The organism is Nocardia sp. NPDC004123, from assembly GCF_053603795.1.
On record NZ_JBSGGG010000012.1, the window covers coordinates 112,894 to 170,564 of the forward strand.

At 66.5% G+C, this 57,671-nt stretch carries 48 protein-coding genes, 1 tRNA gene and 2 pseudogenes (2 of these 51 only partly in view); 31 read left to right on the top strand and 20 right to left on the bottom strand.

Going from position 1 to position 57,671, the window contains the following annotated elements:
- Nucleotides 1-2,097 carry the 5' portion of an aminodeoxychorismate synthase gene (gene pabB / locus ACWEQQ_RS19015; protein WP_452349094.1) on the bottom strand. The gene continues 36 nt to the left of window position 1, outside the view, so 2,097 of the gene's 2,133 nt are visible here — the first part of the coding sequence; its start codon is at nt 2,095-2,097; its stop codon lies beyond the left edge, outside the window.
- Nucleotides 2,098-2,222: 125 nt separating this feature from the next.
- On the opposite strand from pabB, the gene ACWEQQ_RS19020 reads away from it, so the two are divergent.
- Both ACWEQQ_RS19020 and ACWEQQ_RS19025 read left to right on the top strand, forming a co-directional pair.
- The gene (locus ACWEQQ_RS19020; RefSeq protein WP_379399918.1) at nt 2,223-3,278 is read left to right on the top strand and encodes a phosphotransferase family protein; all 1,056 of its coding nucleotides are present in this window, start codon (nt 2,223-2,225) and stop codon (nt 3,276-3,278) included.
- Nucleotides 3,279-3,299: 21 nt separating this feature from the next.
- Nucleotides 3,300-3,881: a DinB family protein gene (locus tag ACWEQQ_RS19025; RefSeq protein ID WP_452349095.1), complete on the top strand. Its 582-nt coding sequence runs from the start codon at nt 3,300-3,302 to the stop codon at nt 3,879-3,881.
- 3 nt (nt 3,882-3,884) lie between these two features.
- Here the strand turns inward: ACWEQQ_RS19025 and ACWEQQ_RS19030 are convergent.
- Nucleotides 3,885-4,877: pseudogene (locus ACWEQQ_RS19030) on the bottom strand (agmatine deiminase family protein); the annotation flags it as partial.
- 32 nt (nt 4,878-4,909) lie between these two features.
- A complete protein-coding gene (locus ACWEQQ_RS19035; RefSeq protein ID WP_452349096.1) occupies nt 4,910-6,100 on the bottom strand; it encodes a serine hydrolase domain-containing protein in 1,191 nt (396 codons plus the stop codon).
- Between the two features lie 163 nt (nt 6,101-6,263).
- Between ACWEQQ_RS19035 and ACWEQQ_RS19040 the strand changes: the two genes are divergently transcribed.
- From ACWEQQ_RS19040 to ACWEQQ_RS19060, 5 genes are all read left to right on the top strand, one after another.
- Nucleotides 6,264-7,703: an amino acid permease gene (locus ACWEQQ_RS19040; protein WP_452349097.1), complete on the top strand. Its 1,440-nt coding sequence runs from the start codon at nt 6,264-6,266 to the stop codon at nt 7,701-7,703.
- Between the two features lie 61 nt (nt 7,704-7,764).
- The gene (locus ACWEQQ_RS19045) at nt 7,765-8,577 is read left to right on the top strand and encodes a serine hydrolase domain-containing protein (protein ID WP_452349098.1); all 813 of its coding nucleotides are present in this window, start codon (nt 7,765-7,767) and stop codon (nt 8,575-8,577) included.
- Between the two features lie 120 nt (nt 8,578-8,697).
- Complete coding sequence (locus tag ACWEQQ_RS19050) at nt 8,698-9,231, top strand: DUF3145 domain-containing protein (RefSeq protein ID WP_452339541.1); 534 nt, start codon at nt 8,698-8,700, stop codon at nt 9,229-9,231.
- Nucleotides 9,232-9,245: 14 nt separating this feature from the next.
- On the top strand, nt 9,246-9,650 hold the full coding sequence (locus tag ACWEQQ_RS19055) for a hypothetical protein (protein ID WP_452349099.1): 405 nt from the start codon (nt 9,246-9,248) through the stop codon (nt 9,648-9,650).
- Between the two features lie 162 nt (nt 9,651-9,812).
- Nucleotides 9,813-11,204, top strand: coding sequence for an FAD-binding oxidoreductase (locus tag ACWEQQ_RS19060; RefSeq protein ID WP_452349100.1), 1,392 nt, complete (start codon nt 9,813-9,815; stop codon nt 11,202-11,204).
- A 79-nt stretch (nt 11,205-11,283) separates the two neighbouring features.
- Here the strand turns inward: ACWEQQ_RS19060 and ACWEQQ_RS19065 are convergent, their stop codons facing one another.
- From ACWEQQ_RS19065 to aceE, 6 genes are all read right to left on the bottom strand, one after another.
- Nucleotides 11,284-12,714: an acyl-CoA carboxylase subunit beta gene (locus ACWEQQ_RS19065; RefSeq protein ID WP_452339538.1), complete on the bottom strand. Its 1,431-nt coding sequence runs from the start codon at nt 12,712-12,714 to the stop codon at nt 11,284-11,286.
- A 172-nt stretch (nt 12,715-12,886) separates the two neighbouring features.
- A complete protein-coding gene (locus ACWEQQ_RS19070; protein WP_379399911.1) occupies nt 12,887-14,137 on the bottom strand; it encodes a KasA/KasB family beta-ketoacyl-ACP synthase in 1,251 nt (416 codons plus the stop codon).
- An 11-nt stretch (nt 14,138-14,148) separates the two neighbouring features.
- A complete protein-coding gene (gene acpM / locus ACWEQQ_RS19075) occupies nt 14,149-14,454 on the bottom strand; it encodes a meromycolate extension acyl carrier protein AcpM (protein WP_033086997.1) in 306 nt (101 codons plus the stop codon).
- Between the two features lie 99 nt (nt 14,455-14,553).
- Nucleotides 14,554-15,468: an ACP S-malonyltransferase gene (locus tag ACWEQQ_RS19080; protein WP_452339537.1), complete on the bottom strand. Its 915-nt coding sequence runs from the start codon at nt 15,466-15,468 to the stop codon at nt 14,554-14,556.
- 127 nt (nt 15,469-15,595) lie between these two features.
- The gene (locus tag ACWEQQ_RS19085; RefSeq protein ID WP_379400047.1) at nt 15,596-16,897 is read right to left on the bottom strand and encodes a PucR family transcriptional regulator; all 1,302 of its coding nucleotides are present in this window, start codon (nt 16,895-16,897) and stop codon (nt 15,596-15,598) included.
- A gap of 45 nt (nt 16,898-16,942) precedes the next feature.
- Nucleotides 16,943-19,810 (bottom strand): pyruvate dehydrogenase (acetyl-transferring), homodimeric type, encoded by a 2,868-nt coding sequence (aceE, locus tag ACWEQQ_RS19090; RefSeq protein ID WP_452349187.1) that lies wholly within the window; start codon nt 19,808-19,810, stop codon nt 16,943-16,945.
- Nucleotides 19,811-20,053: 243 nt separating this feature from the next.
- Between aceE and ACWEQQ_RS19095 the strand changes: the two genes are divergently transcribed.
- The 8 genes and pseudogenes from ACWEQQ_RS19095 to ACWEQQ_RS19130 all read left to right on the top strand — a co-directional run.
- On the top strand, nt 20,054-20,611 hold the full coding sequence (locus tag ACWEQQ_RS19095; RefSeq protein ID WP_452339536.1) for a hypothetical protein: 558 nt from the start codon (nt 20,054-20,056) through the stop codon (nt 20,609-20,611).
- Between the two features lie 160 nt (nt 20,612-20,771).
- Nucleotides 20,772-21,194 carry a DUF3052 domain-containing protein gene (locus tag ACWEQQ_RS19100; protein WP_354838512.1) on the top strand — a complete coding sequence of 141 codons (423 nt, stop codon included), beginning with the start codon at nt 20,772-20,774 and terminating at the stop codon, nt 21,192-21,194.
- Between the two features lie 108 nt (nt 21,195-21,302).
- Entirely contained in the window at nt 21,303-21,767 is a 465-nt protein-coding gene (locus tag ACWEQQ_RS19105; protein ID WP_354838203.1) for a peroxiredoxin, read from the top strand.
- Between the two features lie 63 nt (nt 21,768-21,830).
- Nucleotides 21,831-21,902: transfer RNA gene (locus ACWEQQ_RS19110), tRNA-Val, on the top strand.
- Between the two features lie 185 nt (nt 21,903-22,087).
- Nucleotides 22,088-22,411, top strand: coding sequence for a DUF6247 family protein (locus tag ACWEQQ_RS19115; RefSeq protein WP_452349101.1), 324 nt, complete (start codon nt 22,088-22,090; stop codon nt 22,409-22,411).
- A gap of 437 nt (nt 22,412-22,848) precedes the next feature.
- Nucleotides 22,849-24,228: an ATP-binding protein gene (locus ACWEQQ_RS19120; RefSeq protein ID WP_452349102.1), complete on the top strand. Its 1,380-nt coding sequence runs from the start codon at nt 22,849-22,851 to the stop codon at nt 24,226-24,228.
- A 92-nt stretch (nt 24,229-24,320) separates the two neighbouring features.
- A complete protein-coding gene (locus ACWEQQ_RS19125; protein ID WP_452349103.1) occupies nt 24,321-25,280 on the top strand; it encodes an HNH endonuclease signature motif containing protein in 960 nt (319 codons plus the stop codon).
- A 337-nt stretch (nt 25,281-25,617) separates the two neighbouring features.
- A pseudogene (locus ACWEQQ_RS19130) lies at nt 25,618-25,854 on the top strand (HD domain-containing protein); the annotation flags it as partial.
- 504 nt (nt 25,855-26,358) lie between these two features.
- Here the strand turns inward: ACWEQQ_RS19130 and ACWEQQ_RS19135 are convergent.
- Nucleotides 26,359-27,702, bottom strand: a complete 1,344-nt coding sequence (locus ACWEQQ_RS19135) for a serine hydrolase domain-containing protein (protein ID WP_452349104.1) — start codon at nt 27,700-27,702, stop codon at nt 26,359-26,361.
- 520 nt (nt 27,703-28,222) lie between these two features.
- Between ACWEQQ_RS19135 and ACWEQQ_RS19140 the strand changes: the two genes are divergently transcribed.
- Both ACWEQQ_RS19140 and ACWEQQ_RS19145 read left to right on the top strand, forming a co-directional pair.
- Nucleotides 28,223-30,472, top strand: coding sequence for a serine/threonine-protein kinase (locus ACWEQQ_RS19140; RefSeq protein ID WP_452349105.1), 2,250 nt, complete (start codon nt 28,223-28,225; stop codon nt 30,470-30,472).
- Between the two features lie 472 nt (nt 30,473-30,944).
- Nucleotides 30,945-33,005: a protein kinase domain-containing protein gene (locus tag ACWEQQ_RS19145; RefSeq protein WP_452349106.1), complete on the top strand. Its 2,061-nt coding sequence runs from the start codon at nt 30,945-30,947 to the stop codon at nt 33,003-33,005.
- A 469-nt stretch (nt 33,006-33,474) separates the two neighbouring features.
- On the opposite strand, the gene ACWEQQ_RS19150 is transcribed toward ACWEQQ_RS19145, so the two are convergent.
- Nucleotides 33,475-34,083, bottom strand: coding sequence for a hypothetical protein (locus tag ACWEQQ_RS19150; RefSeq protein WP_452349107.1), 609 nt, complete (start codon nt 34,081-34,083; stop codon nt 33,475-33,477).
- Between the two features lie 420 nt (nt 34,084-34,503).
- Nucleotides 34,504-35,742, bottom strand: coding sequence for a PucR family transcriptional regulator (locus tag ACWEQQ_RS19155; RefSeq protein WP_452349108.1), 1,239 nt, complete (start codon nt 35,740-35,742; stop codon nt 34,504-34,506).
- Between the two features lie 113 nt (nt 35,743-35,855).
- On the opposite strand from ACWEQQ_RS19155, the gene ACWEQQ_RS19160 reads away from it, so the two are divergent.
- Nucleotides 35,856-37,382: a flavin-containing monooxygenase gene (locus ACWEQQ_RS19160; RefSeq protein ID WP_452349109.1), complete on the top strand. Its 1,527-nt coding sequence runs from the start codon at nt 35,856-35,858 to the stop codon at nt 37,380-37,382.
- On the top strand, nt 37,379-38,485 hold the full coding sequence (locus ACWEQQ_RS19165) for a saccharopine dehydrogenase family protein (protein ID WP_452349110.1): 1,107 nt from the start codon (nt 37,379-37,381) through the stop codon (nt 38,483-38,485). Before ACWEQQ_RS19160 ends, ACWEQQ_RS19165 begins: the two co-directional genes overlap by 4 nt.
- A 168-nt stretch (nt 38,486-38,653) precedes the next feature.
- Here the strand turns inward: ACWEQQ_RS19165 and ACWEQQ_RS19170 are convergent, their stop codons facing one another.
- Complete coding sequence (locus ACWEQQ_RS19170; protein WP_452349111.1) at nt 38,654-39,478, bottom strand: GTP-binding protein; 825 nt, start codon at nt 39,476-39,478, stop codon at nt 38,654-38,656.
- A gap of 83 nt (nt 39,479-39,561) precedes the next feature.
- Between ACWEQQ_RS19170 and ACWEQQ_RS19175 the strand changes: the two genes are divergently transcribed.
- Both ACWEQQ_RS19175 and ACWEQQ_RS19180 read left to right on the top strand, forming a co-directional pair.
- Nucleotides 39,562-40,008, top strand: a complete 447-nt coding sequence (locus ACWEQQ_RS19175; protein ID WP_354838229.1) for a Zn-ribbon domain-containing OB-fold protein — start codon at nt 39,562-39,564, stop codon at nt 40,006-40,008.
- The gene (locus ACWEQQ_RS19180; protein WP_364615718.1) at nt 40,001-41,203 is read left to right on the top strand and encodes a lipid-transfer protein; all 1,203 of its coding nucleotides are present in this window, start codon (nt 40,001-40,003) and stop codon (nt 41,201-41,203) included. Before ACWEQQ_RS19175 ends, ACWEQQ_RS19180 begins: the two co-directional genes overlap by 8 nt.
- A gap of 433 nt (nt 41,204-41,636) precedes the next feature.
- Here ACWEQQ_RS19180 and ACWEQQ_RS19185 read toward each other — a convergent pair whose 3' ends face one another.
- The gene (locus ACWEQQ_RS19185) at nt 41,637-42,593 is read right to left on the bottom strand and encodes a hypothetical protein (protein ID WP_452349112.1); all 957 of its coding nucleotides are present in this window, start codon (nt 42,591-42,593) and stop codon (nt 41,637-41,639) included.
- Between the two features lie 325 nt (nt 42,594-42,918).
- Between ACWEQQ_RS19185 and ACWEQQ_RS19190 the strand changes: the two genes are divergently transcribed.
- Complete coding sequence (locus ACWEQQ_RS19190; RefSeq protein WP_452349113.1) at nt 42,919-44,745, top strand: DUF222 domain-containing protein; 1,827 nt, start codon at nt 42,919-42,921, stop codon at nt 44,743-44,745.
- Nucleotides 44,746-45,023: 278 nt separating this feature from the next.
- Here ACWEQQ_RS19190 and ACWEQQ_RS19195 read toward each other — a convergent pair whose 3' ends face one another.
- Both ACWEQQ_RS19195 and ACWEQQ_RS19200 read right to left on the bottom strand, forming a co-directional pair.
- Entirely contained in the window at nt 45,024-45,380 is a 357-nt protein-coding gene (locus ACWEQQ_RS19195) for a hypothetical protein (RefSeq protein WP_452349114.1), read from the bottom strand.
- 373 nt (nt 45,381-45,753) lie between these two features.
- Complete coding sequence (locus ACWEQQ_RS19200) at nt 45,754-46,341, bottom strand: TetR/AcrR family transcriptional regulator (RefSeq protein WP_452349115.1); 588 nt, start codon at nt 46,339-46,341, stop codon at nt 45,754-45,756.
- A gap of 113 nt (nt 46,342-46,454) precedes the next feature.
- On the opposite strand from ACWEQQ_RS19200, the gene ACWEQQ_RS19205 reads away from it, so the two are divergent.
- Nucleotides 46,455-47,534: a Gfo/Idh/MocA family protein gene (locus tag ACWEQQ_RS19205; protein ID WP_452349116.1), complete on the top strand. Its 1,080-nt coding sequence runs from the start codon at nt 46,455-46,457 to the stop codon at nt 47,532-47,534.
- Nucleotides 47,535-47,609: 75 nt separating this feature from the next.
- The gene (locus tag ACWEQQ_RS19210; RefSeq protein WP_452349117.1) at nt 47,610-48,026 is read left to right on the top strand and encodes a VOC family protein; all 417 of its coding nucleotides are present in this window, start codon (nt 47,610-47,612) and stop codon (nt 48,024-48,026) included.
- A 268-nt stretch (nt 48,027-48,294) separates the two neighbouring features.
- Here the strand turns inward: ACWEQQ_RS19210 and ACWEQQ_RS19215 are convergent, their stop codons facing one another.
- A complete protein-coding gene (locus ACWEQQ_RS19215) occupies nt 48,295-48,906 on the bottom strand; it encodes a hypothetical protein (RefSeq protein WP_452349118.1) in 612 nt (203 codons plus the stop codon).
- 366 nt (nt 48,907-49,272) lie between these two features.
- Between ACWEQQ_RS19215 and ACWEQQ_RS19220 the strand changes: the two genes are divergently transcribed.
- The 3 genes from ACWEQQ_RS19220 (at nt 49,273) to ACWEQQ_RS19230 (ending at nt 51,720) form a co-directional block, all read left to right on the top strand.
- Nucleotides 49,273-49,515: a hypothetical protein gene (locus ACWEQQ_RS19220; RefSeq protein WP_452339518.1), complete on the top strand. Its 243-nt coding sequence runs from the start codon at nt 49,273-49,275 to the stop codon at nt 49,513-49,515.
- Between the two features lie 127 nt (nt 49,516-49,642).
- Complete coding sequence (locus tag ACWEQQ_RS19225; protein WP_452349119.1) at nt 49,643-50,122, top strand: DUF4253 domain-containing protein; 480 nt, start codon at nt 49,643-49,645, stop codon at nt 50,120-50,122.
- Between the two features lie 116 nt (nt 50,123-50,238).
- Complete coding sequence (locus ACWEQQ_RS19230) at nt 50,239-51,720, top strand: glyceraldehyde-3-phosphate dehydrogenase (protein ID WP_452339516.1); 1,482 nt, start codon at nt 50,239-50,241, stop codon at nt 51,718-51,720.
- A gap of 65 nt (nt 51,721-51,785) precedes the next feature.
- On the opposite strand, the gene ACWEQQ_RS19235 is transcribed toward ACWEQQ_RS19230, so the two are convergent.
- Together ACWEQQ_RS19235 and ACWEQQ_RS19240 are read right to left on the bottom strand one after the other, a co-directional pair.
- A complete protein-coding gene (locus ACWEQQ_RS19235) occupies nt 51,786-52,496 on the bottom strand; it encodes a hypothetical protein (RefSeq protein WP_452349120.1) in 711 nt (236 codons plus the stop codon).
- A gap of 113 nt (nt 52,497-52,609) precedes the next feature.
- Nucleotides 52,610-53,548, bottom strand: coding sequence for a cutinase family protein (locus ACWEQQ_RS19240; RefSeq protein ID WP_452349121.1), 939 nt, complete (start codon nt 53,546-53,548; stop codon nt 52,610-52,612).
- 451 nt (nt 53,549-53,999) lie between these two features.
- Here ACWEQQ_RS19240 and ACWEQQ_RS19245 point away from each other — a divergent pair, with 451 nt between their 5' ends.
- Nucleotides 54,000-54,782, top strand: coding sequence for a helix-turn-helix domain-containing protein (locus ACWEQQ_RS19245; protein ID WP_452349122.1), 783 nt, complete (start codon nt 54,000-54,002; stop codon nt 54,780-54,782).
- A 13-nt stretch (nt 54,783-54,795) separates the two neighbouring features.
- Here the strand turns inward: ACWEQQ_RS19245 and ACWEQQ_RS19250 are convergent, their stop codons facing one another.
- A complete protein-coding gene (locus tag ACWEQQ_RS19250) occupies nt 54,796-55,281 on the bottom strand; it encodes a nitroreductase family deazaflavin-dependent oxidoreductase (RefSeq protein WP_452349123.1) in 486 nt (161 codons plus the stop codon).
- A gap of 106 nt (nt 55,282-55,387) precedes the next feature.
- Here ACWEQQ_RS19250 and ACWEQQ_RS19255 point away from each other — a divergent pair, with 106 nt between their 5' ends.
- From ACWEQQ_RS19255 to ACWEQQ_RS19265, 3 genes are all read left to right on the top strand, one after another.
- Nucleotides 55,388-55,993: a TetR/AcrR family transcriptional regulator gene (locus ACWEQQ_RS19255; protein WP_452349188.1), complete on the top strand. Its 606-nt coding sequence runs from the start codon at nt 55,388-55,390 to the stop codon at nt 55,991-55,993.
- A gap of 481 nt (nt 55,994-56,474) precedes the next feature.
- Nucleotides 56,475-57,032, top strand: coding sequence for a TetR/AcrR family transcriptional regulator (locus ACWEQQ_RS19260; protein WP_452349124.1), 558 nt, complete (start codon nt 56,475-56,477; stop codon nt 57,030-57,032).
- Nucleotides 57,033-57,103: 71 nt separating this feature from the next.
- Nucleotides 57,104-57,671, top strand: the 5' portion of a protein-coding gene (locus ACWEQQ_RS19265) for an alpha/beta fold hydrolase (RefSeq protein ID WP_452349125.1). Its footprint extends 1,118 nt past the window's final position; the window shows 568 of its 1,686 coding nt (coding positions 1-568); the start codon lies at nt 57,104-57,106; the stop codon falls past the right edge of the window.

Sequence of the window (57,671 nt, forward strand, 5' to 3'; positions counted from 1 at the left end):
GCCCAATCCTGGGAGAGCGCGCAGCGCGGCGGCGGCCTTCCAGACCATTTCGTGGTACTCGTCGGCCGGGTCGGAGTCGAGGACGACCGCGCCGCCCGCGCCGACTCGCCAGCGATTGTCGTGGCGGACGGCGGTGCGGATGACGATGTTCAGGTCGGCGGTGCCGCCGAGGCCGAGGAAGCCGATGGCGCCGGAATAGATGCCGCGGGCCTCGGTTTCGAGAGAGTCGATGATTTCGAGGGTGCGGAGTTTGGGGGCGCCGGTCATGGAACCGCCGGGGAAACAGGCTCGGAGACAGTCGATGACGTCCAGGTCGGGGCGGAGGGTGCCGCGCACGGTGGAGACCAGCTGGTGCAGGGTCGTGTAGGTCTCGACGGCCATGAGCTTGGGGACGTGCACCGAGCCGATGTCGCAGACCCGGCCCAGGTCGTTGCGGAGCAGATCCACGATCATGAGGTTCTCGGCGCGGGTCTTGGGGCTGCGGGCCAGCTCGGCTCTCAGCTCTTCATCCTCGGCGGCGGTGCCACCGCGCGGGGCGGTGCCCTTGATCGGCTTGCTCTCCACCGTGCGGGAGCGATCCACCTTGAGGAAGCGCTCCGGCGAGGAAGACGCCACCTCCAGCCCGGCGAAGCGCAGGAATGCCGCGTAAGGGGCCGGATTGCACCGGCGCAGCGTGCGATACACGGAGAGGCCGTCGGCGTCGCCCGGGGGATGAGCACTGTCGGTGATGCAGATTTCGTACGACTCGCCCGCGAGCAGCTGCTCCCGGCAGGCCGCCACATCGGCGAGATAGCGGTCCCGGCCGCGCGTGAGAAACGGCGCGACCGTGCCCTCGTCGGCGCTCAGCTCGAGGTCCGGCGGATTCTCCCAGTTCGGAAGGGTTTCCACCACGGCCCGGGTGGCTGCCAGCCAATCCCGTGCGGCGGCAGCGGCATCCGGCTCGGCCAGCGCCAGCAGATGGGTGCGGCCCGCCTCGTGGTCGACCACGATCAAGCGGTCCGCGAAGATCCACTGGGCGTCGGGCGTGGCCGCGCGATGCACGGCCTCGGCGCCGCAGTCGGCCTTCATCTCGTAGCCGAGATAGCCGACATAGCCACCGGCGAAATCGAAAGGCACATCCGGGAATTCGATCTCGCGGCGGCGTAGCTCCGCGGATAGATAATCCAGCACCCCGCCCGGCACCGTGCGCGGTCCGGCCGCCGACTCGATCTCGACCCGGCCGCCGCCGACCCGATACCGCACCACCTCCGCCAGCGGCCCGGACGCGTCACCCAGGAACGAGAAGCGATCCAGCCCCGGCTCCACATGCTCGCTGTCGAGCCAGAAGGCATGCGGGGAACCGGCATACAGCGTGTCGAAGGCCGCCTCGGTATCGACGGCCCGCTCCACGACCGTCTGCTCGACCCGATAGCGGACGGGCGCGCCGACGGCGGGCGGTCTCGAGGTCTCGACTCCGATCCGGAGGCGCGCGGTCATCGTTCGTGTGGGCTCTTGGGAAATGCCCTGCCGCCGTTGATATTCCGCGGTCAACTCGGCGAAATTGCGCAGCAACAGTTCCCCGTGCTCGCTGGAGATCGACTCGGGATGGAATTGCACGCCCCAGTGCGGCCGGGTGCGATGCCGCACGCCCATGATCACCCCGTCCGGCGTGGTCGCCGTGACCTCGAGGTCCTCCGGCAATGGTCGAGCCGCGCACAGCGAGTGATACCGCACCGCCGAGAAGCCCTGCGGCACACCGGCGAACAGGTCCCGCCCGTCATGGCTGATCAGATCCGGGTACCCGTGCCGGGCCTGCGGCGCGGCGACCACCTGCCCACCCGCCGCGATCACGATGCCCTGATGCCCCAGGCATACTCCCAGCACCGGCAGCTCGGCTCCGGCGATCAAGGCCGCCGAGATGCCGAAATCGCGCGGGACATCGGGCCGTCCGGGCCCGGGGGAGATGACGATGTTGTCGAACTCCCCGAGCCCGAGCTCCTCGATCGAGGCCGCCTCGTCATTGCGCACGACCACGGGTTCGACCCCGTTCACCTCGCTGATCAGCTGATACAGGTTGTAGGTGAACGAGTCGTAGTTGTCGATCAACAGGGTGCGCATTTGACCACGCACATTACGCCTGCCCCCGCACCGCATCGCTTCCCGACCTGCGTGAACGAGGTCCTCGCCACTACTGCGGGCGGACGCCTTCAGTTCTGTTGCCGGCCTGCGGCAGAATAGGCGGCATGTCTGTTGCGCAGCCGGTCGAAGTGGATCGTGACGTCGTCGATTTCGCCATCGTCGGAAAGTGGATGGAAGAGCAGGGCCTGCCCGGCGGGGAGTTCGAGGAGGTGAAGCCGCTCGGCGGCGGCACTCAGAACATCATGCTCCGCTTCCGCCGCGGCGGCCGCGAGTACGTGCTGCGCCGCGGGCCCAAGCATCTGCGGTCCGCCAGCAATACCGTCATCCAGCGCGAATCCCGCATCCTCGGCGCCCTCGGCGACACCGAGATCCGCGCCCCCAAGGTGATCGCCGCCTGCCCCGACGAATCCGTGCTCGGCGCGTCCTTCTACCTCATGGAACCGATCGTCGGCTTCAACCCGCAGAACGAGCTGCCCGAACCGCACGCCTCCGACCCCGAGGTGCGCCGGCAGATGGGCCTGTCCGCGGTCGAGGCCATCGCCCGCCTCGGCTCGCTCGACCACGAGGCGCTCGGCCTGGCCGACTACGGCAAGCCGGAGGGCTTCCTGGAACGCCAGGTGCCGCGCTGGCTCAAGGAACTCGACTCCTACAGCGTCAACGACGGCTACCCCGGCCCGGAGATCCCCGGCGTCGCCCAGGTGGGCGACTGGCTCGACCGCAACCGCCCCACCCAGCCGAAAGCCGGCATCCTGCACGGCGACTGCCACCTCGCCAACATGATGTTCTCCTACGACGGCCCCGAGGTGGTGGCCATGGTCGACTGGGAGATGTCCACCATCGGCGACCCGCTACTGGACCTGGGCTGGCAGATCGCCACCCGCCCGGTCCCCGGCACCACCGGCGCGGCGCTGGTCGGCTCCCTCGGCGCGGTCGGCGGCCTGCCCACACCCGAGGAGATGATCGCCCACTACGCGAAGTTCTCCGACCGCGACCTGACCCACGTCACCTGGTACACCGTGCTGGCCTGCTTCAAGCTCGGCATCGTGCTCGAGGGCACGCACGCCCGGGCCTGTGCGGGCAAGGCCCCCAAGCAGGTCGGCGACTTCCTGCACGCCATCACCCTCGAACTGTTCGAGAAGGCACACCAGCTGATGGAGTGACGGCACCGTAAGTTGGTCGTCATGCCGATCGTTCCCGATGCCAAGGACTGGACGTGGGTGCTCGAACGCGCCTGCGCCGAGTGCGGATTCGACCCCGCCGCCACCGCCTTCGCGGCGGTGCCGGGGTCGGCCCGCGCCAGTGCCGCCCGCCTCGCCGCCGCCCTGGAGCGACCCGACGCCCGGCAACGGCCCGATGAATCGACCTGGTCGCCGCTCGAGTACGCGGCCCATGTCCGCGACGTGTGCCTCATCTTCACCCACCGCCTCGACATCGCCCGCACCGGCGGGCCCCGCCCGGGCCCGGTGATCCCCGCCTACGACACCGCGGTCACCGTGGGGGACAACGGCATTCCCATGTTCGCCAACTGGGACCAGGACGCCACCGCCATCGCCGCGGACTACACCACCGCCGAAACGGCCACCGTCGCAGTCGAACTCACGGCCGCCGCCGAGACCGCCGCCCGCGCCTTCGAAGCCGTGCCGTCCACCGAACTCGACCGGGCCGCACTGCGCAGCAACGGTTCCGCGTTCACCATCGACTCCATGGCGCGGTACTTCCTGCACGACCTCGTGCACCACGTGCACGACGTGGAACACGGCTGAGGTCTACGCCGGCTCCTGCTGGGTCGTGCAGTGGATGCCGCCGCCGCCCGCGGCGACCGCGTCGATATCTATCTGCACCACCCGGCGGCCCGGGAACAGCCGCGCCAGTGCGGCTTCGGCGAAGGCGTCGGCCTCCGGATCCCCGAACTCGGGGGCCAGGACCGCGCCGTTGCAGACGTAGAAGTTCATGTAACCGGCCGCGAACTCGTCGTCGGCGAACTCGTCGCGCACCCGCGCCGGGCCGGGAATCACCTCCACCTGCAGCGGGCGGCCCAGGGCATCGGCGGAGTCCTGGAGGATGGCGAGATGGCGGCGGGTGACGTCGTAGTCGTAGCAGTCCACATCGTCCTCGCGACCGGCCACCACCACGCCCGGGCCCGCGAACCGCGCGTAGAAATCGGTGTGCCCGTCGGTGACGTCGTAACCGGCGATGCCGGGCAGCCAGATGACCTTCGAAATCCCCAGCAGCCGAGCCAGTTCCGCCTCCACCTCCTCGCGCTGCCAGCCGGGATTGCGATTGTCGTTGAGCACACAGCTCTCGGTGACGATGGCGGTGCCCGCCCCGTCGACCTCGATGCCGCCGCCCTCCAGCACCAGCCCGGTCGTCAGCAGTTCCGCCCCGGTGCGCTCGGCGACCAGCCCGGCCAGCCGCGCATCCTCCTGATACTCCTGCTTGTCGCCCCAAGCATTGAAGTTGAAATCGACCGCTGCCATGGCCCCGTCGCCGCCCACGAACACCGGGCCGCTGTCGCGCAGCCACAGATCGTCCATCTCCGCGGGCACCAGCGCCACCTCCGGCCCGGCCAGCGCACGGGCCAGATCGAATTCCTCCGGCCGCACCAGCATCGACACCGGCTCGAATCGCGCGACGGTGCGCGCGATCCGGGCCACATCCTCGCGAATGCGGGGGAGCAGCTCGGGCGTCCACACCCGCTCATCGGCCCCGAAGGCCATCCAGGTCCGCCGATGTGGCTGTCCTTCGTCGGGCATCACCCACGGTTGCGGCGGCATGGACCTCTTCCTTTCGGTCAGCGACAGCGGAGCAGGGCCTCACGGAGATTGCGCGAACGGACATCGTCGAGCACCGCCATACCCAGGCGGTTCATCACATAGCCGAACCCCAGACCCGTTGCCGGATCGGCGAATCCGAACGAGCCGCCGTAGCCGGTGGTGCCGTAGGCGCGCTGGTCGGAGCCGAACCGGAAACTGCCGCGCGACCGGCGGAAGCCCAGGTGGTAGCGGCTCGGGGTGAGCAGCACCAGGTCCTCGGCCGGGACGTCGTCGGCGGTGTCGGGGGAACCCAGGCGGTCCAGCAGGCTGGGCTCGATGGGCAGCTCACCGGTCTGCCCCGCCGCCGCGCCGTACACCCGCGCCAGCGCCCGCGCGGTGCCGACACCACCGGCGGCCGGGTTCTCCACCGCGAGGAATTCGCGCCGGGCGGCCCGCGCGGGCGCACCGACCTGCGGGCTGTTCAGTGCGCGGAAGGACAGGCCGCGCTTGCTGTAGAGCTGAATGCCGATGCGCACCGGCAGATCTCGCTCATAGCGCAGAATGTCGAGGCCCGCGGTCGCCGAGAGCGCGGCCACCCGATCCAGCGAAACCTCGTCCGGCAGGCCGATATAGAACTCCGCGCCCAACGGTCCGGCAATGTCCTCGGCGAAGATACGGCCCAGCGTGCGATGCTCCGGATCGACCCGCCGCAGCAGCTCGCCCTGATACAGCCCGGCCGTGATCGGGTGATAGCCGTGCCGGGTTCCCGGCCGCCACAACGGTTTCTGCTCGGCCAGCACCACCGCCATCCGATCCAGATCGGCCATATCCGCGAGCCGGAACGGCCGATCCAGCGCCGCCAGCCCGGCCTGATGGTCCAGCAGCTGCCGCACGGTGATGGACTCCTTGCCGTGCGCGGCGAACTCCGGCCAGTGCAGCGCCACCGGATCCTCGTAGTCCAGCAGTCCCCGCGACACCACCGACGCCACCGCGAACGCGGTCATGCCCTTGGTCGAGGACCACACCGGGGCCATGGTGTCGCGCTCCCACATCCCCCCGCGCTTGCGATCGCGATGCCCCGCCCACAGATCCACCACGGGCCGATCCCCGTCGTAGACCGCCACCGCCGCACCGATCTCCCCGTGCCGGTCGAAGTTGCGGCGGAACGCGTCGGCGACCGGGCCGAAACCCGCGTCCACCTCGCCATGGATCGTGACCTGCTCACTCATGATGGGTCCGATCGTAACCGGGCATACGGTCTGTGCGGGGTCGCAGTGACGAGGGTGAAGACCACCGCGACGCCAGTACATAGCTGTGAGCAGTGCGTATCCCCCGGCCGGTGCGCGACCCTGATGCCATTTCGGCCGGTCCGACCCGGTAGCGTGGCCGCACATGCCCGGACTCCAGCGGATTACCGCATCATTGCTGCGGACCAAGCCCGTCGAACAGCTCACCTCCGATGGAGCACACACCGCACTGCGCCGCAGCATGGGCCTGATCTCGCTGATCGCACTGTCGGTCGGCGCCACCCTCGGCACCGGCATCTTCGTGGTGCTGGGCGAGGCCGCACCGCTGGCCGGGCCCGCCGTCGTCGTCTCCTTCGTCATCGCCGCACTGGCCGCGCTGTTCTCGGCCCTGTCCTACGCGGAACTGGCCGGCGCGGTGCCGGTGTCCGGATCGGCCTACTCGTACACCTATGCGACGCTGGGCGAGATCATCGCCTGGATCTGCGGGTGGTGCCTGCTGCTGGAGTACGGCGTGTCGGTGGCGGCGGTCGCTGTCGGCTGGGGCGCATACCTCAACGAGTTCCTGGGATCGACCATCGGCTGGCGGATTCCGGACGCGCTGGCGCAGCCGCCGGGCGACGGCGGGGTGATCAACCTGCCCGCCGCCATCGTGGTGGTGCTGGCCACCGTGGTGCTGCTCGGCGGCATCCGGGAGAGCGCGCGGGTCACCACCGTCACCACCATGATCAAGATCGCGGTCCTGGTGTTCTTCGTGGCCGTGGCGGTCACCGCCTTCCACTCCTCGAATCTGCACCCCTTCGCGCCGGCCGGCGTCTCGGGCATCGGGGCGGCGGCCTCGATGGTGTTCTTCTCCTTCATCGGCTTCGACGCCGCCTCCACCGCCGGCGAGGAGGCCAAGAATCCGCAGCGAGATCTGCCGCGCGCCATCATCATTTCGCTCGGGATCGTGACGCTGGTGTACGTGCTGGTGGCGCTGACGGCCGTCGGCGCGGTCGGCGTGGACGCCGTGAGCAGCTCGGGCGCGTCGCTGGCCACCGTGCTGGAACAGGTCACCGGGCGCGGCTGGCCCGCCACCATCCTCGCGGGCGGCGCGGTCATCGCCATCGCCTCGGTGGTGCTGACCGTGCTCTACGGGCAGACCCGCATCCTGGTCTCCATGTCCCGTGACGGGCTCATGCCCGCCGTGCTGTCGCGGGTCGGGGAGAAGCGCGTGCCGACGGTCAACACGCTCATCGTGGGCGGCGTGGTGGCGGTGCTGTCGGCGCTGGTGCCGCTGGGCGAACTGGTGAACGCCACCAATATCGGCACGCTGGTGTCCTTCGGGCTGGTGAACATCGGCGTGCTGGTGCTGCGCCGCACCAAACCCGAGCTGCCGCGGTCGTTCCGGACCCTGGTGCCGCTGGTGCCGGTCATCGGCGTGGCCATGTGCGTATGGCTGCTGATCCACCTGCCAGGAGTGACCTGGCTGGCGTTCACACTGTGGTCGGCGGTCGGGCTGGTGGTGTACTTCGGCTACGGGCGGCCGAGGTCGGCCCTGAACAATGCCATGCCTGCCGAAACCGCCTCGTCGCAGGCGCATTCGTAACCGGCGGACAGCCCGCCCGGAGCGAAGCGGAGGGCAAAATCAGACACAGTACTCTCGATGTGTGCGAGCGCTGGAGCAGATTCGACAGTGGCCGGTCCGGAACGCGGCGGCGGGCGTCGTCGTCCGCGGCAAAGGCGTGGTGGACGCAGAGGGTGACACCGCGCACGTCTTCCCGCTCGCCTCGGTGACCAAACCCCTTGTGGCATACGGGGTTTTAGTGGCCGTCGAGGAGGGCGCGATCGAGCTGGACCAGCCCGCCGGGCCGCCCGGATCGACGGTGCGGCATCTGCTCGCCCACACCTCCGGCCTGGCCTTCGACACCACCGTGGTGCTGGCCCGGCCCGGCGCGAAGCGGATCTACTCCAGCGCCGGGTTCGAGGTGCTCGCGGATTTCGTTGCGGCGCAGACCGGTATCCCGTTCGACCAGTACCTGCGCGAGGCCGTCTTCGAGCCGCTGGGCATGAACTCCTCGGCGCTGGTCGGTTCGGCCGGACATGCCGGCCGCTCCTCGGTCGCAGATCTCTTGCGATTCGCCGAGGAATTGCTGGAACCTGCTGTCGTGAGTGCCGAATTGGTTTCCGAAGCAAGCACAGTGCAATTCCCGGGATGCAATGGTGTCCTTCCCGGTTACGGGTCGCAGCGCCCCAACGACTGGGGATTGGGTTTCGAAATCCGCGCCCACAAATCGCCGCACTGGACCGGTGGCGCGAACTCGCCGCGGACCTTCGGGCACTTCGGGCAGTCCGGCACATTCCTCTGGGTGGATCCGGACATCGGCATGGCGTGTCTCGCGCTGGCGGACGAGAATTTCGGGGACTGGGCCCGAGCGGCGTGGCCGCCCCTCAGCGACGCCGTAATCGCGGAGTTCGCGTAGTGGTCGACACAGGCATCAAGTAACACACGCAACACCGGGCACTCCAGTAAACTCGGGCAACGCCGAGCTCGGAAGGGGCCGTTGGGGAAGACGTCCCTCGTCGAGCCGGAGGTGTCAGTGGTGCACGCGTCTAGTCAGTTCGCGGAGGCGACGTCTGGAGTCGTCTATATCCATTCGTCGCCGGCCGCGCTGTGCCCGCATGTCGAATGGGCTCTCACCTCCACTCTCAAGGCCCCCGCGAAACTGCGCTGGACCGCGCAGCCGGCCGATCCCGGACAGCTGCGCGCCACCACCGATTGGTGCGGCCCGGTGGGTACCGGAGGGAAATTAGCGAGAGCATTGCGGGATTGGCCCGTGCTGTATTTCGAAGTCACCGAGAACCCCAGTGAGGGCGTCGACGGCGCCCGCTTCAGCTTCGTCCCCGGCCTCGGCCTCTGGAGCGGCGCCACCGGCGCCTGCGGCGACGTCATGGTCGGTGAAATGCGCCTGCGCGCCATCGTCGCCGAGGCCCGCGCCCACGGCCGCGGCTCCGCCGCCGAGATCGCCGCGGAGATCGACCGCGCCCTCGGCACCGCCTGGGACGATATCCTCGAGCCCTACCGCCTCGGCGGCGAGGGCGCGGAGGTCACCTGGCTGCGCCGCGACGTCGGCTGATACCAGGAGGATTCGTGCGGACCACAGCGATCGCGGGTGCGGCCCTGGCCATGGCGACGGCCTTCGTCCTCACCGCCTGCAACGACAACAGCCCGACCGTCGCCTCGGGCCCCTCGTCCCACCCCGCCACCTCCGCCGCTGCCTTCCCGGCCGCGGGCCACGAAGCCGTCCAGTGCGGCGCCGGCCCCTGGGGCCTGGCGGTCGTGGCCTCCACCGCCAAGGGCGCCGGCTTCTGCCCCACCGCGCTCTCCGTCGTCACCGCCTATGCCGACCAGCGTGCCAAACAATCCACCGGCGACATCGCCGTCACCGTCGACACCGTCCGGTGGGTCTGCGGCGAACGCCCCGCCACTCCCAATCCTTATCAGGAATGCGCCAGCCAGAACGAGTCCGCCGAGAAGGTCCGCCTCCAGTCCTGACGCGGATCCGCGATGAACCCTCGGCGTCTCCCGTGCGTAACGCCGGGGTAGCGGCAGGACACCGATGGCGGTCGATGCGGTGCGGCGCCGATGGTCCGGTGCCGTCACGGGACATGGCGCGGGGTTCGCCGTGGCGGCGGAAACCATCGGAGGAGCGGGACCATGACCACTGTGGGGATCGATATCGAAGGCTTGCGGACGAGCATCGACGGCGAGGTCATCGCCCCGGGAGACGCGGAATACGATGTGGCGCGGCAGGTTTGGAACGGATGTTTCGATCGCAGACCGGCAGTGATCGTCCGGCCGGCCAGTCCGGCCGGAGTGGCGGCCGCCGTGCTGGCCGCGCGCACGGGCAACCTGGATCTGACGGTGCGCGGCGGCGGCCACAATTACGCGGGGCACGCGGTGGCCGACGGCGCCATGATGATCGACCTGCGCGCGCTGGACTCGGTCGCGGTGGACCCGGCCACCAAGCTCGCCCGCTGCGGCGGCGGCTGCACCTGGGCGCAGGTCGACGCCGCCACCACCGAGCACGCGCTGGCGGTCACGGGCGGGTTCATCAGCAGCACCGGCATCGGCGGGCTGACCCTCGGCGGTGGCATGGGCTGGCTCACCATGCGCGCCGGATTGACCTGCGACAGTGTGGCTTCTGCCGAGGTGGTCACCGCCGACGGCTGTGTCGTGATCGCCGCTCCGGACGAGAATCCCGATCTGTACTGGGCGCTGCGCGGAGGCGGCGGAAACTTCGGCATCGTCACCGCCTTCACCTTCGCACTGCACGACCTGCCGCCGATCGGGCAACTGGCCATGCTCTGCTGGACACCCGCCGACGCCGTCGCCGGCCTCGCCGCCGGACGCGATCTCATCGCTGCCCTCCCCACCGGCTACTGCGCCGCGATCCTGGCGGTCAGCGGCCCGCCCGAGCCCTTCGTGCCCGCAGAGCACCAGGGCCGCCCCGGATTCGTCGTGGTCGTGATCGGATTCGGGGAGCCACAGGAACTGGAGGCGGTCGTCGCACCCCTGCGGGTTGTGGCTCCCACTCCGGCCTGGGAGCTCGTCACTCCGATCCCGTACACCGCCCTGCAGCAGATGTTCGACGAGTCCTCCCCGGCGGGCCTGTTCGCCTACGAGAAGTCGCTCTACGTGGACGAGCTCACCGACGAGGTGCTCGCCACCCTCGTCGACCACTTCCCGCGCCGCAGCCTGGTCGACTCCCTGGTCCCGATCTTCCCGCTCCGCGGTGCCTACTGCGGGATTCCCAACGCCAACACCGCATTCGGCGGTTCCCGTCAGCCGTGCTGGGCGATCAACATCAACGCCCTCAGCGCCGAGCCCGACGATTTCCCGGCCGAACGCGAGTGGGCCCGTGACTTCTGGGCCGCCCTGCGCCCGCACGCCCGCTCCGACGCCGGATACGTCAACTTCCTCGTCGACCACGACGAGCACCGTATCCGGGAATCCTACGGCGACAAGTACTCCCGCCTGGTCGCACTCAAATCCGCCTGGGACCCCGACAACGTCTTCCGTCACAACGCCAACATTCCCCCCGCCTGACAGCGAAACCTGTTCCCGGCCAACGAAAAGCGGGCGGTCTCCGAGGAGACCGCCCGCTATCGCGTTGCCGCGTAACCGATTACAGCGGAATGTTCTTGTTGTGCTGCGGCCGCGCCGGGGCGGCGGCCAGGGCGGCGGCGATGGTGGAGCGGGTCTTGGCGGGCTCGATGACCTCGTCCACGACACCGATCGAGATGGCGCGCTGGACGCCACCGGCGATCCGCTCGTGCTCCTCGGTCAGCCGCTCCAGCATGGCCTCGCGCTCCTCCTCCGGGGCGGCCGCGAGAGCCTTCTTGTGCAGGATGCCGACCGCGGCCTTGGCGCCCATGACCGCGACCTCGGAACCCGGCCAGGCGTACACGGCGGTAGCGCCCAGCGAGCGGGCGTTCATCGCGATGTAGGCGCCGCCGTAGATCTTGCGGGTGACCAGGGTGACGCGGGGGACACGGGCCTCGGCGAAGGCGTGCAGCAGCTTGGCGCCGCGGCGCACCACGCCCTCGAACTCCTGCGAGACGCCCGGCAGGTAGCCCGGCACGTCGGTGACGACGATCAGCGGGATACCGAAGGCGTTGCACAGGCGCACGAAACGTGAAGCCTTCTCGGCACTTTCGGAGTTGAGGCAGCCACCCAGGCGGATCGGGTTGTTGGCCAGCACACCGACGGTGCGGCCGCCGAGCCGGCCCAGACCGACCACCATGGAGCGGGCGTAGCCGCCCTGCAGCTCCTCGAAGGTGCTCTCGCCGTCGACGTTGTCGAGCAGCTCGTGGATGATCGGCTTGACGTCGTAGGCGCGCTTGGCCGACTCCGGCATCATGGCCTTGAGGTCGACATCGCCGTGTTCGGCTGCGGCCAGGTCGAATTCGCCCTGCTCGGCGAACATCGAGACCAGGCGTCGCGCACGGTGCATGGCATCGGACTCGTCGTCGGCGACGATGTGGCAGACGCCGGACTTCTTGCCGTGGGTGATCGGGCCACCGAGGGTCGCCATGTCCACGCTCTCACCGGTCACCGTCTTCACGATGTCCGGGCCGGTCACGAAGACGCGGCCTTCCGGAGCCATGATGACGATGTCGGTCAGCGCGGGGCCGTAGGCGGCACCACCGGCGGCGAAGCCGAGCACCACGGAAATCTGGGGGACCTGGCCGGACGCGCGGACCATGGCCTCGAAGACCAGGCCGACGGCGTGCAGGGCCTCGACGCCCTCCGCCAGCCGGGCGCCACCCGAATGCCACAGGCCCACAACGGGAACCTTGGAATCGATGGCGGTGTCGATCGCGTCGACGATGTGCTTGCACCCCTCCACGCCCATGGCGCCGCCCATCACGGTGGCGTCGGAGCAGTAGGCGACGGTGCGGACGCCGTCGACCTCACCGATGGCGGCGAGCACACCGGACTTGTCGCGGGGGTGGAGCGGGAGAACGGTTCCGGGATCGAAGAAACGCTGCAACCGACCCAGCGGGTCACGGGGATCGGTCGTGGTGTCGGCGTGCGCGGGGGCCATTATGGTCATCGCAAACTCTCCTCATGGGGGAAAGGCGGTCGCTGAGAGCGGCTGCGAATGTCTAAGTCCCGGGGGGATTTTCGGGTGCGGGATCGTCCATCCGAAAATCCCCGCCGGGACCGCTTGTCTTACTGACCGGTAAAGCTGAGCCGGATTTCCGGTTTACCGGGATGAATCCGTGTCAGTACCGGCCGAAGGCGAGCGCGACATTGTGCCCACCGAAACCGAAGGAGTTGTTGATCGCGAACTCGATGTCCTGACGGCGAGCCTCGCCGTGCACGACATCCAGATCGATCGCCGGATCCTGGTTGTCCAGGTTCAGCGTCGGGGGGACGATGCCATCCCGGATGCTGAGCACCGTGAGTACCGACTCGAGGGCGCCGACGGCACCGATCGAGTGGCCCAGGGCCGACTTGGGAGCGTAGACCGAAGCGTGCTGCACGCCGGCCTTGTGAATCGCGTTGGCCTCCGCGGTGTCACCGATCGGGGTGGCAGTCGCGTGGGCGTTGACATGGGTCACGTCCTTGGGGGACAACCCGGCGGTCTGCATCGCGCGCTGCATGGCGCGAGCCGCACCACTGCCCTCCGGATCGGGGGCCACCAGGTGGAACCCGTCGGAGGTGATACCCGCGCCCATGAGCCGGGCGTGGATGGTGGCGCCACGAGCCTTGGCGTGCTCCTCGGTCTCGATGACCATGAGCGCGCCCGCTTCGCCGAAGACGAAGCCGTCGCGATCCTTGTCGAAGGGGCGCGAGGCCGCCTTCGGATCGTCGTTGCGGGTCGACATGGCCCGCATCATGGAGAACGCGGCGATCGGCACCGAGTCGATGAAGCCCTCGACGCCGCCGGTGACCATGATGTCGGCGTCACCCATGACGATCATCCGCCACGCGTTGGCAATGCCCTCCGAACCCGACGAACACGCCGAGACCGGAGTGATCACACCCGCGCGGGCCTTGAGCTCGAGACCGACGACGGCGGACGGACCGTTCGGCATGACCATCTGAACAGCCAGCGGCGAAATCTTGCGATAGCCACCGTTCTTCAGCTTGTCCACCGAATCGATCAGCGCGTCGCCGCCGCCGAGACCGGTGCCGATGGCCACACCCAGCCGCAGCGGGTCAACCTCGGGAGAGCCGGCGTTCTTCCACACCTCGCGACCGAGCACGGTCGCCAGTCGCTCGACGTACGCCATGCGACGGATCTCGACCCGATCGAGCAGCGTGTCCGGCGACACCTTCAGGTGGCCGCCGATTCGAACTGGAAGGTCGTACTCCGCAATGAAGTCGTCCTCGAGAGTGTCGATGCCGCTCTCGCCATTGAGGAGGCCCTTCCACGTCGCATCGACGTCACCGGCGATCGACGTGGTCGCCGCCATGCTCGTTACGACGACGTTGGGAAAGTTCCCGTTCAAGGTGGAAGGAGTGGTCACGGTGTCGGTTCCTACTCGCCCTCGGCGCCGAACTTGGCCTTCAGCTCAGCGGCCGCGTCGGAGTTCTCGGCCTCGAGCTTCTGGATGTACGCCACCGCGTCGCCAACGGTCTTCAGGCTCGCCAGGTCCTCGTCGGGGATCTTGACGCCGTACTTGTCCTCGGTCTGGACGGCGATCTCGACCATCGACAGCGAGTCGATGTCCAGGTCGTCGACGAAGGACTTCTCGATGGTCACCTCGGAGGGCTCGATACCGGTCACCTCTTCGATGATCTTCCCGAGCTCTTCGACGATCTGTTCCTGGGTCAGAGCGGCCACTGTGGTGGCTCCCTTCTTATTTCCTGTAGAGGGTGGATTTTCAATTGTTTGCGACCCGGTTGCTCCATCGCCGTTGATAGGAGCGGGCCGCGAGCCAAGCTAGCTTGCCGCGGTGAGTTCGGCGAGCGCGGGGAGGTCCGCGGGTGTCTTCAGCGCCAGATTCGGGGTGCCCTTGAGCTCCCGCTTGGCGATGCCGACCAGGGTGCCCGCCGGCGGCAACTCTGCCACCGCGGAAACCCCTGCCGCACGGATCGTTTCAGTGCACAGATCCCAGCGCACGGGGCGCGTGACCTGGGCAGCGAGCTTGTCGACCGCGTCCTGGCCGGAGCTGACCGGCTGCCCGTCGAAGTTCGACAGCAGGGTCCGGACCGGCGCGCTGGGCGCGATCTTGGCAATGGCCTCCGCGACCGCGTCCTGGGCCGGAGCCATGAACGCGGTGTGGAAGGCGCCGGCGACCGGCAGTGCACGGACGCGGGCCTTTTCGGGCGGGTTCGCGGCAAGGGCTTCGAGCGCCTCGAGCTTACCCGCGGCCACGATCTGACCCACCGCATTGCGGTTGGCCGGAATCAGACCGAGTTCATCGAGACGAGCGAGCACCTCCGCTTCGTCCCCACCGAGCACCGCGGACATACCGGTCGGCTCGAGTGCGCAAGCTTTGGCCATTTCCGCTCCGCGGATGGCGGCCAGGACCACCGCGTCGTCGGCGGAGATGACTCCGGCGACGGCAGCGGCGGCGAATTCGCCGACCGAGTGTCCGGCGACGACTGTATCCGCGGGAAGCGAATCCCGCGGGATTTCCGCGAAAGCCATGAGGGCAGCCGCGACGACGAGCGGCTGGGTGACGGCCGTGTCGACGATTTCATCGGCGGTCGCAGTCGTGCCCAACCGCAGCAAGTCCAGCCCCGAGGCCTTCGACCACAGCGCGATACGGTCCGCAGCGCCGGGAAGATCGAGCCAAGGGGTGAGCATGCCGGGAGTCTGAGAGCCCTGTCCAGGGGCGAGCAATGCGATCACGACTCAAGAAAACACTGTGAGGCCGCTCTCACGAGATGTCGGCGCGAATGAAGCTTGCTTGGCAGTTTTGTGAGGAGTCCACAAAAGACCACGTGGGCTGTCGGGATCGCCCGATGCTCGAATCTCGTTACACCCCATCCTTAGGATCTGTGATGGGAGTCACATCGGTGGCAGGAGTAGGTGATTCGTTACGAGTTCGTGTCAGCCGACCTACTGTGGCCGCGATACGTAACACATAGGCATCACGCGGGTTCATCGGATCCCGGCCCGTGATGTCGGCGATTCGCTTGAGTCGATAGCGCACCGTATTTGGATGAACGAACAGCTGGCGGGCGCAGGTCTCGACGGCTCCACCGCAATCCAGATAGGCATCCAGCGTGTCCGATAGATCGGCGCTGGCGGCGGCCAACGGTAGCACGAGGTGCTCGTTCAGGGCGTCTATGGCCGCGCGGTCGCCGAGCAGGGCGCGTTCGGGCAGGAGCTCGGAGGCGTGCACCGGGCGTGGCGCACCCCGCCAGCCCACCACGGCCTCCATGCCGGCCATCGCCTCCACCGAGCTGACGTGCGCGGCGGACAGTGCCCGCATGGTCGGGCCGATCACCACCGGGCCCTCGGAGAAGGCCTCGGCGAGCAGGTCGGCCAGGAACTGCGACGGATACATCGGGTCGCCGAGATGTCCGCTGACTACCATCACCAGCCGCGAACCCTGCACCACGGCGAGCGCGTTGCGGCCGTGCCGGCCGGCCACACTATGTACGGAACTGACAACAGCCACCTGATCCTTGGGGGGAGTACCCACAAGGACCGTCGCCGGGGCGGTCGCATCCCAATTGAGAGTGGCCGCACGGGAGAGCATCTCGGGGCCGGTGTCGCCGCGCACCACGGCATCGACGACCAGGGCCTCCAATCGGGTGTCCCACGCGCCGCGCGACTCCGCGGCCGAGGCGTACACCGAGGCGGCGGCGAAGCCGAGCTCCCGCCCGTACCGCAGCACCGCCTCGGTGAGCGCCACCAGCTGACGGTCGTTGCGCGCCAGGGCCGGCAGCCACTGCTCGAAGAACTCCATGGCCACCCGGACCATGTCGACGGTCTGGCGCAGCGTCAGCCGCCGCGCCAGATCGTCCGGAATCACTTGGAAGGCATCGAGACTGAAGCGGATATCCGACTCCGGGTCCTGCAGCCACTCCAGGAAGTTCACCACCGCCGTCTGCACCAGCATCTGGACGCCGGCCCGCTGGGCGGCATCCAGATTGGCGAAGAACGGCAACCGATCCTGCATCGAGGCCACGGCCTCGGTGGACAGGCGACCGGAGAACTGCTTGACCCGTTTCAGGAGGGTGTCCGGAAGCGGGTCGCGCGTCTGCCGATTCGGGGAGAGCGCGCCGGTCGGGAGATAGACCTCGTGGGATGAGGTGCCCTCTTCGTTGATCCGGCGCGGCCTCGGCGGTTTACGTTCCACGGTATTTATGTTCGGTTATGCGTCGCCGCCTTCGGTACCGGGTGCCGCCTTCGGCGCGGCGTTCACGTCGTCGATGGCGTAGCGGCGTGCCGCCTCGGCCACCGTGGCGGGTGAAATCCGGCCCTGAGCAGCGAGACCCTGCAGCGCGGCGACCACGATGGACGCGGCATCCACATTGAAGACGCGGCGCGCTGCCGGGCGGGTGTCGGAGAAACCGAAACCATCCGTACCGAGGGTGATGTATTCGGCCGGCACCCACTGGCGGATCTGGTCGGGCACCGCGCGCATCCAGTCGGAGGCGGCGACGACCGGGCCCTGCGCCTTGGACAGCACCTCGGTGATGTAGGGCAGGCCCGGATCCTGGTCGGGGTGACGGAGTTTGGCGATCTCCTTCGCGAGGGCCTCCTTGCGGAGCTCACCCCACGAGGTCACCGAGTAGACATCGGCCTGCACACCCCACTCCTGGGCCAGCATCTCCTGTGCGCGCATGCCGTCGGGCATGGTGACGCCCGCGACCAGGATGTTGGCGCGCAGGTCGCCGGCGCCGCCGGGACGGTACAGGTAGATGCCCTTGAGCAGACCCGCTACATCCAGGTTCTCCGGCTCGGCCGGCTGGACGTAGGGCTCGTTGTAGAGGGTGATGTAGTAGAAGACGTCCTCGCCGCCGAATTCGTGGTGCACCGAACGCGATTCGGGATCGGTGCCGGGCAGCGCCTCCTGGTATCCCTTGGCCGGGCCGCCGCCGTACATGCGGCGCATGCCGTCGCGCACGATGTGGGCGATCTCGAAGGAGAAGGCCGGATCGTAGGCGACACAGGCCGGGTTGGTGGACGCCAGCAGCAGCGAGTGACCGTCGTTGTGCTGCAGGCCCTCACCGGTGAGCGTGGTTCGCCCGGCGGTAGCTCCGAGCACGAAGCCGCGCGCCATCTGATCCGCCGCCGCCCACAGGCCGTCACCCGTGCGCTGGAAGCCGAACATCGAATAGAAGATGTAGAGCGGGATCATCGGCTCGCCGTGGGTGGCGTAGGAGGTGCCGACCGCGGTGAAGCTCGCGGTGGAACCGGCCTCGTTGATGCCCTCGTGCAGGATCTGGCCGACGCTCGACTCTTTGTAGGCAAGCATCAAATCCGCGTCGACCGATGTGTACAACTGGCCGTTGCGGTTGTAGATCTTCAACGAGGGGAACCACGAGTCCATACCGAAGGTGCGGGCCTCGTCGGGGATGATCGGGACGATGCGCTTGCCGATCTCCTTGTCGCGCAACAGCTCCTTCATCAGGCGCACGAACGCCATGGTGGTGGCCACCGACTGCTTGCCCGAACCCTTGCGGACCGAACGGTAGGCCTCGTCGCCGGGCAGTTGCAGCGGCTTTGCCAGCGTGCGGCGCTCGGGGACGAAACCGCCCAGCTGCTTGCGGCGATCCATCATGTACTGGATCTCGGGCGCGTCCTGGCCGGGGTGGTAGTACGGCGGCAGGTACGGATTGGCCTCGAGCTCGGCGTCGGTGATCGGAATGCGCTGCACGTCGCGGAACGCCTTCAGATCGTCGAGGGTCATCTTCTTCATCTGGTGCGTGGCATTGCGGGCCTCGAAGTGCTTGCCCAGGCCGTAGCCCTTGATGGTCTTGGCCAGGATGACCGTCGGCTGACCCTTGTGCGCCATGGCCGCGGCGTAGGCGGCATAGATCTTGCGGTAGTCGTGGCCGCCGCGCTTGAGGTTCCAGACCTCGGCGTCCGACAGGCCCTTGACCAGTTCCTTGGTGCGCGGGTCGCGGCCGAAGAAATGCTCGCGCACGTAGGCGCCGTCATTGGCCTTGTAGGTCTGGTAGTCGCCGTCGGGCGTGCTGTTCATCAGGTTCACCAGCGCGCCGTCGCGGTCGGCCTGCAGCAGGGCGTCCCACTCCCGGCCCCAGACCACCTTGATGACATTCCAGCCGGCGCCGCGGAAGAACGACTCCAGCTCCTGAATGATCTTGCCGTTGCCGCGAACCGGGCCGTCGAGGCGCTGCAGGTTGCAGTTGATGACGAAGGTCAGGTTGTCCAGGCCCTCGTTGGCGGCCACCTGGATCAGGCCGCGCGACTCCGGCTCGTCCATCTCGCCGTCGCCGAGGAACGCCCAGACGTGCTGGTCCGCGGTGTCCTTGAGGCCGCGGTCGTGCAGGTAGTGGTTGAAGCGGGCCTGGTAGATGGCGTTCATCGGGCCCAGACCCATTGACACCGTGGGGAATTCCCAGAAGTCCGGCATCAGGCGCGGGTGCGGGTAGGACGACAGGCCGTGGCCCGGGCCGCCGTGGCTGTACTCCTGGCGGAAGCCGTCCATCTGGTCCGTGGTGAGGCGGCCTTCGAGGAAAGCGCGGGCATAGATGCCGGGGGAGGCGTGGCCCTGGATGAACACCTGGTCGCCGCCGCCCGCGTGGTCCTTGCCGCGGAAGAAGTGGTTGAAACCGACCTCGTAGAGCGCCGCCGAGGACGCGTAGGTCGAAATGTGGCCGCCCACACCGATTCCCGGCCGCTGGGCGCGGTGCACCATGACCGCGGCGTTCCAGCGGATGTAGGCGCGGAAGCGGCGCTCCACCTCCTCGTCGCCGGGGAACCACGGCTCGTTCTCGGTGGGGATGGTGTTGACGTAGTCGGTGGAGGTCAGCGCGGGGATGGCGACATGGCGCTCACCGGCGCGTTCGAGCAGGCGCAGCATGAGGTAGCGGGCGCGGCCGGGGCCCTCGCGGGTGAGCATTTCGTCGAAGGAGTCGAGCCATTCACTGGTCTCCTCCGGGTCGATGTCCGGCAGGTATGACGCCACCCCCTCGCGAATCACTCGAACCCGGCCTCCCGCCGGGGATTTGCGTGCCGATCCATTGGTGGAATTCGACGAAGTCGGGTGCATCAAGTCGGTCAAGACGTTTGCTCCTCGTACACATGGGGTGGGACATCTGGTGTGGCGTCAATACCCCGGATATCCGCTGGTGGGCGGCATACCCGTAACGATTGGTCTGGGGCGCATCTCACATCCTTGCCGATGATGCGGCCCAGGTCATCATGTCAGCCGGAAATCCAGTACGGTTGCGCAGGGAATCGCGCCGCTCGCGACGCCATCCGACACCGCCGGGCTGGATCGGGGAGGAACCAAGTGAAGCTGCTGAACCCGCGGGGGTTCGGACTGGTGTGCGCGTCCGCGGCGGTGGCGGGGGGATTGGTACTGGCCGGGTGCGCGAACACGGTCGAGGGTACTCCGACGGCGAATCAGGTTCAGGTGACGTCGTACAAGGCCGAGGCCGCGTCGTCCTCGGCCGCCGCCGCCTCCTCGAAGGCGGCCGCGGCGACCGCCAAGGCGACCGCCGACAACTGCGATCCGTTCCGCAAGATCACCGGGACCGCTGTCGATCGCTACAACGAGTTCGTCGACGCGCACGACGGGAGCGCGGCCGACCAGATCGCCAAACGCGACACGGCGGCGTCCGCGCTCGAGGACGCCGCGAAGACGGTCGAGACTCAGGTGGGTGCGTCCGGCGCGGACCTGCAGGCGGATCTGGGGCAGAAGTTCACCGACTACGTGACCGCGGCGCGGTCGCTGGCCGCAGAGGTGCGGAAGATGACGACCAGCTCGTCGGTGTCGCCGCTGAACGACGCGAGTCGCAAGGTCAACGACGCTCTGACCGCGGTCCGGAACGCCTGCCCGGCCAAGTGAATCGGGCCGTTCAGATGGTGTGAAACCGGGCTGTCCAATGGATCTCAACGGTCTCACATACGACATTTAGGGTGCGATTTCGGCCGATCGGCTTGCGCTGGGGGCTTTTACCATGTTCGCTTGCAACTACCTATTGTCGGGAGTTGAGGAGGACACCACCGTGGTCGCCGCGGCGGACGCGCAGAACTACGCTCAGAAGCTTGGCATTTCACACGACATGGTGGTTCAGGAACTGGGCTGGGACGAAGATACCGACGACGCGCTTCGCGCCGAGATCGAGGAAGCCACCGGTTCCGAGCTGCTCGACGAAGACACCGACGAGGTGGTCGACGTCGTGCTGCTGTGGTGGCGTGAGGGTGACGGTGACCTGGTGGACGAGCTGCTGAACGTGATCACCCCGCTAGCCGACGACGGCGTCGTCTGGGTGCTCACCCCCAAGACCGGTCAACCCGGCCATGTCGATCCGAGCGAAATCGGCGAGTCGGCGACCCCCGCCGGCCTCACCGCGACCACCCCGGTCTCCCTGGGCACCTGGACGGGCACCAAACTCACCCAGCCCAAGACACCTTCCAAGCAGCGCTGAGGCCTCCACTAAGGTTTCAGGTAAGCCGAGTGACAACGGTGGATTCCGCGTGTCTCCACGCCGCGTCGCTCGGTGCTGCGCTCAGTACATGAGGATGGAGGGGAAGGTATGCCGCTCGAGGTCGGTTCGGTCGCACCGGACTTCACGCTGAAGGACCAGAACAATCAGGAAGTCACGCTGTCGAGCTTCCGCGGCGAGAAGAACGTCCTGATCGTCTTCTACCCCCTGGCCTTCACCGGTATCTGCCAGGGCGAACTCTGCAAGGTCCGGGACGAACTCCCCAAGTTCCAGAACGACAACGCCGAGATCCTCGCCATCTCCGTGGGCCCCCCGCCCACCCACAAGATCTGGGCAGCCGAACAGGGCTACACCTTCCCCCTCCTCTCCGACTTCTGGCCGCACGGCGCCGTGGCCCAGACCTACGGCGTCTTCAACGAGAAATCCGGCTACCCCAACCGCGGCACCTTCGTCGTCGACAAGGACGGCATCGTCCGCTTCGCCGAGATGAACGGCCCCGGCGAGCCCCGTGACCAGCACGCTTGGGAAAAAGCCCTCGCCACACTAGATTCATAACCCGTTGCCCGGACATCCACATCCGGCGCACCGATCCGACCCCGGGCCCCGCCCGGGCAGTTGGGGCGTATAGCTCAGCGGTAGAGCACTGGTTTTACACACCAGCGGTCGGGGGTTCGATCCCCTCTGCGCCCACCGAGAACCGGCAGGTCCCACCCGGTATCTGCCGGTTTCTTCTTGCCCCACATCCCATTTCATGGGGCATTCGTGGGGCAGATGACGTTCGCTCGGTGCTCGCTGAACTCTGCACCGTCGCAGCCGGATCGGTCTGGGGTGAGGCATCATCGCGACTTCGTCGGTGTGGCTGGTTATCGTGAGGTATGGCTACTCCCGTGCCGCTCCCACAGCCTCCGCAGATTTCTGCCGGGGACCCTGAAACGCTACGGGTTGCCCTACGCCCCGCGTTGCGCGACGAGCTCGATGCGGAGTGGGTGCAGGTGCTGGATCGGGCGAAGCAGTCACATTCGCTCAGGGAGATCCACGATCTGCTGAACAAGTGGCAGCACGCCGCTGTGATGGAGTTACGCGATCTTGGCTCGTATCAGCAACTGTTGGAGAAGGCTGCGCAGATCGAAGCGGCAGGTGGTCGGACCACTACCGTCTCGATCGAGGACATGCGCGCCCAGATCCAGCAGCGCCTGTAAGCCGGCTGAGGCTCGCCGACTTGTATCGAATCATTCCGGATCTGGCGACAGCTGAACAAGTCGCGGCTCTTTCGGTCGATGCGCTGCTGGACTACGCCCAGGTGGTCGCTGTCCTGGGGGCCTCCCCGTGGGCGGGTTCCCCGCAGAATGATCCCCATCCCGATTGGGCCGTGCGTCGTTGGGCATTCGGTCCGGGAATGGCTGTGCAGGTCATCTATCTTGTGATCGAAGGTCAACGGCGAAGTGCATCTGCTCCTGGTTCAATGGCTCGGTTCATGAGTTAAAGAGGCAGGCCGCTGAATCCGCGCGTGGACCACGCGAACTTGATTTCGGGGGAGGGCAATGAAATCTGGAGATATCTGCTCGAGAGCCTTACAAACGCGCCTCAAGATCAACTAGTATAAGAGTTAACAGCAATAAGGAGGGATAGGGAAGGTATGTCGATTCAAAAGGTTTCCATCTTGAAGAATCAGGTATACAAGATTCTTAGGCTCGAAGAAGGGCACTTCCTGGATCTAAAATCGATCGACATTGCGCCTGGAAAATTAACGAAATCGATCGCAGCTTTCGCAAACGCAGACGGTGGTGAACTATACATCGGCATTGACGAAGCTCCGCACGGTAGCGACCACTCCTGGCGCGGATTTTCGAACGCTGAAGCCGCTAATGGCCATATCCAAGCCTTCGAAGAATTTTTCCCGCTGGGTGGGGATTTTCTCTACGAGTTTATGCAGTGCGACAGCCAGCACGGACTAATTTTGCACTTGATTATCCAGAAAACCAAAGAAATCAAGTATGCCAGCGACGGAAAAGCTTATGTGCGCCGCGGTAGTCAGAGCCTTCCTGTAGGGGCCGATGGGATTGAGCGTCTTCGTCGAAACAAAGGAATTACCTCTTTCGAATCGGAAGTTGTTCAAGTCCCGATTGACATCATTACGAATTCGCTTACCGTCATCGATTTTATGCTTAACTGTATTCCCGCAGGTGAGCCTGAGGCATGGCTCAGGAAGCAGATGATGATCATCGGTGATAGACCGACCGTGGCGGGTGTGCTTCTCTACTCAGACGAACCGCAAGCGGCACTACCAAAACGTTGCGCCATCAAGATCTACCGGTACAAAACATCTGATGCCGAAGGGGCGCGTGAGAATCTCGCGTTCGATCCGCTGACCGTCGAAGGCTCGCTTTACGAGCAGATCAAGACCGCGGTTGCTAGAACTGCAAAGCTGATTGAAGGAATAAAGATCCTCGGTCCTAACGGTCTTTCTTCTATTACGTATCCGTTTGAGACGCTGCACGAGATTATTACGAATGCGGTAATTCACAGAGACTACGGTACCGCTGATGATGTCCATGTAAGGATATTCGATAACCGGGTTGAGGTTGAAAGTCCTGGTCGCCTGCCTGCGCATATCACTACGCAGAATATTCTAAAGGAGAGATTTTCGCGAAATGGAGCGGTTGTTCGTCTGATCAACAAGTTCCCGGATCCTCCAAACAAGGATGTAGGCGAGGGTCTTGTAACTGCATTTGCGGCAATGAAGAAACTGAAGCTAAAGGATCCGATAATTGAGGAGCGCGACAATTCTGTCCTCGTTAATATTCGCCACGAGCGGCTGGGGTCGCCTGAAGAGATAATCATGCAGTATCTTGACGGTCATGACGAAATCAACAATCGTACAGTTCGGACACTAACTGGGATCGGTTCAGAAAATAAGGTGAAGACGATATTTATTAGGCTTATAGATGCTGGCCAAATTGAACGGGTGCCGGGGAAGTTTGGTAGTGCATCCGCGTACAGGAGAGTCGAGAGGTAAATGTGGGGGATCCTCATATGCCTAAGAAGACCCCTCGAAAGAGGGCAAGGGCTCGGCAAAGCTCTCGGGATACGATGCCGTCGAAAAGGATCTTGCTCTACCACGATATGGCGGTCTACGAGAACTTTGAGCGTTGCACCCGCCGTATCTTCGAAGTTCTGAAGAGAACGCAACGACAGTTTCCTGGGCAACCACGACACCTCCTGCTGCGTGTGCAGGGGCACCGGAACGCCGCCGGTGGGTTCGACCGCGATGCCTTTGAGCTGATGCGCCACTTTATCCCTGAGGACCTGATGCCGTATCTGACCGAGCTGACGATGCCGCTCATTGGCATCAGGAACCCTGAACAACAGCGAAACGACATCCCAGACGAACTTCGGATTGTCTATCCGCAAGGGCGTGAGGGCTTCTGGTATGACGTCGATCTGCTTCCGCTGCGTCGGCGTGAGATCGCCACCGAGCGAAGATCTCCGCCGACACTCGAAGCTATCGCGGACTATCTCGGGATGGACCCAACCTGCCTGGTTTGTTGGGGCACCCCTGCCGAGCGTGCGCATGCCGTGCCGGCTTCGCTGGGAGGTTCGATGGATGTCCGTAACTTTGCGTTGCTTTGTGCCGAGCACCACCGGCAAGCCCCAGATATCGCAGACGCCGAAGCTTTCTGGGCGTGGGTGGACTACGCAGAAATTCGTGATTCGGGAAGCAAGTGGGTCGGTGCGACCGATGAGATTAAGGACTGGATCCGTGCACGCGGTGGCCGAACCGAGCCGAAAAGTCGCGGCGAACTGCAGTTTCTGGCCGCTGTTAGATTCGAGCTCAAGTATCTCTATGGCTGGTCCGACGTCGACTTCGCAAGCACTTCTTGGGAATTGCTTGAGGAATTTCATCAGGTGTTAGACACGGCTACTAGCAAACATTTCGGAGTGGACAAGAAGGTTTCAACCTATGCTTGGGCCTACCACATCGCCAAAAGGAGACTCGCCAAGCGAAATGAGAGTTTCGGCCCGATCCCGGCCGACCACCCTTGGACCGGAGTGTGGCCTGTGCCGTGATGGCCGAGCAGTGACCGCGATCCTGAGAGCCACCCTCGGCTAGTTAGTGCTGTGGCCGTATTTGCTTTCGATAGCCTGCTAACTGCACTGTCCTGGAGGGTTTTACACACCAGCGGTCGGGGGTTCGATCCCCTCTGCGCCCACTCTATTTGTGCAGGTCAATCGGCCTACAGCTTGCCCCATGATCAGCGGCGAATTCGTCGTCCTCGAAGTGCCGTTCGGGGCTCGGGCCGGGCTTGGGCAGCTTGATATCCACGCACGGGTATTCGTGGATCAAGTTGGCCTTTCGGGCCGATTTCATTGAGCCACTGAGTAGGTCGGTAGCACTTGTCGACAGTTGTGGGTGCCAGCGGCCCGGAATCTTGCGGAGGTTCATCTCGCTACGGCGTTGCCGCGGCGATGGCGACACGTCAACGGCGTTGCCCACCAGGGTACTCGGATCGCGTCAGCCTTCGGGGCCGAAGCGGACGTTCTCGTCGCGGCGTGCTGGCTTCATGACATCGGATACGCACCGTCGTTGGCTACCACAGGGTTTCACCCACTGGATGGGGCGGTGTTCCTGCGTGACCGCGGCGGTTATCGCCGCGGCCAGCGCCATTGCCGAACTGTGGCGATACCTGGTCCGTGCGACCCGGCTCGATGTTTTCGATCAGCCCGCTGATGCGTACGTGGTGGTTGGCAATCTCCTGGCCTCGGCCCGCGGTGCGACGCAGACGTTCGTCCAGCTTCGTGACTGGGCCCTTCAACAGCCCGGCCTTCTGGAGGTTGATCGGTACAAGTCACGGTTGTTGAGCGGCGCCGGCTACGACGAGACTCATCGAAGCATCTTGGTGTCAGGTGCGGATGTTGCGTTCAGGGAGTGCGCCACCTCTGGTGGCGTGTTCGCACGACCGGGCGCGCTCAGTGCGGGAGGCAAGTCGGGTGCGACCGTGGCGGTTTCGAGCACGCGAGTTTCAGCACCAGACGGATGCGCAGCGCGGCACTGCCGGTGTGTCGAGGTTGGGGACCACAACAGTGGGTGGCCATTTCGTCGCGCACGGCGCGAAGGAGGGCGATATCCCTTTCTTCGGCATGTGATTCAGCGGATGCCGGGCGTGCGCGGGTCCGGACCGAGGCAGGCCTGAATGACGCAGCCCGGCGCGGTATCCGCGAACGGCGGTGCCAACGGGTAGTTCAGGCAGCTGAAGACATTGCAGCCCGGATATGCCGCGGGCCCGACGCCGAAGACCGCGATCAGCAGATTCGTATCCACGTTCGAATCCGCGCGCGGCGGCGGTTCGACATACGGACCGGGATCGGGCACCAGATGGTCTTGGAATGCCGCGAACAATCTGCGGAAGAATTCGTGCGCCAGCTCCGTGGTGTCCTCCAGGGCCTCCTCGATGCCCTGGTTGCTGACACTTCCGAAGAGTCCGGTCCACATCACCGTCAAATCCAGACTCGGCACGATGAAGATGTTCTGCATGCCGCCTCCGACCATGAAATACACGTCAGCGGGCTGGAAGTTCTGGGACTCTTCGCATCCGAGGCCGATCCAGAGCAGGTAGCCAAAGCACTTGTTCGCTGGTGACGGTTGGCGTGCCATGCGCAGATAGGTCTCGGAGACGAGTTGCTGTGTGCCCCAGCGCCCGTTATTGCTCACCAGCAGACCGAGCTTCGCGAAATCGTTCGGCGGGATCATCAGATGGGCATAACCGTAGGTGTGCCCGGCGCGGTCGCGCGCCCAGTAATAATCACCGCGTTCGATACCGAGCGGATCGAACAGCTCACGCTGCGCGAACTGCTGAAATGGCTCGCCGATGGCCAACTCGATGACATAGGCGAGCAGATCGACATCGCGCTCGCTGTAGCTGTATACCGCACCCGGCGGATTGTCCAACGGCACCCCGAGCGCCTGCACGGCACCATTCGGATCGATCGGAATCACCCCGGTGACACCCTCGGTAAGTATATCCGCCGCCAGGCCGGACGATTCGGTCAGCAGATTCTCCACGGTGATCGACCGATGCTGCTCATCACCCAGTCCGGGCGGCAGATACCGATCGATCGGCGCCTCGAGATCGAGTTTCCCTTGATCCCAGGCTATTCCGGCGAGCAGGGAGACAACGCTCTTCGTCGCACTCCAGATATTCCACGCGACATTGCCGGTCTCGTCGTTCGTCGGCCCCTCACCGATCAGGCAGTTGTGCCGGAACACCTGCACATTCAACCGATTACGCCCACTGGCGAACGTCAAGGCGTCCGCGAGCAGTCCCGAATCCAGTCCAACCTGTTCCGGAGCCGCCCGTTCCGGGTCCCGCCCGGACGACACCTCACAAGACAGCTGCTCGGCGGGCGCGGCCTGCACACCCCCGGCGAAAACGCTCCCAGCGACCATCGATATCGCCGCAATTCCGGCCAGGAATCTGTAGATGCGACCCATAGCTGGAGGCTATCGCGCCCGACGGCGCCGGAGGGGACAACAGGCTGAATAAGGTTCAGCCGAATGCAAACCGGGCGTACCGCTCAACGTCGAATATTCCAAGATTCCTCTTTGAGGACATCAGCGGCGTGTTCGTGCCGTGAACCCATCCTGCGCCCATGGCGAGGACCGTGAGTCCGGTCAGTACCGACGCTGTGGGCGGTGACGATCCGATGACCGCGCACCTCGCGGTGCCGCCTGAGGTATCGGGGCGTGTGCCATGACCGATCCGGTCACCCGCGACGCCGCCGACCATCCGCGGGCGGTGCGCTTCGGTTGGTGTCGGGGTCGATCTTCATGCACGTGTCCTGTTAGGCCGACACTCCGGACACCATGAACGCCCAGGATGGGGCTCCTTGGTAGGGGGGTGGACAGCTGGCAGCAGCGGTGTAAGGCTATTGATGAAGTGCCGATCATCCACCTGAGGGATCCAATACCCCTTGTTGGGGAGGCGGGATCAACCGCTTCGAGGCGAGCGACGATGGATAAGGACCTCGGCGCGAGCGCATTCGACCCCGGTGCCGCCCGCGCGACTGCAACGCAGACCGCGTTGAAGACTCTGGTTGCCCAGTTCGCCGAGGACTGGCACTCATCGAGCGAACCACCCGATCTGTCGATCCACCTGCCGGCCGAGCCCGCGCTGCGGCGGACCACGTTGATCGAACTGATCAAAGTGGATCTGCACGAACGGTGGCGGCGCAGCGACCACGCCCTGCGCCTTGCCGACTATCGCGAACAGTTCCCGGAACTGGGCACTGCCCCGCTACCGCCGGATCTCATCTATGAGGAGATCAGTGCCCGCAGCTGTCGCAACGACATCGACCTCACCGAGTACGAGCACGACTATCCGACCCAAATGGCCCGTATCACAGAGACTTTCGATGTCGGCGGCGTGCGCAGCACGCTGCTGGCCGACCCCACGGCAGTCGATGCTCTCGACTCCATCAATACGGGCACATCCCTCGACGATTTCGATCTGCTGCTGCCGCTGGGCCGCGGCGCGTTCGCGCGCGTATTCCTGGCTCGGCAGCGATCGCTGAGCCGACTGGTAGCTGTGAAGATCTCCCGCGACCGCGGCACCGAACCGCAGACGCTGGCCCAGCTCGACCACGACCATATCGTCCGCGTCTTCGATCAGCGTCAGATCACTGAACAGCATCTGAAGCTGATGTACATGCAGTTCGTGCCCGGCGGCACCCTCCTGGGCGTGCTGCGACTGTTGCGGCGCACCCCACCGGCCGAACGCAGCGGCAAGCTGCTGCTGGCGGCTATCGACGCCGCCACCACGACCACGGGCGTGCTCGCGCCGCAGCCCTCGCCCGCGCGCGCGGAACTGGAACAGCTCACCTGGCCGGAAACCGTGGCCTGGCTGGGCGCCCGGCTGGCCGCCGCGCTCGACTACGCCAATCGCCACGGTGTGCTGCACCGCGACATCAAACCCGCAAATGTGCTGTTGACCGCCGACGGTCAGCCCAAGCTGGCCGATTTCAACATCAGCTTCAGCCGGCATCTGCCCGGTGCGAACCCCGTCGCCTACTTCGGCGGCTCCCTGCGCTACATGTCCCCCGAGCAGCTCGAGGCCTGCCACCCCAACGTGGCCACCACTGCCGCCGATCTGGACACCCGCAGCGACCTCTACGCGCTGGCGGTGGTCCTGTGGGAACTGCTCACCGGACTGCGACCGTTCGACGACGTAGACGGGGCCGGCGAATCGGAGCAATCGCTGCAGGCGATGATCGATCGACGCCGCCGGCTCGTCGACGCGACTCTGGAGGCCGAGCTGCCCCCTGACTGCCCGGCCCTATTGCGTCACGCACTGCTCACCTGCCTTGCGCCCGACCCCGCCGACCGCTACCCCAGCGGTGCCGAACTGGCCCAGCGGCTCGAATTGAGCCAGGACCGGGCCGCCCGCGACCTGGTCGACCCGCCCGCACACAGCCTGCGGGCACGGCTGCGTATGCGGCCGATTCCGGTGGTGCTTCCGACAGGCATGTTCGGCCAGGTCGCGGCCGGACTGTACCTTTCGGCGCACAATGTGCGGCTGATCCAACTCGAACTGGGCTCCGAGGCTGCCGGGCGGCTGACCCACCTGGGTTACGTGGTGATCGCGATCTCCTATCCGGTCGCCATCGCCGGACTGCTGTACTGGTGCCGCAACGTCTTCCTAGTGCCCGACGGCCTGCGCCGCGGCAAACACTTCGACGAGACCACCCTCGCCCGTGCGCGTGCCGACGCCCTCGCCTGCGGCGACCGGATCGCGGCAGTCGCGTTCATCGGATGGATCCTGGCCATGGGCATCTTCCTGGTGAAACTGCTGTCACTGGGGCCGGTGCCGGGCGGGCTGCTGGCCAATCTGATCGCCTCGAGCCTCGTCGCAGCCACGGTAGCGGTCGTGTACACGTACTTTCCGGCCACCTTCTTCGTGCTGCGCTGGTACTACCCGGGTTTGGTCGCCGCCGGGCACTTGTCCCCCGACGACGCCACCCGGCTGCATCGGCTGATCCAACGCAGCCGTGTGTACCTCGGTGTGGCGGCATCGGTTCCGCTGTTGGGCGTGCCGTTAGGGCTGATGTTCTTGACTCCGCAACAGCAGCACACGGTGATCGGCTCGATGGTAGCCCTCTGTGTCGGTGGGCTTATCGCCTTCGCCGTCGCCCTGCGCACCTTCTACGCCCTGCAATCGGATCTGGCGGCCCTCAAGCGCATCGTGGATCCCCATTCTCACACCTGACCATGGACGGCCATACGACCGAGATCGGCTGATCTCGAGCCGCGGAGCCGAGATGACCATTACACCGGAACAGGTCCGGCGCGCTCGGCTCGGATAGGACCGAGCCCGCAGGCCGGTTGCGTGGGGATCCCGGCTGTGGGGCGCGTTCGACTTCCGGCCGAGATGATCTCGGCCGGTTGGTCTTCCGGCTTGCCACGCTGCCGTTCGAATCGCGCGGGTCGCGGCATTAGCGCGTACTCGAGTTCGCTGGAGCCAGCGGGGGCGATGTGGCCGGGGGATCGATCTCGGGGCGGCACCGGCGCCGTCTCGGACTCGAGCAGGCCGACCGGTTCGAGATCTCGTATGGCCGGTGTCCGCGCCTATGCTTATTGAGAGGTTTCTGTTGCCAGTGTGGGTGCCCGAATAGCGGGCTGGGTGTTTGCTGGTCGGGTGTCGGATTGAGGGTGTTCCCGGAAGGGAGGGGTCCTCAGCGATGGGCGCTTCGTTGGAGCCTGGGGGAGTATTCGCCGGCTATCGGATCCTGCGTCGGCTCGGTGCGGGTGGTATGGGCACGGTGTATCTGGCTGAGCATCCGAATCTGCCGCGCCTGGTCGCTCTGAAGGTGCTCAACCGTGCTCTGACCGATGACGAGGATGTGCGTGCCCGGTTCCTGCGAGAGGCCGATACCGCTGCCCGGCTGGATCATCGGAATATCGTCACCGTCTACGACCGCGGCAACGAGGGTGGTCAGCTGTGGATCGCGATGCAGTATGTCGACGGCAGCGACGTGGCCGAGCTGCTGCGGGATGGGGGGCTGCCGGTCGGGCGGGTGGTGTGGATCCTCACCGAGACCGCGGCTGCGCTCGATTACGCCCACGGGCACGGGGTGTTGCATCGTGACGTGAAGCCGGCCAACATCCTGTTGACCGACGCGTCGCGCGGTGAACCCGAGCGGGTGTTGCTCGCGGACTTCGGTATCGCCAAGGCTCTCGATGAAACCGGCGGTTTTACTCGCAGCGGCATGCTCCTGGCGAGTCTGCAGTACGCCGCGCCCGAACAATTCGATATCGGCACGACGATCGATCACCGTGTCGACGTGTACTCGCTGGGTGCGACTATGTACCGGATGCTCACCGGGGCGCTGCCGTATCCCGGGAGCACCCCCGCGCAGCTGATGTACGGGCATTTGAGCCTGCCGATCCCGAAGCCCAGCAGGCAGGGCGAAATGCGTGTGCCCGAAGGTTTCGATGCCATCGTCGAACGCGCCCTGGCCAAGGACCGTGACAGTCGATACTCCAGTTGTGGTGAGCTGGCCGCTGCCGCCAACGACACGCTGGCGGCGGCATCGAAGGAGCTCACCGCGACCGTCTCATCACGGACCGCACCGCCGAAATCCAAGATGGTGACCGAGGGCATCCCGGCAGTCGGAGTCGCCGAGTATGCGAGCACGACCGAGCCGGCGGTGGTGCCGGGGACTCCGGTCCGAAAGCGCCGCGTCCGCCGCCGGTTGCTTGCGGTTGCCGCCGCGGCGGTCGCGATCATCGCTGCGGTCGCTGTGGTCCTGATGTGGCCGAAACCGCCACCGCACGGCTCGCCGGCCTTCACTGTCAGCCCGGTCGCCGTCGGGAAGAACCCGCAGGGCGTAGCGGTCGATGCCACGACACACCACGTGTACGTCGCGAATACTTCCGGCGGTACCGTTTCCGTTATCGACGGCACCACCCTCGCTGTCACCGCCACCATCGAAAACATACCGAGCGCGCAGGGTGTGGCGGTCGACCCGCAAACCCGCACCGTGTACGTGACCGACTACGCCGACGCCGGCAAGGTGTTCATGATCGACGCGAACACCAACACCGTCACCGCGACCATCGCCGTCGGGGCCAACGCGGACGAGGTGGCGGTCGACCCCCGCAGCCATTTGGTGTATGTCACCAACGCCACCGTCGATCCGCTCGCGGAGGGCCAGGCCGGTAACGGTATACGCACTGGGTCGAAGCCGGGTTCGGTGTCGGTGATCGACCCCCGCGTCCGCGCCGTGACCGCCACCATCGGGGTGGGTATCCGGCCGATAGAGGTCGTGGTCGATGCCGATCGCTCGCGGCTCTACGTCGGCAACGATGGCGAAAACTCCGTGTCGGTGATCGACCTGTCGAACAACACCGTGGCCGCGACCGTCGCGGTGGGCCAGGGGCCATTTGGCCTCGCGCTCGACCATCGCTCCGGTACCCTCTACGTCGCGAACAACGTGGGTGACTCGATATGGACGATCGACACCCACACGAACCGGGCCACCGGCATCATTCCCGTCCACCGCCCGAGCATGATTGCCCTTGACCAGGATCGCCGCATCCTCTACGTCGGGGTGACGCCGATGAACGGCGACCCAACCACGCTCGACCTGACGCCGGTGGCGATCGACGTCGACACTCACAAGGTCACCCCCATCCCCGGGTCCGGCCGGACTACAGAGGGGGCCGCGGTGGACCCAGGTCTCGGCGCCGCCTACCTCGTCGACTTCGGCGACAGTGCGGTCTTCGTGGTCAGACCCTGACCGATTACCTTGCGGCCACAGGACACCCACGATGAACAATGAGCCAGAACGACCATCCCCACCAAGATCGAACTAGTCTGCGCATATGGCGCAAACCACTGTCCGGTGGCGACCTGGCGGATATGTGGACCTTCTGCGCAAGTACCGCGTATTCATCGACGGCAGCAAAGTGGGTCGCATCGGCCGTGGCGATCTTTCTTGCCTACTGGTTTTACACCAGCGGTCGGGGGGTTCGATCCCCTCTGCGCCCACCTTCGAAAGCGTCTCAGGTGATCGCTGTTCCCCTGCAGCGTCGCTGAGAACCCTTGCCCTGCAACAGGTTTTCCCTTCAGGGCGTCGGACCTGTCCCCGCGGAGCGCCGCGTCGTGGGCCGATGGCCCCTGGAATCTATTAGATCTGCTGCATTGCGAATTTCTTTCCACATAAGCGCGTGGATACATCTGCCGATTCTGATACCTCAAATCATCGACTACCGGTACCACACCCCGGAATTCCAATCGCCGTAGTCCCAGACGTTGAAATCGTAGCGATCATGCGCACCCGCGAACACGTAGCCCAACCAACCAGCCGATGTGTCACAGATTTCGTCGTCGTGGTTGCAGACGGTGAGCACCGGGATGTTGCCGAACCAATCGTCGACGCCGGCCAGTGGATAACCGATGAGCCAATTTCCGGGAGTTGAGGACAGTCCAGCCGAACCGGGTCCCGGAGCGCGTTTGGGATCCGATAGCAGGATGGCGTTCGCATTGCCGACATCTTGGTGGGCGGTGACCCAGGCGTGGAGTATGCCCGCGCCTTCGCTGTGCCCGATCAAGCGGATGTGATCGCGCGGACATTCAGTGCGGTGTGACCAGAAGAGCCGGTCGATTTCGTTCAATGCCAGCATCGGGAGGGCGGAGTTGTAGCCGACGGTCTGATCGACGTACGGAGCGAACACCGACGGGTCGCCTGAGCCGCCGATTCCGATGGCCCAGTCGCCGACGCAGCCGGCGGCCCGAGCCGTCGGGCTCGTTGCGTAGGTGATGGAAAAGAGGATGGCCAACAATAATGCGGCGAAGAGCGCCGTTGCTCTACGCATGATCGTACTTTCTTCTTTGTTCTTACTTCCGGGTGCGGCCCGGCCCGAGCAGGATGTGACCAGAAACTACTGGCGTTCTTGTCTGCTGGCGAAACGAATTACCTGGGCCCGGTTCACCTGGGCTGTAGCGAAACATCGGAGGCCATGTTTCTTTCACCTCGATGCGAGTAGTTTCCGGGCCGCCGCGTGACCAGTACGGCGCGTCCGCTTTCAGCTTACGCGAAATCGGGTTTCAACTGATTGGGCATTTGTCGAGCACCTGTACCCAGTGGTCGGCGAAATGTTTGCGCTCGATAGCTGCGGGGGCGATTCCGATCTCGACGTCGGGATCGAGGCCGAATCGGGATGTCTCTTGAACACGCATGTCTGCCAAGGTTTTTCGTGGGGCAATCTTCGGTCGGATACCGCTGCATGAAGCAGTCAGCGGGTCCAGCGGAGGACGTCGAGGGCTGCGCCGACGGCGATGGTGTTGGTTCCGAGGGGGCGGGGTAGGAGTTCCCCGGCTCGGGCCAGGCGGCGGACCACGGTGCTGCGGTGGGTGTACAGGCGGTCTGCGGTGCGGGCGATGCTGCACTGTTCTTCGATGTAGGTGGTGAGTGCTTCGACTATCTCAGGGTCGGCGCCGGCCAGCTCGCCCAGTGTGTCCGCGATGAATTCGTCGGCGCGGATGGGGTCGTTGGTGAGGACGGCGACCAGCTGGATGTCTTGATGTCGGGCGACTCTCCGGTGTGAGGTGAGGCGGGCGAGCATGCGCTGGGTTTCGAGGGCGTCGAGGTGGCTGCGGCGGAACCCGTCGAGGTCGGTGCCGGGCCGGCCGATGGCGATGCGGATGTCCGGTGCGGCATCGAGTCCTTCGATGATCGGGGCCAGTTCGGGTGCGGTGCCGACGGGCAGCCACAGCCACAGAGCCGCGGCGCCGGCCACGATCGTGAGCCGGTGCCCGGCACCGCTGATCCGCATGAGCAGTTCCGCGGCGGCCTCGAGCTGGTCGCTGACCGTGGAGGACGTGGCCCACAGGGTGGCGGCGGTGTGCGGTCCGGTCAGCCGGTAGCCCAGCTGGGCTTCCGCCTGGGCGAGCCGGATCGGCGCGCCTTCGAGCAGCAGTGACACGGTGGCACGGCGTTCGGCGTGGGTGCCCCGGGTGAGGTCCGCCTTCTCTGCCTTCAGCTGGTCGGTGACGGCGGCGATGGTGTCCTCGATGAAGGTCGAGATCGACAGTGAGGCGAGCCCCAGCAGTTCACGCAGCTGCCGGGGATCGTCGGTGAGCGCGAAACACACCTCCATGCAGCGGTTCCATATGACGCTGTAGGTGGTGCGATAGGCCTCGAGTGAGGCCTCGTCCAGTCCACGTCGCGCCAGATCCCTTGCTGTCGAGAGTGCTTCGGGTCCGAGGTTCGGCGGGACTCTGCGGCCGGGATGCTGCACATTGGACCAGGCCCAGTGCGCGATGTTCGCGACGTTGGCGCGCCGCACCGCGTCGGCGAGCGCGGGGTCGTCCGCGATTCGCTGCATACGCTCGCCCGCCAAGGATGCCTCGTGCAGGTCCTCGAGCCACTCCGCGGGCTGATTCAGCGCTATCTCCGCCGCCTGCCGGATGAGGGCGACGGTTTCCGGGCCGGGCTCGGGCCATCGCGCACCGCGTGCGTCATTTTGAACCACAATTCCAATATCGTGCGTCACTATGTTGTGGCGCAACTCTCCGGCGGTATTCGATCCTGGAATCCAGTCTCCGCATCGTCGCGTGGCATGCGGAGCCGGAACAAGGAGCCGCTATGACACCCCCTCAGACCTCCGGGACGTCGTCCGCCGAACACGTCGATGTCGTGATCGTCGGCGCCGGAATCTCCGGCATCGGTGCGGGCCGCTACCTGCGAACCATGGTGCCGCACAAGAGCTTCGCCATCCTGGAGGCCCGCAGCAGCCTGGGCGGCACCTGGGATCTGTTCCGGTACCCGGGTATTCGATCGGACTCGGACCTGCACACCTTCGGCTACGAGTTCAAGCCGTGGCGCGACGAGCAGTCGATCGCCGATGGTGAACGGATCCTGTCCTACCTGCGCGAGACCGCCACCGAGAACGGCCTCGACGACGCAATTCGCTACCACCACAAGGTGATCGCGGGTTCCTGGTCCTCGGCGGAGGCATGCTGGACATTGCAGGTGGAGCGCACCGACACCGGCGAACTGGTGGAGCTGACCGCCGACTGGATCTTCTCCGCCGCCGGCTACTACCGCTACGACGAGGGATTCACCCCCGAGTTCACCGGCCGCGACCGGTTCCGGGGCACCGTGGTGCACCCCCAGCAGTGGCCCGAGGACCTGGACTACGCCGGCAAGCGCGTCGTCGTCATCGGCAGCGGCGCGACCGCGGTGACCCTGATTCCAGCGATGGCGGATTCCGCTGCGCACGTGACGATGCTGCAACGCACCCCCACCTACATCCTGCCGGTGCCGAAGAAGGACCCGATCGCGAACGCGATGAAGCGGCTGCTCGGCGACGAACGCGGCTACGCCTGGACCCGCCGTAAGAACATCGCCCAGCAGAAGCTGATCTGGAGTCTCTCGCAGAAGTACCCGGACCAGGTGCGCCGATTCATCCGGTGGGCCAATGCCAAACAGCTGCCGGAAGGCTATCCGGTCGACGAGCATTTCAATCCGCCGTACAACCCGTGGGAGCAGCGCCTGTGCACCGTCCCCGACGGTGACCTGTTCGCCGCCATCCGCGACGGCAAGGCCTCGGTGGTCACCGACCGCATCGACACCTTCACCGAGACCGGTATCCGGCTGGCGTCGGGCCGCGAACTCGACGCCGACATCATCGTCACGGCCACGGGCCTGAACGTGCAGGCGTTCGGCGGTATCCCGGTGACCGTGGACGGGCGCTCGATCGAGCTGCCGAACACCATGGCGTACAAGGGTTTGATGCTGTCGGGAGTGCCGAATCTGGCCTACGCCATCGGCTACACCAACTCGTCGTGGACATTGAAGATCGGCCTGCTGTGTGAGCATTTCTGCCGCCTGCTGGCTCACATGGACGAGAACGGCTACCGGATCGCGCGCGCCGAGGTCGCAGACAAGTCCATGCCGACCCGGCCGTTCCTCGACTTCACCGCGGGCTACATCCAGCGCGTCGTCGACCAGCTGCCCACCCAGGGCGATCGGATGCCGTGGCGGACGTCGATGAACTACCAGGACGACGTGCACATCCTGCGGAGAGGCAGCATCCTCGATCCCGAGCTGCACTTCGAAACCCCGGTCGCAAGCCGTCCGGCCCAGCCCGCTGTGTCGGTGCCCGCATGACCGCGGGGCTGCCCGGACGCATCGTCTTGCTCGGCGCCACCGGCTACACCGGCGGACTCGTGCTCGACTCGTTGCGGCGCAGAGGTATCGAACCTGTTCTGGCAGGCCGTGATCGCGACGTGCTGCACGCCCTCGCGCAACGATCCGGAGGACTGGATTACGCGCTGGTCGATGTCACCGATGCGGCGAGCATCGCGGCAGTGGTCGGCCGCGGCGATGTCCTGATCACCACCGTCGGGCCCTTCGAGCGGTTCGGGCACGCGGTGGCGCGTGCGGCCGCCGACATCGGTGCGCATTACATCGACTCCACCGGCGAAGTCGGTTTCGTCCGCGACCTGCACCGTGACCTGAACGATCGCGCACGTGCCACCGGGGCGGTCATGCTGCCCGCGTTCGGTTATGACTATGTGCCCGGGATTCTCGCCGGCACCCTGGCCGCGCACCGGGCCGGCGACCGCGCACGCTCGATCGATATCGGCTACTTCGCCACCGGACCCCTGTGGCGCGGCCTGAGCCAGGGCACTCGCACCACCATGCGTGACGCCGTCACCCTGCCGATCGTGAGCTGGCGCGACCGCCGGATCACCGAAGCACGCACCGCTTCGAAGGTTCGGGCGTTCACCGTGCGTGGCCGCCGCAGAAGCGCATTCCTCGTTTCTGGCACCGAAGTGCTGTACCTGCCCAGCGCGCTCCCGGCGCTCGACAACGTCACCGTGTACAACGGCTGGTTCCCAGCACTGAGCCGACTGATCTCGATCCAAACCGCGATTGCCGCTGCCACCGTGCGGATTCCGGGCGGTCGTGCCCTGGTCGATCTGCTGAGCCGGCCCATGATCGGCCCGGCCGGTGGCCCCGACACCGCCGAACGCGCCCGCACCCGCACCCACGTGGTCGCCGTCGCCTCCGACGCGACCGGCGTCCTGGCCGAGGTCCACCTCGAGGGCCCCAGCATCTACACCCTCACCGGCGAGCTCATCGCCTGGGGCGCAGCGCAACTCCTCACCGGCCCACGGCTGACCACGGGCGTCGTCGGCCCCGTCGAAGCCTTCGGCCGGGAGGCACTGCTCCAGGGCTGCGCCGAGATCGGCCTCAACGCGAACTGACCACAATCCCACCGAGGGACGATCGCTTCTCCATGAACAGCGACGAACAGCAGCTGATCGACTTCGCCCTCACCTGGCAGCCTTTCGGCGGCCCGCCCAGCGAGGAAGTCCTCACCACCTTCGAGGTGCGCATAGCGCTGCGCTGATTCGCGGCGAGGGCGGCGTCCGTCAGTAGTCGAGGGCGTGTTCTGGTTGGCAGACGTCCAATGGGGAGGGGAGGTAGCGGACTATGGCGTCCAGGAGTGGGGTGAGGGGGTCGGAGTGGCAGAGGACCGGGATTGTGTCGCCTATGCGGGTTGCGTGGCGGATTCGGTGATGTAGCTGGTCGCGGGGGAGTTCTGGCTGGGTGATGGGGGTAGTGGAACCGGCGCGTTGGGCTGTCACTGTTGTTGCGAGATTGCGGTGCCAGGGTTCGGCGAGTTTCCAGTGACTGCCATAGATTTCGGCGGCCAGGGGTTCGAGGGACCAGAGGGCGATCAGGTCGATGAGGCCCTCGAGGTGGGGGCCTGGGGTGATGGGGATCTGGAGGGGGAGGGGGGCTGCACCGCGGGTGTCGGCGATGGTGCGGACGCAGTGGTCGAAGTCGGCGTCGGGGTGGTCGAGGCCGGTGATGAGGCAGAGGCGGGCGACCTGGTGGTCGTCGGCCACGCGGAGCATGGTTTCGAGGCGGGGGGCGAGGCTTGTGGCGGCGTCGACCACTGCGATCACGCCGTCGGCTACTCGGATGGAGCGCTGCAGGGCCGCAATCGGGGCTTGGGTCGATAGCTCGGCGAGGCGGATCGTGTGCTCGACGCCGTCTGTTGCCCAGTGGAGCGCGGTCGCGGGGCTGGAGGTGGGGTTGCCGGAACCGCAGCGCAGGTGGTGGGCCAGTCGGGCCGTGTCGGCGGGGTCGCCGAGGAGGGTGACGTTGCGGATCGACTGCGGGTCAATGGCTTTGGTGCCCATCGCGTTGTGGTACTCCAGATCGACTCGAGGGTGCCGGGCATCCTCCATCTGGAGTCACCGTACCTCCGGGCGTGGATTCGCGGAGCGGAATTCGGCCCCAAAGTAGAACGTGTTCCTATACCGTCGGGGTTGTGCAGAAAGAACAACGCCCCGCTGTGGCTGACTGGTTCACTGCGGACGACGGTGTGGTGCGGCTCAAGGGGAGCCGGTGCAAGGATTGCGGCACACCGTATTTCCCGCGGAACACGCTGGCCTGTCGCAACCCGCGCTGTGCCGGTGCGAAGGACGGCTCCGAGCTGGCCGAATACCTGTTTTCCACGCGTGGCCGGATCTGGTCGTACGCCGACGCCCGGTACAAGCCGCCCGCGCCCTATGTCTCGGCGGATCCGTTCGAGCCGTATGTCGTTGCGGCGGTGGAGCTCGAGGTCGAGCAGATGGTGATTCTCGGACAGGTGGTGCGCGGGTTCACCGTCGACGATCTGGCCGTGGGCATGCCGGTGGAATTGGCCGTGGGCACGCTGTACGAGGACGACGAGGCAGAGCACACGGTGTGGATGTGGAGGCCGGTCAATGACTGACACGAACGATCGGGACATCGCCGTCCTCGGTGCGGGCATGCACCCGTGGGGCAAGTGGGGGCGGAACTTCGTCGAGTACGGGCTGGTCGCGGCGCGTGCGGCGCTGGCCGATGCCGGGGTGGACCATCTCGATGTCGGGTACATCGCCGGCGCGGACACCATCCGCAACGGGTACCCCGGCTTCGTCGCGGGCGCGACCTTCGCTCAGGCACTGGGCTGGTCGGGTGCGCGGATCTCGAGCAGTTACGCCGCCTGCGCCTCGGGTGCGCAGGCCATTGCCAATGCGCGTGCGCAGATCCTGGCCGGACTGACCGATGTGGCGCTGGTGATCGGCGCCGACACCACCCCGAAGGGCTTCTTCCAGCCGGTCGGCGGTGAACGCCGTGATGATCCGGACTGGCTGCGCTTCCACCTGCTCGGCGCGACCAACCCGATCTACTTCGCGCTCTACGCCCGCCGCCGGATGGCGCTGCACGGTGCCACGCTCGAGGATTTTGCCGCGGTCAAGGTGAAGAACGCCCGCCACGGCCTGAACAACCCGTATGCCCGGTATCGCAAGGAGGTGGCGGCCGAGGAGGTCGCGGCCTCGGCGATCGTGTCGGATCCCTTGCGGCTGCTCGACATTTGCGCGACCAGTGACGGCGGCGCCGCGCTGGTGCTGACGTCGATGGACTACGCGCGCCGGCACGGCATCGCCGACCCGGTCCGCATCCGGGCGTTGTCGACGGTCACGCCGACCTTCCCGAAGACCGTCATCGATCTGCCGGATTTCGCCACCGATTCCGCGGTGGCCGTCGAGGCCCCGCCGCACGCGTTCCGCTCCGCCATCGCGCAGGCCGCGTACGAGGAGGCCGGGCTCGGGCCGGACGAACTGTCCTTCGCGGAGGTCTACGACCTGTCCACCGCGCTGGAGCTGGACTGGTACGAGGACATCGGGCTCTGCGAGACGGGCGGCGCCGAGGCGCTGTTGCGCAGCGGCGCAACCACATTGGGCGGGCGGGTCCCGGTGAACCCCAGTGGCGGCCTGGCCTGTTTCGGTGAGGCGATTCCAGCGCAGGCCATCGCTCAGATCTGCGAGCTCACCTGGCAGTTGCGTGGCCAGGCCGACGGTCGCCAGGTCGAGAATGCCCGCGCCGGAATCGCGGTGAATCAGGGTCTCTTCGGTCACGGCTCGGCGATCATCGCCACCCGCTGACCTCGGAGACACCCGGGTCCACTCGTCGCACCCGACGCTGAACCGGCAGGTACCGCACGGTATCTGCCGGTTTTTTCGTTCGAGGGCCGCCCGCCTCCCGACCGACTGAGATGCGGTTGTTCTACCCGAGGGCCATCAGCCAGTCGCCGCGCAGCGGCCAACCCTGCCTCCGTAAGCCGCCCACAGACAATCATGATCACCTCCCTGCGGAGTGTCACCGATCCCGGCCGGGATGCCCTGTTGCCCAATAGTATTCGGCAAATTGCAGGACGCCGCCTCCGGGTATCCGGCATCACACGAAAGTCCGCAATGCGAATATCCTGGGCCGCAGTCGGTCTCGCCGCCAGATGCGTCACGCCGGCCACCTCGGACCGCGCGGGTTGCGGCATAGGCGGACGCCTCGGCGGCATGCTTGCGAAGGGGTGGGAGGGCGTCAGTTGACGGTGCCCATCCCGGGGTAGTAGATCTCGGCGGCTTCGACGAAGGCGGAGCCGGTCAGTTCGGCCAGGGCCAAGGCTTCGTCGAGCTTGCGGAGGGCCTTGCGGACGTAGGGGCGATCGTCCCATTTGTCGCCCACCGCGGCGAGCGCTTCGACATTCTGGGACAGCCAGTTTCGCAAGGGCTGGATGTTCGAGGGCGCGGCGTAGCCGCCGATCGCATAGTTCGAGGGAATGGTCCAGTTGGATTCCCAATCCAGCGAAGGGAACTCGGCCGGGAAGGAACCGAACAACGGGGTGTTGTCGGACAGTGGCGGATAGCCGTTGGTCGTGGCTTGTTCGGCCAGTTCGGTGGGCCATACCCGGCCACGCTCGATCCAGCCGGGAAGCAGCGCGGCGAGGAATTCGATCAGGACGAATTGGATATTGCCGGTCAGTGCGTCTGCGGCGGAGATCTCGTCGCCATCGCCATTGCGGATGGTCAGGCGGCCGGCGCGGACTGCGGACGTCGCTCCCCGCAGCAGGTCGAGTTTCCAGCGGAAGCCCTTGGCCAGGTTATGGTCGGCGGGCAGGGTGCCTGCCATGTCAGGCTGGACGTGTTTCGACAGGGCCGGATCGAGCAGGTCGATCTGACTGCGGGCCAGATCGTCGACCTCGTCGAGAGTGGAATTGCAATAGCGCACAACGGTTTCGGCGATGGTCGCCGGATCATCGGCGGTGACGAAGAACGGCCGGCCCCAGAGGTAGAGGCCGCTGTCGAAATCCCTGCTGCCGGATGCCTTCAGAACGCCCAGTCCCCACGCGTTCGCACGAAACCGAACCTTCGCCTGTCGTACGGCGTCGGCGATCAGATCGTCCAGATCATCGTCGCTGCCCCGGCCGGCCAGAAACGGTATGACCCGTTCCTCGGCCAGGCGCATGTCCACAGGATGAAAGCTGATGTCATAACCCATATTTGGCCCCCATGAGCGATTGTGTACCGATCACCGTAGCGGCCGGGTCGGACAGGATTGCGGTTCAGACCTCCAGCTCGGCTACAAGCGCACGAAATTCGGCAGCATGGCGCGTTGTCAACGGCTGGGCTACGCCTCGCGATGGGCTGAGGCTTGGAACTGTTCGGGCTGCCGTGTGGGTGCGTTGAACCGCGCGGGCCGCGGCATGTCGGGACGCTCGACTCGTTCGCGTTGGCGATCAAAGCTGTTGTTAGCCAATGATTTACCGCGCGTGTTGTGGTGATCCTGCTGTCGTGTCGCGTGATTCGAAACTATTATCGAATGCATGGTCGAGTCCGCTGATGACATGCTTGCTGCCGCCGAGGTCGTGGAGCGGCTTCAGGTGGTGCACTCGATGATTGCTGCGGCCCAAGCCGAGGAGATCGGCTTGATGACACGGCTGTATCGGTTGCGCCGCGCGCAGCAGCTCGCGCTCGGGGTCGGAGCCTTGTATGCGGGGGAGGATGCGGCCACCGAGATCGGGATCGCGCTGCGGGTGTCGCAGCGCTCGGTGGACGGGTTGATCGGGGTGGGGCTGGGGTTGGCGCACCGGTATCCGGTGACCCGGTCCGGTTTCGAGGCCGGGCGTCTGGATCTGGCGCGGGTGCGTGTGATCAGTGACGTTCTCACCAACGTCTCCGACGATTTGGTTGCGGTGCTGGAGCCGCGTATCGCGGCGTATGCGGAAACCGCTGAGCCGCAGCGGGTGCGGCGCACCCTGCGTCGCTGGCTTTTCGAGGCCGACCCGGCCGGGCAGGCTGCCCGCCGTAAGGCCGCCGAAGCCGACCGGTATGTGAAGGTCACCGCCGCCGACGACGGCACCGCACAGGTGGAGGCGGTGCTGCCCGCCGCCGGAGGCCAAGCCCTCTACGAGCGATTGCGGGAGATGGCGGTCACCCAGTGCTGCGGCCGTGATCCGCGCACCACCAGCCAGCGCCGCGCCGATGCGTTGGTGGCCTTGGCCGACGGCAGCGGCCAACTCACCTGCCGCTGCGGGCATGTCGACTGTCCCCGCGCCGCCACCGCCGACCCACTCCGCGCGGCGCGCAAATCCTTGGTGCAGGTGGGTGTTTCGGCCGAAACCCTGGCCGGCCTCCGTGACAACCCGGCGCTGCTGGCCGGGTTCGGGGCCATCGACGCGGACCTGGCACGCCAGATCGCCCGCCACGCCCGCTTCACCATCATCACCGACACCGACACCGACGCCCTTACCGCCGCCACCGCCGTCGGCACCCTCGCTGCGGTCGGCACCGGCGTCAACGCAGCCGCCGCTACCACCGCTGCCACCGCCACCGGCGTGAACGCTGCCATCGCCACCGGCATCAACGCGGCCGCCAGCGCTACTGTCGCCACCGCCACCGGCATCAACGCAGCCACTGCCACCGGCATCAGCGCAGCCGCCAGCACTACTGTCGCCACCGGCACCAGCATGAACGCCGCAGCCGGGACAAGCTCCGCCACCGGCACGGGCTCCGGTACGGACACCAGCGCTGCCAGAGGTGCTGGCGCTCTCGTCGACTCGGCCGCAACCGCCGAAAACCGCAGTGTCGACAGCGAACTGCGGTACCGGCCCGGTGCGGGTGTCGCCGCGCGGGTGCGGGCGCTGGATGGGGGCTGTCGCGCGCCTGGCTGCGTGGTGCCCGCCGTCGCCTCCGATCTCGATCACCAAGACCGATTCGACCACGCGAACCCCGAAAACGGTGGCCGCACAGTCGAAGCCAATCTGGGGTGCCGGTGTCGTCGGCATCACCGGCTCAAGACCTTGGCCGACAACGGGGTCAATGGCTGGCAGGTCCTCCACCACCGCGACCGGACTGTCGAATGGCGCACGCCCACAGGCGGATCGGTCACCACCACCCCCGAGGGCGCGAAGTTCCTGTTCCCGCGTCTGCCGGTGCCGCAGCTCAGCGCCACCGGCGTCCCCGACGCCGAACCTGTACAGCCGTTGATCGATCCGGGCCCGGTGACCAACGCCATGACCGAACTGGTGCACGTCTACTGCACACCCGCCCAGCGACGGAAAGCACGAACACGCATCCGCGGCCATACTCCCAAGCCCAACGCCTCGCCCATCCGCACGGCTACCGAGCGCGATGACGATCCGCCCTTCTGACCCAGGTGGCCGTCCGAGATGATCTATGTCCTTTGAATTTTCCGGTCGGTCCCGTGGTCGTTTCAGACAGCGGGTCGTGGCAATCGAGTGGGCTGTCATGAGCGGATGAATTGGCGGCGCAGCCGTTCTGAACATGCACTGCGACTGAGGAGTTGGCGAGAGGCTGCTGTTCGGTCTCGGATAGTGCTCGATTGCACCCACATCCGCATGTGCGTGCACGTCGCGGCCGTACGGCTCTCGGCCCGTTGATCTTCCGCAGCTCCTGGTGACCAGTGACTCTAGGCCACCGCGATCGCGGTGATCACGTGGACAACGCACGCAAACAAAGGTCCGGCAACCATTTGCACTTCTCTACGCCCTGCGCCGATCACCGCATCTCCCGCCTGGGCGAGCGCAGCGGCGACCAGGGCGAGAGCGCTGATGGCGCCGTGCGGGAAGAAGGGAACCACGCCGGCGAGGAGTCCCAGCGGCACTGCTCTCACCGCGTAGGCCCGCGCGTAGAAACGTTCTCCCGCAGTGGGGTCCTCCTCGTGACTCGAGACCGAAGGACGTAGGGCCGCAGCCACTCCGAAGCCGATGCCTATCGCGGAGACCACGCCGTTGAGCACGGTCAGCACGATCATTCCCGCGCTCATGCTTTCCTCCCAAGTGTCGTCGATCTCGGGGACCGATCGCTCACCGATCAAGCGCCCTGGAGAGACCATTTCCTGAGTCCAGCCACGATCTGGCCACTGTAATGCCTTGGACGGGGCGTTCGAGGGCTCTGGAGGCGGCGCGGTCACCCGTCTCGGCTGAAACTCGAGCACGGACACGGGCGGATCGAGGCAGTGCAAGGCCACCAGTTGCGTTTCGCAACGCTCGGCTATCGCGCGCCTGCCGGGCTCGGGCCGGGGTCGAGTCTTCAGCGTGGGCGATTCCCTCGGCCGAGCCGGATCTGGTCGAGCTCGACCACGCATCGCGGTTGCTCCGGTGAATCATTGTGGAGCGCTGAACTTTTGGCGGCGCGGTCTAGGTGTCTGCGTCCAGCAGTGCGCGCAGTGCCGAGTCGCCGATCTGTCGCAGCTCGTCGTGGCTGCGCCCGGCTGCGGCCTGGACGGCGAGGCCGTCGGAGATCGTGTGGACGAGTGCGGCCAGGGCGGCCGGTTCGTGGCTCGACGGCAGGTCGGTGGCCTGCTCGAGCCGCCTGCGCAGTGCGGCCTCGCCGGCTTTTCGTACGGTGGCGGCCTCCTGGCGTACGGCGTGTGCGTCGGGTCCTGAGGCTTGAACGGTCTTGACGCACAGGCAACCATGGGGCGTGTTCTTGCCTGCGGTCAGGTCGACGGCCCCGTGGATCAGCCGCTCGACCACCTCGCGGCCGGTGGGCGCGTCCAGCGCGTCGGCGGCGTAGGCGCCGGGGCCGTCGAGGTAGCGGGCGAGAACCTTGCCGAACAGTTCTTCCTTGTTGCCGAAGGTGGCATAGAGGCTGGGCTTGTTGATGCCCATCGCGGCGGTCAGGTCGGCCAGCGAGGTGCCCTCATAACCGTTCCGCCAGAACACTTCCAGCGCGCGGTCCAGTGCGGTGTCTGCATCGAATGCGCGTGGTCGTCCGCCGGGCATGCCGTTCTCCGTGCTCTCTCCCGTGTTTTTTACCTATCGGTACATTACCGCTTGCGCGTGCGTGCCGTGCCATTTAGTTTCTTACCGAAAGGTACATAACTAAGGAGTGGGACATGATCCGAGTCGGAGTTGTCGGGGCCAGCGGGTGGGCGGACAGCTCACACCTACCCGCGCTCGCCGCGCTCGAGGAGTTCGATCTGACCGCGGTCGCGACCACCAACCAGGCCAGCGCGGACCGGGCCGCTGCCGCCCACGGCGCCCGGCATGCCTTCGCCGACGCACGCGAACTCGCCGCGCACCCCGACGTCGACCTGGTCGTCGTCTCGGTGAAGGCCTCCGGCCATGCCGCCGTGATCAGGGCGGCACTCGATGCGGGCAAACACGTTGTGTCCGAGTGGCCATTGGGCGTCGACGCCGACGAAGCGCGCGAGTTGACCGAGGCCGCCACCGCCGCCGGCGTCGTTCACGCGGTTGTCCTGCAGGGCCACCATTCCGCGAGTGCCCGCTTCGCCGCAGACCTGTTGGCAGACGGTCGGATCGGCAGGCTCGAATCGGTCGCGCTGGTGGCGGAAGGGGCTCCCTTCGGTGGCAGTCGAATCTGGCCGAATCTGGTGTTCGGCCTGGATCCTGCAGCGGGAACCAACATCCTGACCATCATGGCCGGTCATTTCCTGGCCGCACTCGAACGGGTCGCGGGCCCGCTGACCGAGGTCACCGCACGACTCCCTCGCATGCACGACCACGTTCTCGTCGCGGGGACGGATCGGACCGTACCCAACGCCACGCCCAGCCACGTCCTGCTACACGGACTGCTGGCCGGCGGCGCCACCGCCTCCGTCGCCGTGCACGGCGGCAATGGGCCCGCCCGGCAAGGGTTCCGCCTCGAGCTCGTTGGCAGTGATGGCACGTTGACCGCCGCCCCAACCGAGCCCGGGACATTCATCCACTGGGGCGACTGGAACATCCGGATCGACGGCGAAGCCTGGCCCGTGCCCGACACCTATCGCACCGTCCCCGCCGGCGTCCGGTCCGGCCCACCGGCCAACATCGCAGCCCTCTACCAGGAAGTCGCCCGCGCCATAGCCGAAGCCCGCCAACCACATCCCAGCTTCGAGTCAGCCCTGCGCCACCACCGGCTCCTCGCCGCCATCGAAGAGTCCGCGACCGATGGAATCGTCCGGCACATCTCGTAACCGACACGCCGTTCGAGTATTTCCGCTGATGCATTTCACCCGAACGCCAGGCTGGGGACGCCCTAGGCTCACGGAGTGCATCTGGAGCTGATCACGATCATTGTCGAGGAGTACGACTCCGCCATCGAGTTCTTCGTCGAGACACTCGGTTTCGATCTGATCGAGGACTCCCCGTCGCGCACCAATGATGGACGTCCGAAACGGTGGGTCGTCGTTCGCCCACCCGCCGGGACTACCGGAATCCTGCTTGCGCAAGCGGACGGGGACAGGCAGCGCGGCGCTGTCGGAGATCAGGTCGCTGGGCGAGTCGGGTTCTTTCTCCGGGTCGTCGACTTCGCGGGGACGTATCGCCGGATGGTCGGTGCCGGTGTGAAGTTCGTGACCGAGCCGCGCACCGAACCCTACGGTCAGGTTGCCGTCTTCCTCGACATCTCCGGAAACCGGTGGGACCTGCTCGGGCCACCCGAACCCGACCGCGCGGGCCGCGGCTGAGTAGGCGAGAGGATCGCGACGCTCAACCCTCGAGCAGTTCTTCCACCGCGGCGGCGCTTGTATTCGGTTCCAGCGCATCGACTATCGCGTCCGGTGAGTGCTCGGGGTGTCGCCGATGCCCACCGTGCGGGCGGGATCGAGCGCCTCGCCGTATGTATTCGGACGCCCGAGACGATCAGTCCCGTGCGCTCCACGCTCATGCGATGGAGCAGTGACCGTGGTGGAGGCGGACTATCCGGTGCCGGTGCCGCAGGGATGGTGCACCGGGTCAGGGGAGGACGTTCGGGATCAGTTGCGGGGCCTGCTCGGCCACCCAGGATCCGATGAAAGAGCCTGCGTAGTAGCCGATGTAGGTGCCCGCCACGCCGCCGATGATGCCGCCGCCGATCGCGCCGATGGGCAGGGCCACGCCGGCGGTGAGGGCGGTGGCGAGAGCGCTGCCCGCGGTGCCGCCGAGGATCGCGCCGGAGATGCCACCGAGGATTTGGCCCGCTGTCTGGCCGATGTAGGTGCCGTTCTCGATGGGGCTCGCGATCGGAGCCGCCGTGGCGATCGAGGTGGCAGACGGAATGGGCTGGGGCGCAACGGGTTCGAGAGTATCGACTGCCGGAGCGGAGGCGGCGGCGTCGGGGACGAAGGCCACCGGCGCGGACGGCTGGGTGGCCGCGGCGATCGCGATCGGCTCGGCGACCGGGCTGTCGGTTGCCACGTCCGCGGCGGTGTTCACCATCGCGATGGGCTCGATGACCCGAGGGGCGGCGGGCTCGGCCGCGGCCGTACCCATCCCGGCGACGCCGACCGCGGCGGGGACGACCACGGCTACCGGAAGTCCGCGCAGCACTCTGCTGGGCTTGCTCGCCGCACGATGCCGACCTGCCATGTCTATCCGCCTTTCCAAGCGACTGCTGTCACACCCCCATCGTCGGCGGCCGGCGGGGCACAACACGAATGTGACCGGCTTCCCAAAATGCGCTGGCGGCTATGGGTATTCGCCGAGGGCAACGACTCCGCGTCAGGGGCGTGCCGCCGGAACCACGGTCTTCACGGCTCGGAATCGCAGGGCACGCGCCTCGGCGATCTATTCGCAAATCGGTGTTATCGACGCGGGCCGATCGAGCGTCGGGCGAGGTCGGCGTACCAAACGGTCCAAAACGCTCATCTGAATTACCAATATTTCATATGCTCTGGCGCGCGGAGCAGGGGACGACTACACCTGCTTCGCGACGTGGATAAGAGGAACAGCTTCATGAAACGAACCATTCTTGTGAGTGCGGTGGCCTGCGCTCTGTTCGGAGCGGGCATCGGGACGGCCGCAGCGGACGGGCTTCCACTGACGGATGTCGACATCACGCCGGGCTCGGCCGCCGATCTGGGCAATGCCGTGGGCGCCGGGTCGGTCGATGCCGGTAGTGCGGCGGCGGCGCTCGGCAGCGCCTTCGGCGGCGGCTACGCGGGCGGGGTGCTCAGCAGCCTCTCCGCACAGCACTGAGGCGCCCAGCACAGCGGCGAATCGGCAGCGGGCGGTCGTCGTCGCGGCGACCGCCTCCGGTTAGGAACCCGGCAGCGGCGGATTGTCGGTCCGGGCTGATTGGATCCGGGGGTGCTGAATTCGATTGGTGTACCGCCGTTCCGGGCGGATGGGGATGCTGCCGGTCACCGAGGGCGTCGACTCGATTCCACGGAGCCCGCGCGTGCTCACCGCCGCGGATCTGGATCACGACGGATTCGGCTGGGCCGACGCCTGGGCCGTCCTCGACGACGACACCGAGTACCTGGCGCTCGTCCCGGCGCCGCAGCCGTGGCTGGTGCCGCACCTGCTGAACTGGTGGGGAGCCTGCAACTACGACCTCGACGGCAGCGATCACGCCGCGATGCTGCGCCGCTGGGCGGGGCACTGGGGTGCGGAGCTGATGGGAATGGGGCTGGGCACCATCGCGCTGCGGGTGGGCAATCCGCCGCAGAATGATGAAGAGGCGCTTGCCGTTTCGCTCGAACGGTTCCTGTACTGCTCGGATCAGGTGCATCAGGGCGTGGGGACGCTGGACGAGCTGAAGCCGCACGCGGCCGCGCCACTGTGGTGGTTCTGGTGGGACTGACCTCGCGGGCTCCCGGCGCGACCTGGATCTCACATGCGGGTAGCCGCGGTTTGTGATACCGCGGGGCTGGCTAGCATCGGTGCACGTACGCATCGAGGCAACCCCGAGGATTTGTGTTGACTACCGACCATCTTGACCGCTGGAACGCTCACGAGGCTGCCGCGGAGGCGATGATTCCGATTATCGGCAGGCTGTATCGCGACAAGGGGGTGACGATCCTCCTGCACAGCCGGTCGCTGGTGAACAAATCGGTGATCAGCATTCTGCGGACGCACCGGTTCGCGCGGCAGATCGAGGGCGAGGAACTGTCGATCGACGAGACGCTGCCCTTCCTCGAGGTGCTCAGCGAGCTGGATCTGGGACCGAGCAAGATCGACCTCGGCCGCCTGGTCCACGCCTACCGCGCCGACGACCGCGGGCTGTCGATTCCCGAGTTCACCGCGACGGTGCTGGCGGAGGTGCTCGACGGGAACAAGGCCGTGGCGCCGGGCCCGCGGGACGTAGTGCTGTACGGCTTCGGCCGGATCGGCCGCCTGGTGGCCCGGTTGCTCATCGAGAAGGCCGGCTCCGGAAACGGGCTGAACCTGCGGGCCGTGGTGGTGCGCAAGGGTGGCGAGGAGGACCTGGTCAAGCGCGCGTCGCTGCTGCGTCGGGACTCGGTGCACGGGCAGTTCAACGGCACCATCAAGGTCGATGCCGAGAACAACACGATCATCGCCAACGGCAACGTGATTCGGTTCATCTACAGCGACTCCCCGGCGCAGATCGACTACACCGAGTACGGGATCAACGACGCGATCCTGATCGACAACACCGGCAAGTGGCGCGACCGCGCGGGGCTCGAGCAGCACCTGCGTCCCGGTATCGCGAAGGTCGTGCTGACCGCGCCCGGCAAGGGCGACGTGCCGAACATCGTGCACGGCGTCAACCACCGCGACCAGGACGCGTCGCAGCAGATCTTCTCCTGCGCCTCCTGCACCACGAACGCGATCGTGCCGCCGCTGAAGGCGATGGACGACGAGTTCGGCATCGTGCGCGGGCATGTGGAGACGGTGCACTCGTTCACCAATGACCAGAACCTGCTGGACAACTTCCACAAGTCGGATCGCCGTGGCCGGTCCGCGCCGTTCAACCTGGTGCTGACCGAGACCGGCGCGCAGTCGGCGGTGAAGAAGGCCATGCCGGACTTCCAGGCCAAGATCACCGGCAGCTCGATTCGCGTTCCCACGCCGGATGTTTCGGTCGCGATCCTGAACCTGCAGCTGAAGCGGGAGACCACGAAGACCGAGGTGCTCGAGTACCTGCGGCAGGTGTCGCTGTCGGGTCCGCTGAGCCGCAATCTCGATTTCACCGCAGCCACCGATGTGGTGTCGAGTGACTTCATCGGGTCGCGGGCGGCGTCGATCGTGGATGCCAATGCCGCCATCGTGGATGGTGACACCGCGATCCTCTACCTCTGGTACGACAACGAATTCGGCTATTCGTGCCAGGTCGTGCGGACGGTGCAGTACATCTCGGGCATCGAGTATCCGACGTACCCGCGGCTGGGCGAGCAGGACCTCGCCGAGGGTGTGCCCGCTGTGGCCGCGGCGGTGTAATTCCCGGTCGACGATGTGAACGAGGCCGGGCAGTCACACTGCCCGGCCCTGTTCACATGTCGGGTCTAGCTGGATTTGACCGGCTGCCAGCACACCACGCGAGCGGGTTGCGGCGTGACGGTCGCCCCGGCGGGGATGGCGCACTGGTTGGGGTCGGTGGTGCCGTCGAAGCGGCCGCCGATCTGGACCGTGACGCCGGGCCCGGCCTTGCTGGCGCAGTCGACCGGCGTGATCTGGTTGACGTCGGCCTGCATCGAATAGCAGTCGCCCACCTTGACATTGGGGGCGAAGCACAGCGAGTGGTTGCCGTCGGTCAGCACGAAGTAGCCCGCGTCCCGGAGTTTGCCGTCCGGGCAGGTGGCGCCGTTGGTGACCGAGGCGGCCAGCTCGTAGACGGCGGTGTGGTCGTCACACGGGGTGGCGTGGATCTTGCCGATCTGGGCGCCGCGGTAGTCGCTGGCGGTCACGCAGTTGCCCACGGCGAGTTCGGGATCGTGGGTGGCGGTCGTGCTGGCGCCCTTGGTGACGGTGGCGAGGATGCCGAGCGCCAGGATCAGCACGCCCGCGACGGCGACGACGGTGCCGGTGTGTTTGGGCAGGCCGGCCGAGGCTGCCGCGTCGGCCGCGGGCCGCTTCGCCCGATTGCGCAGGACGAGGCCCACCACCAGCAGGACCACGCCGGCCGCCGGGATCAGCAGGGTGCCGGCGGAGACGCCGGAGGAGTCGGCCGAGTCGGCCGCAAGGATCGCGGTCGACCCGATTTGACCAATGAACACTGTCTTTCAATTCCTTCCGGTCCGCTGACGGACACGGGCAGGAAGGTACCCCGAGCCGAGGACCGGTCGGGCTGTTTTGAAATGAACTCGTTCCGGAAATTTGATTCGTGTCGTCAGGGCTTCTGGTCGGCGGTGTCGGCGAGCCAGTTGTGCAGCCAGGTGGTGGCGGTGGTGCCGTCGGCGTCGACGACGTAGTGCGGGTAGGACTGGTGGACGCCGGAAGCCAGGAAATCCTGGACCTGGCGGAGCCATTGCTCGCTCGCGGGGTCGTCGGCCGGGGCGGACAGGATGGCGGCGCCGCCCTGCCAGAGGGCCTCGTTCAGAATGGATTGCAGGGTCATCGCGTAACTCGGGATCTGGACCGGATCCTGCGCTGTCAGCTGGGTGAGCAGACCGGCCGAGCGCCCGGCCAGATCGTCGTTGGGGACCGAGCAGTAGAGATCGCCCGCGGCGCAGAAGGTGCGGACCTTCGGGCTGAGCCAGCCGAAGCCGCCGGCGCGCGCTCCGCCCGCGCCGGTGCCGGGGACCTGCGGGCCGATCAGCGCATCGGTGGGGGAGCGGCGCGGGTCGGAGATCAGCCCGACCGCGACCACCCGATCGGGCGGGACCACTCCCAGCCCGGTGCCGATCTCCGCGGCCAGGTCGCCCGCGGCGTCGGCGCCCTGGCTGTAGCCGATGAGTGCGAAACGCGTTGCGGCGCAGCGTGCCGCGGTCCCGGCGAGCAGCGCCCGCGCGGCATTCACGGCTTCCCGTTTGGAGCTGCCGTAGACCTCGCCGTCCCAGGGGAAGGCGGTGGCGGGATAACTGACGTAGTCGGCGTGCACCGTGGTGGGCAGCCCGCGGGTGACCTGCGAGAGCATGCCCTGCTTCGGGTTCTCGATGGAGGTCTCCCAGGTGCCGGGGACGGCTATGACAGAGAGGCCCGGGCAGTCGGCGGGCGCGGCCTGCCCGCTGGGCGCGCCGGTGACCGTCAGGATTCCGGTCGCGGCCGCCACGACGGCCGCGAGAGCGCCGCCGGCCACCCGGAATGTTCGCAGTGCTCGAAAGGACAAGGCCCACACCCTTTGTTCGAATCGTTCGGACGACTTTTCCACCGCAGGGTCGTGCTCGGTGCAACATACCAAAGGAACTGGTTGGTCCCGCCGCTGATTGCGCGGGAAACGCCGGTAACCGGACGGATCGGATATCTCGGACTTGCCTTCGGGGAACCCCGGTTCGGCGTTGGTCCGCCCGAATTCGATTGCGCCGTATCGAGTTCGATGACGGTAATTCCTCGAATTGCGCAGACCGGCAGCACTGATATCGAAACGCTGCCCGTGTGACACGTCGATCTCGAAATGCCGTGGTTTGCCGATTCGGGCCTTGCCCTCGTCGGATTGCCGGTGTTGTTGCGGGACACGACGGTGGAAATTGTGGCAGCATTCCGTCCTGGGCGTTGCCCCGGCCGCGATCTCGGACTGTTGTCCGACGAAACGGCGGGGGCGGGAAGGAAGCCGGGCGGCTATGACGGGCCGTGTAGGAAGTATCGACGAGAGGCAGGCGGTCGCGCTTCCCTCGTTCGGCGAACTGCTGCGCCGGTTGCGCGACGATCGGGGCGTCTCCCGGGAACGCCTGGCATTCGCGGCCGGAGTGAGCGCCAGCTATATCACGCAGCTGGAGAAGGGCGGGAAAGCCAAGCCGACCCGGGCGGTGGTGGACGCGCTCGTGCGGTGCCTGGAGTCGTGGAATCCATTGTCGGCCACGGAGCTTCGCTATCTCCACGATCTGGCGGGACTGGAGATCGGCGGCCATCCGACGGTCGCGGAGTTGCGGAAGTCGATCGACGCCGACGTTCTGCGAGTGCTCGCGATGCACCGGCCGAACCTGGCCGCGCTGTACGACATCCGCGGGAATGTGCTGGCCGGGAACGAAGATTGGGCGCAGGCGTTGCCCGGATTGCGCGAGGTCGGGAATCTCTACCGGTGGATGTTCGCCGATCCCATGGCCCGGGAGGTGATGGTCGACTGGGAATCCGATGTCCGGCAGTCGGTCAGCTGGCTGCGGGGGACCGTGGGGTCGGCCGCGGATCCCGGCGGATTCGCCGGGATTATGCGGGAGCTCGGCGCCTTTCCGGATTTCCGGCGATTCTGGGCCACGGGCGATGTGGGATTCGCGCCGCCCGTGCACACCATGCGGCTGCGCGATCGGAGCACGGGCGCGGTGCGGAGCTTCCGGGTGCAGGTCGGCGTGCTGAACACCGAGCTCTATCCGGGCCACATCGTCGCTTCGGTCGCGCTGGCCGTCTGAGGCGGTGCGGCGACTAGCCGGCCGGCCGGAGGATCACGACCGGAATCTCCCGTTCGGTCCAGGCCTGATAGGTGTCGAAGTCGGCGTATGCGTCGACGAGCCGGGGCCACAGCCGGGCGCGCTGTTGCGGATCGGCGGTGACGGCGTGCACCGGGAAGCGGTCGGCGCGGATCTGGATGTGGGTGTCCGGATCGGCGCACAGATTGCGGTACCACTGCGGGTGTTTGGGGAGCCCGCCCTGCGAGGCCACCACGATGGTGTCGGGCCCGTCGGTGATGTAGAGCAGCGGGACGGTGTAGACGGCGCCCGTCTTGCGCCCGCGGTGTTCGAGCAGCAGGGTCGGCACCGGTTTGCGGAAGCCCGCACCGATGCGCCACTTTCCGCCGATGCGGCCGCCGGTGCGCCGGTAGATCCAGACCTGGGCCCGGCCGACCCGCTTGAAGATCTTGGGCAGGACGGGGGAGTCGAGCTGCGGGGGCCGGGGCGGGGTGGTGGTCATGGGCTTCCTTTCGCGTCCACTGACCATACAGTCATGGCCATGTGTATGGTCAAGGCCGGACGGTAATCTCGGCCGGGACAGTCGCGAGCGAAGGGATGGCGATCCGGTGCGCACGCATGGATGGTCGGGGGCGGCGCCGGCCGATGACACGGAGGCCGTCGAGCGCATCGTGGCCGCCGCGCGGCGGGCCATCGATCGTTCCGGTGCCGAGTTCAGCATTGCCGAGGTGGCCCGCGATCTCGGTGTCACACGTCAGACGGTGTATCGCTACTTCCCCAGTGCCGAAGCACTTTTGACGGCCACCGCCCTGGCGCAGACGGAACATTTCCTGGATGTGCTGGCGGAGCGGCTCGGTGAAATCCGCGATCCGGCGACCGCCGTGGTGGAGGGTATCGCCTATACGCTCGAGCGCCTGCCGGAGGAGAAATACCTCGGCCTGCTGTTGCGATCGGGGCGGGCCGGCGCTTTCTCGGCCGGCGTAACCTCCGATACCGCACGGTCTTTCGGGCGTTCGATACTGGAACGTTTCTCGGTGGATTGGGCCGCGGCCGGAATCTCCGGCGCCGATCTGGACGAACTCGTCGAGCACATGCTGCGGATCGTGCAGTCCTTCATCATCGATCCGGGCCGACCACCGCGGCGGGGCAAGGAGATTCGCGGTTATCTCTCGAGATGGGTTGCGCCCGCGCTACCTGGGACGCATGAGCAGTAGCCGCGCCACGGGGAGCGGGATGGGAAACCCCGGGGCCTAGCCTGCCCCGGGGTTTCGGTGTCCGCCCATTTGCGGCACGCCGACACGTTTAAGAACGGGTTGAGTCTGAAGTTAACGTGACGCTCTGCGATTGAGCTACGGCCCATTGGTGGCTGAGCCGGCGGGAGTTGAACCCGCAACCTTCACGCTGACAATCCGTTCCCTCGATTCGGCGTTCGGCGGCGAATGCTGAAACTGGAGCGAGAGTGTGAGTTTGAGGGCGCGGTGCCTCTGCCAATTGGGCTATCCCGCCGTGGATGGCGGGAGGAGGATTCGAACCTCCACTGGGCCGCTGTGCCCGTCACAGGGAACTTCGGTTTCAGCTTGCGCTCCTTGCGCACTGCCGACTGTAGACGGCGCCGCGGCGGTCGGCCAAGCGATTATCCGCTCGCCGAGCGGGCCGGGGTTGACAGAAATATGTAGACCGGTCTAGTTTTTCCGCATGGGACAGAAGGGCGCCGAAACGCGAGACCGGCTGCTGGACGCTACGCAGCAGCTGGTCGAGGCCGGAGGGTACTTCGGCGCGGGGCTCAACCAGGTGATCGCGCTCAGTGGTGCGCCGCGTGGTTCGCTGTACTTCCACTTCCCCGGCGGCAAGGACCAGCTGGTGGGGGAGTCCGTGCGACGGGCCGGCGGGGTGATCGGCGATTCCCTTGGGGCGCTTGCCGATTCCGAGTTGCCGGTGGCCGAATTGGTCGACCTGGTGTTACAGCAACTGGGGGACAGACTGGAAACGTCGGAGTGGCGGAAGGGGTGTCCGGTCGCCACCGTGGCGCTCGAGACGGCCGCCGCCAATGACTCCATGCAGCAGGCGTGCTCGGAGGTCTACTCCTCGTGGGAGGAGACCCTGCGTGCGCGGCTGGCCGGGCAGCCCGGTGCCGATGACCTGGCAACCGCGATTCTCGCCCTGATCGAGGGCGCGCTGCTGCTGGCCAGGGCGCATCGCAGCAGGGAGCCGCTGAATCGGGTCGGCAGGCAGATCGCCGTCTGGCTGCGGTGAGTGCGGGCCGGCGTGATCGCCGGCTCTCTTTTTGGCTCGAGAATATATAGACCGGTCTATTAGGAGTGGGCATGGATGCAATCGTCTTCGGCGCAACAGGATTCATCGGCCGTTCGCTGGTCGCCGAGTTGCTCGGCAGGGGGCAGCGGGTGGCGGCGGTGGTGCGGAACGACACCCTGACCCCGTGGCTCGTCGCCAAGGGGGTCGACATCGGTGGGCTGACGGTCGTCACCGCCGACATCACCGCACCGCTCACGGGGTTGCCCGAGGTGCGCGACGTGTACAACGCCGCGGCGCGGTACGCGTTCGGGCTCGACGTGCGAGAGGCGCGGGCTACCAATGTGATCGGGGCGATCAATGTGCTCGACTGGGCCGCGACCCTGCCCGGGCTGCGGCGGCTGGTGCACGTGAGCGGGTACCGGGTCAGCGCGCCGGACGGCGAGCCCGACTACGCCGGACTGGGGGCGTACGAGGCATCGAAATTCGAGGGCGATCTCGCGGTCCGGAACCGGGCACGAGAGTACGGCGTGCCGCTGACCATTGCCAACCCGAGCACCGTGATCGGGCCGGGGCAACATCTCGGGCTGGCCGGCCTGGTCCGGGATCTGTGGGAGGGGCGGCTGCCCGCAATCCCGGGTG

What these genes read in the sequence shown, in the direction of transcription:
- ACWEQQ_RS19115 (WP_452349101.1), top strand. Translation starts at nt 22,088, where the DNA reads ATGGCTACTCCCGTGCCGCTCCCACAGCCTCCGCAGATTTCTGCCGGG.
- aceE (WP_452349187.1), bottom strand. Translation starts at nt 19,810, where the DNA reads ATGCACCCGACTTCGTCGAATTCCACCAATGGATCGGCACGCAAATCC.
- ACWEQQ_RS19020 (WP_379399918.1), top strand. Translation starts at nt 2,223, where the DNA reads ATGTCTGTTGCGCAGCCGGTCGAAGTGGATCGTGACGTCGTCGATTTC.
- ACWEQQ_RS19185 (WP_452349112.1), bottom strand. Translation starts at nt 42,593, where the DNA reads ATGGGTTATGACATCAGCTTTCATCCTGTGGACATGCGCCTGGCCGAG.
- ACWEQQ_RS19105 (WP_354838203.1), top strand. Translation starts at nt 21,303, where the DNA reads ATGCCGCTCGAGGTCGGTTCGGTCGCACCGGACTTCACGCTGAAGGAC.
- ACWEQQ_RS19170 (WP_452349111.1), bottom strand. Translation starts at nt 39,478, where the DNA reads ATGGAGGATGCCCGGCACCCTCGAGTCGATCTGGAGTACCACAACGCG.
- ACWEQQ_RS19195 (WP_452349114.1), bottom strand. Translation starts at nt 45,380, where the DNA reads ATGAGCGCGGGAATGATCGTGCTGACCGTGCTCAACGGCGTGGTCTCC.
- ACWEQQ_RS19035 (WP_452349096.1), bottom strand. Translation starts at nt 6,100, where the DNA reads ATGAGTGAGCAGGTCACGATCCATGGCGAGGTGGACGCGGGTTTCGGC.
- ACWEQQ_RS19245 (WP_452349122.1), top strand. Translation starts at nt 54,000, where the DNA reads ATGACGGGCCGTGTAGGAAGTATCGACGAGAGGCAGGCGGTCGCGCTT.
- ACWEQQ_RS19180 (WP_364615718.1), top strand. Translation starts at nt 40,001, where the DNA reads ATGACTGACACGAACGATCGGGACATCGCCGTCCTCGGTGCGGGCATG.
- ACWEQQ_RS19120 (WP_452349102.1), top strand. Translation starts at nt 22,849, where the DNA reads ATGTCGATTCAAAAGGTTTCCATCTTGAAGAATCAGGTATACAAGATT.
- ACWEQQ_RS19060 (WP_452349100.1), top strand. Translation starts at nt 9,813, where the DNA reads ATGACCACTGTGGGGATCGATATCGAAGGCTTGCGGACGAGCATCGAC.
- ACWEQQ_RS19040 (WP_452349097.1), top strand. Translation starts at nt 6,264, where the DNA reads ATGCCCGGACTCCAGCGGATTACCGCATCATTGCTGCGGACCAAGCCC.
- ACWEQQ_RS19205 (WP_452349116.1), top strand. Translation starts at nt 46,455, where the DNA reads ATGATCCGAGTCGGAGTTGTCGGGGCCAGCGGGTGGGCGGACAGCTCA.
- ACWEQQ_RS19215 (WP_452349118.1), bottom strand. Translation starts at nt 48,906, where the DNA reads ATGGCAGGTCGGCATCGTGCGGCGAGCAAGCCCAGCAGAGTGCTGCGC.
- ACWEQQ_RS19190 (WP_452349113.1), top strand. Translation starts at nt 42,919, where the DNA reads ATGGTCGAGTCCGCTGATGACATGCTTGCTGCCGCCGAGGTCGTGGAG.
- ACWEQQ_RS19135 (WP_452349104.1), bottom strand. Translation starts at nt 27,702, where the DNA reads ATGGGTCGCATCTACAGATTCCTGGCCGGAATTGCGGCGATATCGATG.
- ACWEQQ_RS19260 (WP_452349124.1), top strand. Translation starts at nt 56,475, where the DNA reads ATGGGACAGAAGGGCGCCGAAACGCGAGACCGGCTGCTGGACGCTACG.
- ACWEQQ_RS19150 (WP_452349107.1), bottom strand. Translation starts at nt 34,083, where the DNA reads ATGCGTAGAGCAACGGCGCTCTTCGCCGCATTATTGTTGGCCATCCTC.
- ACWEQQ_RS19160 (WP_452349109.1), top strand. Translation starts at nt 35,856, where the DNA reads ATGACACCCCCTCAGACCTCCGGGACGTCGTCCGCCGAACACGTCGAT.
- ACWEQQ_RS19140 (WP_452349105.1), top strand. Translation starts at nt 28,223, where the DNA reads ATGGATAAGGACCTCGGCGCGAGCGCATTCGACCCCGGTGCCGCCCGC.
- ACWEQQ_RS19065 (WP_452339538.1), bottom strand. Translation starts at nt 12,714, where the DNA reads ATGACCATAATGGCCCCCGCGCACGCCGACACCACGACCGATCCCCGT.
- ACWEQQ_RS19165 (WP_452349110.1), top strand. Translation starts at nt 37,379, where the DNA reads ATGACCGCGGGGCTGCCCGGACGCATCGTCTTGCTCGGCGCCACCGGC.
- ACWEQQ_RS19250 (WP_452349123.1), bottom strand. Translation starts at nt 55,281, where the DNA reads ATGACCACCACCCCGCCCCGGCCCCCGCAGCTCGACTCCCCCGTCCTG.
- ACWEQQ_RS19025 (WP_452349095.1), top strand. Translation starts at nt 3,300, where the DNA reads ATGCCGATCGTTCCCGATGCCAAGGACTGGACGTGGGTGCTCGAACGC.
- ACWEQQ_RS19220 (WP_452339518.1), top strand. Translation starts at nt 49,273, where the DNA reads ATGAAACGAACCATTCTTGTGAGTGCGGTGGCCTGCGCTCTGTTCGGA.
- ACWEQQ_RS19145 (WP_452349106.1), top strand. Translation starts at nt 30,945, where the DNA reads ATGGGCGCTTCGTTGGAGCCTGGGGGAGTATTCGCCGGCTATCGGATC.
- ACWEQQ_RS19200 (WP_452349115.1), bottom strand. Translation starts at nt 46,341, where the DNA reads ATGCCCGGCGGACGACCACGCGCATTCGATGCAGACACCGCACTGGAC.